The organism is Kineococcus sp. R86509 (assembly GCF_042466365.1).
Taxonomy (GTDB): domain Bacteria; phylum Actinomycetota; class Actinomycetes; order Actinomycetales; family Kineococcaceae; genus Kineococcus.
In genome coordinates this window covers 3,258,231-3,314,201 of record NZ_JAXHCE010000001.1, presented here as the reverse complement: position 1 = coordinate 3,314,201, position 55,971 = coordinate 3,258,231, and the positions used below count along the sequence as shown (strand labels likewise).

60 protein-coding genes and 1 riboswitch (2 of these 61 running past the window's edge) are annotated in these 55,971 nt (G+C 71.6%); of the genes, 25 read left to right on the top strand and 35 right to left on the bottom strand.

The features are described from left to right. From SJY07_RS16185 to SJY07_RS16170, 4 genes are all read right to left on the bottom strand, one after another. A protein-coding gene (locus SJY07_RS16185) for a LacI family DNA-binding transcriptional regulator (RefSeq protein WP_380160488.1) crosses the window boundary here: on the bottom strand, nucleotides 1-780 show its 5' portion. It extends 234 nt beyond the left edge of the window; the window shows 780 of its 1,014 coding nt (coding positions 1-780); its start codon is at nucleotides 778-780; the stop codon falls past the left edge of the window. A 111-nt stretch (nucleotides 781-891) separates the two neighbouring features. After that, entirely contained in the window at nucleotides 892-3,762 is a 2,871-nt protein-coding gene (locus tag SJY07_RS16180) for an FAD-binding and (Fe-S)-binding domain-containing protein (RefSeq protein ID WP_380160486.1), read from the bottom strand. Between the two features lie 85 nt (nucleotides 3,763-3,847). Continuing rightward, entirely contained in the window at nucleotides 3,848-4,738 is an 891-nt protein-coding gene (locus SJY07_RS16175; protein ID WP_380160485.1) for a hypothetical protein, read from the bottom strand. Further along, entirely contained in the window at nucleotides 4,735-5,733 is a 999-nt protein-coding gene (locus SJY07_RS16170) for an SPFH domain-containing protein (protein WP_328293204.1), read from the bottom strand. Before SJY07_RS16170 ends, SJY07_RS16175 begins: the two co-directional genes overlap by 4 nt. Nucleotides 5,734-5,827: 94 nt before the next feature. On the opposite strand from SJY07_RS16170, the gene SJY07_RS16165 reads away from it, so the two are divergent. From SJY07_RS16165 to SJY07_RS16150, 4 genes are read left to right on the top strand one after another with little or no spacing between them, the layout of a single operon-like run. After that, nucleotides 5,828-6,499 (top strand): NUDIX domain-containing protein, encoded by a 672-nt coding sequence (locus SJY07_RS16165; protein ID WP_380160482.1) that lies wholly within the window; start codon nucleotides 5,828-5,830, stop codon nucleotides 6,497-6,499. A 33-nt stretch (nucleotides 6,500-6,532) separates the two neighbouring features. Next, the gene (locus SJY07_RS16160) at nucleotides 6,533-7,327 is read left to right on the top strand and encodes an ABC-2 family transporter protein (protein WP_328293206.1); all 795 of its coding nucleotides are present in this window, start codon (nucleotides 6,533-6,535) and stop codon (nucleotides 7,325-7,327) included. After that, nucleotides 7,320-8,129, top strand: a complete 810-nt coding sequence (locus SJY07_RS16155; RefSeq protein ID WP_328293207.1) for an ABC-2 family transporter protein — start codon at nucleotides 7,320-7,322, stop codon at nucleotides 8,127-8,129. Before SJY07_RS16160 ends, SJY07_RS16155 begins: the two co-directional genes overlap by 8 nt. Continuing rightward, entirely contained in the window at nucleotides 8,126-9,133 is a 1,008-nt protein-coding gene (locus SJY07_RS16150) for an ATP-binding cassette domain-containing protein (protein WP_328293208.1), read from the top strand. Before SJY07_RS16155 ends, SJY07_RS16150 begins: the two co-directional genes overlap by 4 nt. Here the strand turns inward: SJY07_RS16150 and SJY07_RS16145 are convergent. The 5 genes from SJY07_RS16145 to SJY07_RS16125 form a co-directional block, all read right to left on the bottom strand. Then, entirely contained in the window at nucleotides 9,097-9,855 is a 759-nt protein-coding gene (locus SJY07_RS16145; RefSeq protein WP_328293209.1) for a GTP pyrophosphokinase family protein, read from the bottom strand. The genes SJY07_RS16150 and SJY07_RS16145 overlap by 37 nt on opposite strands. Nucleotides 9,856-9,923: 68 nt before the next feature. Beyond that, on the bottom strand, nucleotides 9,924-10,244 hold the full coding sequence (locus tag SJY07_RS16140; RefSeq protein ID WP_328293210.1) for a transcriptional regulator: 321 nt from the start codon (nucleotides 10,242-10,244) through the stop codon (nucleotides 9,924-9,926). Beyond that, complete coding sequence (locus tag SJY07_RS16135) at nucleotides 10,241-10,645, bottom strand: hypothetical protein (protein WP_328293211.1); 405 nt, start codon at nucleotides 10,643-10,645, stop codon at nucleotides 10,241-10,243. Before SJY07_RS16135 ends, SJY07_RS16140 begins: the two co-directional genes overlap by 4 nt. 64 nt (nucleotides 10,646-10,709) lie before the next feature. Next, a complete protein-coding gene (locus SJY07_RS16130) occupies nucleotides 10,710-10,991 on the bottom strand; it encodes a YciI family protein (RefSeq protein WP_380160478.1) in 282 nt (93 codons plus the stop codon). Further along, nucleotides 10,973-11,617 carry a YitT family protein gene (locus tag SJY07_RS16125; RefSeq protein ID WP_380160476.1) on the bottom strand — a complete coding sequence of 215 codons (645 nt, stop codon included), beginning with the start codon at nucleotides 11,615-11,617 and terminating at the stop codon, nucleotides 10,973-10,975. The genes SJY07_RS16130 and SJY07_RS16125 overlap by 19 nt, the downstream gene beginning before the upstream one ends. 62 nt (nucleotides 11,618-11,679) lie before the next feature. Between SJY07_RS16125 and SJY07_RS16120 the strand changes: the two genes are divergently transcribed. Continuing rightward, a complete protein-coding gene (locus tag SJY07_RS16120) occupies nucleotides 11,680-13,095 on the top strand; it encodes a PLP-dependent aminotransferase family protein (RefSeq protein ID WP_380160474.1) in 1,416 nt (471 codons plus the stop codon). A gap of 18 nt (nucleotides 13,096-13,113) precedes the next feature. Here SJY07_RS16120 and SJY07_RS16115 read toward each other — a convergent pair whose 3' ends face one another. The 4 genes from SJY07_RS16115 to SJY07_RS16100 are packed head-to-tail and all read right to left on the bottom strand — an operon-like array spanning nucleotide 13,114 to nucleotide 18,225. After that, the gene (locus tag SJY07_RS16115) at nucleotides 13,114-14,031 is read right to left on the bottom strand and encodes a carbohydrate ABC transporter permease (protein ID WP_328293215.1); all 918 of its coding nucleotides are present in this window, start codon (nucleotides 14,029-14,031) and stop codon (nucleotides 13,114-13,116) included. Nucleotides 14,032-14,033: 2 nt separating this feature from the next. Continuing rightward, nucleotides 14,034-14,942, bottom strand: a complete 909-nt coding sequence (locus SJY07_RS16110) for a sugar ABC transporter permease (protein WP_328293216.1) — start codon at nucleotides 14,940-14,942, stop codon at nucleotides 14,034-14,036. Continuing rightward, nucleotides 14,939-16,252 (bottom strand): ABC transporter substrate-binding protein, encoded by a 1,314-nt coding sequence (locus SJY07_RS16105; RefSeq protein ID WP_380160471.1) that lies wholly within the window; start codon nucleotides 16,250-16,252, stop codon nucleotides 14,939-14,941. The genes SJY07_RS16110 and SJY07_RS16105 overlap by 4 nt, the downstream gene beginning before the upstream one ends. Nucleotides 16,253-16,278: 26 nt before the next feature. Beyond that, on the bottom strand, nucleotides 16,279-18,225 hold the full coding sequence (locus SJY07_RS16100; RefSeq protein ID WP_328293218.1) for a beta-L-arabinofuranosidase domain-containing protein: 1,947 nt from the start codon (nucleotides 18,223-18,225) through the stop codon (nucleotides 16,279-16,281). A gap of 122 nt (nucleotides 18,226-18,347) precedes the next feature. Here SJY07_RS16100 and SJY07_RS16095 point away from each other — a divergent pair, with 122 nt between their 5' ends. From SJY07_RS16095 to SJY07_RS16080, 4 genes are all read left to right on the top strand, one after another. Continuing rightward, on the top strand, nucleotides 18,348-19,349 hold the full coding sequence (locus SJY07_RS16095) for a LacI family DNA-binding transcriptional regulator (RefSeq protein ID WP_328293219.1): 1,002 nt from the start codon (nucleotides 18,348-18,350) through the stop codon (nucleotides 19,347-19,349). Between the two features lie 99 nt (nucleotides 19,350-19,448). Then, on the top strand, nucleotides 19,449-20,231 hold the full coding sequence (locus SJY07_RS16090) for a transporter substrate-binding domain-containing protein (RefSeq protein WP_328293220.1): 783 nt from the start codon (nucleotides 19,449-19,451) through the stop codon (nucleotides 20,229-20,231). Between the two features lie 28 nt (nucleotides 20,232-20,259). After that, nucleotides 20,260-20,928 (top strand): amino acid ABC transporter permease, encoded by a 669-nt coding sequence (locus SJY07_RS16085; RefSeq protein ID WP_328293221.1) that lies wholly within the window; start codon nucleotides 20,260-20,262, stop codon nucleotides 20,926-20,928. Beyond that, complete coding sequence (locus tag SJY07_RS16080; protein ID WP_380160468.1) at nucleotides 20,925-21,698, top strand: amino acid ABC transporter ATP-binding protein; 774 nt, start codon at nucleotides 20,925-20,927, stop codon at nucleotides 21,696-21,698. The genes SJY07_RS16085 and SJY07_RS16080 overlap by 4 nt, the downstream gene beginning before the upstream one ends. A gap of 3 nt (nucleotides 21,699-21,701) precedes the next feature. On the opposite strand, the gene SJY07_RS16075 is transcribed toward SJY07_RS16080, so the two are convergent. Further along, complete coding sequence (locus tag SJY07_RS16075; RefSeq protein WP_380162361.1) at nucleotides 21,702-22,145, bottom strand: Uma2 family endonuclease; 444 nt, start codon at nucleotides 22,143-22,145, stop codon at nucleotides 21,702-21,704. Between the two features lie 134 nt (nucleotides 22,146-22,279). Between SJY07_RS16075 and SJY07_RS16070 the strand changes: the two genes are divergently transcribed. Beyond that, nucleotides 22,280-23,506: a DNA polymerase domain-containing protein gene (locus SJY07_RS16070; protein WP_328293224.1), complete on the top strand. Its 1,227-nt coding sequence runs from the start codon at nucleotides 22,280-22,282 to the stop codon at nucleotides 23,504-23,506. Here SJY07_RS16070 and SJY07_RS16065 read toward each other — a convergent pair whose 3' ends face one another. Further along, nucleotides 23,507-24,526, bottom strand: a complete 1,020-nt coding sequence (locus SJY07_RS16065; protein ID WP_380160465.1) for a LacI family DNA-binding transcriptional regulator — start codon at nucleotides 24,524-24,526, stop codon at nucleotides 23,507-23,509. A 217-nt stretch (nucleotides 24,527-24,743) separates the two neighbouring features. Here SJY07_RS16065 and SJY07_RS16060 point away from each other — a divergent pair, with 217 nt between their 5' ends. Genes SJY07_RS16060 through SJY07_RS16045 form a run of 4 tightly spaced genes read left to right on the top strand, consistent with a single transcriptional unit; the run spans nucleotide 24,744 to nucleotide 28,815 of the window. After that, nucleotides 24,744-26,024: an extracellular solute-binding protein gene (locus tag SJY07_RS16060; protein ID WP_328293226.1), complete on the top strand. Its 1,281-nt coding sequence runs from the start codon at nucleotides 24,744-24,746 to the stop codon at nucleotides 26,022-26,024. Then, nucleotides 26,024-27,019, top strand: a complete 996-nt coding sequence (locus SJY07_RS16055) for a sugar ABC transporter permease (RefSeq protein WP_328293227.1) — start codon at nucleotides 26,024-26,026, stop codon at nucleotides 27,017-27,019. Before SJY07_RS16060 ends, SJY07_RS16055 begins: the two co-directional genes overlap by 1 nt. Further along, complete coding sequence (locus SJY07_RS16050) at nucleotides 27,016-27,930, top strand: carbohydrate ABC transporter permease (RefSeq protein WP_328293228.1); 915 nt, start codon at nucleotides 27,016-27,018, stop codon at nucleotides 27,928-27,930. The genes SJY07_RS16055 and SJY07_RS16050 overlap by 4 nt, the downstream gene beginning before the upstream one ends. A gap of 42 nt (nucleotides 27,931-27,972) precedes the next feature. Further along, nucleotides 27,973-28,815 (top strand): PhzF family phenazine biosynthesis protein, encoded by an 843-nt coding sequence (locus SJY07_RS16045; RefSeq protein WP_380160462.1) that lies wholly within the window; start codon nucleotides 27,973-27,975, stop codon nucleotides 28,813-28,815. Nucleotides 28,816-28,942: 127 nt separating this feature from the next. Here SJY07_RS16045 and SJY07_RS16040 read toward each other — a convergent pair whose 3' ends face one another. Together SJY07_RS16040 and SJY07_RS16035 are read right to left on the bottom strand one after the other, a co-directional pair. Continuing rightward, nucleotides 28,943-30,493 (bottom strand): diguanylate cyclase, encoded by a 1,551-nt coding sequence (locus SJY07_RS16040; RefSeq protein ID WP_380160460.1) that lies wholly within the window; start codon nucleotides 30,491-30,493, stop codon nucleotides 28,943-28,945. 90 nt (nucleotides 30,494-30,583) lie between these two features. Further along, on the bottom strand, nucleotides 30,584-31,993 hold the full coding sequence (locus SJY07_RS16035) for an FAD-binding protein (protein WP_380162359.1): 1,410 nt from the start codon (nucleotides 31,991-31,993) through the stop codon (nucleotides 30,584-30,586). Between the two features lie 254 nt (nucleotides 31,994-32,247). On the opposite strand from SJY07_RS16035, the gene deoC reads away from it, so the two are divergent. Further along, nucleotides 32,248-32,907 (top strand): deoxyribose-phosphate aldolase, encoded by a 660-nt coding sequence (gene deoC, locus SJY07_RS16030; RefSeq protein WP_380160458.1) that lies wholly within the window; start codon nucleotides 32,248-32,250, stop codon nucleotides 32,905-32,907. Nucleotides 32,908-32,927: 20 nt separating this feature from the next. Then, the gene (locus SJY07_RS16025) at nucleotides 32,928-33,707 is read left to right on the top strand and encodes an HAD-IIA family hydrolase (protein WP_328293233.1); all 780 of its coding nucleotides are present in this window, start codon (nucleotides 32,928-32,930) and stop codon (nucleotides 33,705-33,707) included. 15 nt (nucleotides 33,708-33,722) lie between these two features. Here the strand turns inward: SJY07_RS16025 and SJY07_RS16020 are convergent, their stop codons facing one another. The 7 genes from SJY07_RS16020 to SJY07_RS15990 form a co-directional block, all read right to left on the bottom strand. Further along, nucleotides 33,723-34,040 carry a tetratricopeptide repeat protein gene (locus SJY07_RS16020; protein ID WP_380160456.1) on the bottom strand — a complete coding sequence of 106 codons (318 nt, stop codon included), beginning with the start codon at nucleotides 34,038-34,040 and terminating at the stop codon, nucleotides 33,723-33,725. A 78-nt stretch (nucleotides 34,041-34,118) separates the two neighbouring features. Further along, a complete protein-coding gene (locus tag SJY07_RS16015; protein ID WP_380160454.1) occupies nucleotides 34,119-35,225 on the bottom strand; it encodes a hypothetical protein in 1,107 nt (368 codons plus the stop codon). Continuing rightward, nucleotides 35,222-35,578, bottom strand: a complete 357-nt coding sequence (locus tag SJY07_RS16010; RefSeq protein ID WP_380160452.1) for a metallopeptidase family protein — start codon at nucleotides 35,576-35,578, stop codon at nucleotides 35,222-35,224. Before SJY07_RS16010 ends, SJY07_RS16015 begins: the two co-directional genes overlap by 4 nt. Nucleotides 35,579-35,585: 7 nt before the next feature. Continuing rightward, nucleotides 35,586-35,855 carry a hypothetical protein gene (locus tag SJY07_RS16005; RefSeq protein WP_328293237.1) on the bottom strand — a complete coding sequence of 90 codons (270 nt, stop codon included), beginning with the start codon at nucleotides 35,853-35,855 and terminating at the stop codon, nucleotides 35,586-35,588. Between the two features lie 113 nt (nucleotides 35,856-35,968). Continuing rightward, nucleotides 35,969-36,145 (bottom strand): CstA-like transporter-associated (seleno)protein, encoded by a 177-nt coding sequence (locus SJY07_RS16000; protein ID WP_328293238.1) that lies wholly within the window; start codon nucleotides 36,143-36,145, stop codon nucleotides 35,969-35,971. Then, nucleotides 36,142-38,301, bottom strand: coding sequence for a carbon starvation CstA family protein (locus SJY07_RS15995; RefSeq protein ID WP_380162357.1), 2,160 nt, complete (start codon nucleotides 38,299-38,301; stop codon nucleotides 36,142-36,144). The genes SJY07_RS16000 and SJY07_RS15995 overlap by 4 nt, the downstream gene beginning before the upstream one ends. 99 nt (nucleotides 38,302-38,400) lie before the next feature. After that, nucleotides 38,401-39,195, bottom strand: coding sequence for a carbon-nitrogen hydrolase family protein (locus SJY07_RS15990; RefSeq protein WP_380160449.1), 795 nt, complete (start codon nucleotides 39,193-39,195; stop codon nucleotides 38,401-38,403). Between the two features lie 86 nt (nucleotides 39,196-39,281). Here SJY07_RS15990 and SJY07_RS15985 point away from each other — a divergent pair, with 86 nt between their 5' ends. The 3 genes from SJY07_RS15985 to SJY07_RS15975 all read left to right on the top strand — a co-directional run bounded on the left by SJY07_RS15985 (nucleotide 39,282) and on the right by SJY07_RS15975 (nucleotide 43,442). Then, nucleotides 39,282-41,576, top strand: coding sequence for an SDR family oxidoreductase (locus SJY07_RS15985; RefSeq protein ID WP_380160447.1), 2,295 nt, complete (start codon nucleotides 39,282-39,284; stop codon nucleotides 41,574-41,576). Between the two features lie 104 nt (nucleotides 41,577-41,680). Then, entirely contained in the window at nucleotides 41,681-42,439 is a 759-nt protein-coding gene (locus SJY07_RS15980; protein WP_380160445.1) for a lysophospholipid acyltransferase family protein, read from the top strand. Nucleotides 42,440-42,619: 180 nt separating this feature from the next. After that, a riboswitch (cyclic di-AMP (ydaO/yuaA leader) is annotated at nucleotides 42,620-42,790 on the top strand. After that, entirely contained in the window at nucleotides 42,789-43,442 is a 654-nt protein-coding gene (locus SJY07_RS15975) for a transglycosylase family protein (RefSeq protein ID WP_380160443.1), read from the top strand. (Overlaps the previous riboswitch by 2 nt.) 63 nt (nucleotides 43,443-43,505) lie before the next feature. Here SJY07_RS15975 and SJY07_RS15970 read toward each other — a convergent pair whose 3' ends face one another. The 8 genes from SJY07_RS15970 to SJY07_RS15935 form a co-directional block, all read right to left on the bottom strand. Continuing rightward, entirely contained in the window at nucleotides 43,506-44,138 is a 633-nt protein-coding gene (locus SJY07_RS15970; protein ID WP_328293244.1) for a TrmH family RNA methyltransferase, read from the bottom strand. Nucleotides 44,139-44,157: 19 nt separating this feature from the next. Then, nucleotides 44,158-45,330: an ABC transporter permease gene (locus tag SJY07_RS15965; RefSeq protein ID WP_380160440.1), complete on the bottom strand. Its 1,173-nt coding sequence runs from the start codon at nucleotides 45,328-45,330 to the stop codon at nucleotides 44,158-44,160. Continuing rightward, nucleotides 45,327-46,214, bottom strand: coding sequence for an ATP-binding cassette domain-containing protein (locus SJY07_RS15960; protein WP_328293246.1), 888 nt, complete (start codon nucleotides 46,212-46,214; stop codon nucleotides 45,327-45,329). The genes SJY07_RS15965 and SJY07_RS15960 overlap by 4 nt, the downstream gene beginning before the upstream one ends. A 94-nt stretch (nucleotides 46,215-46,308) precedes the next feature. Next, entirely contained in the window at nucleotides 46,309-47,376 is a 1,068-nt protein-coding gene (locus SJY07_RS15955) for a sulfate/molybdate ABC transporter ATP-binding protein (protein ID WP_380160438.1), read from the bottom strand. After that, the gene (locus SJY07_RS15950) at nucleotides 47,376-48,182 is read right to left on the bottom strand and encodes an ABC transporter permease (RefSeq protein ID WP_380160436.1); all 807 of its coding nucleotides are present in this window, start codon (nucleotides 48,180-48,182) and stop codon (nucleotides 47,376-47,378) included. The genes SJY07_RS15955 and SJY07_RS15950 overlap by 1 nt, the downstream gene beginning before the upstream one ends. Beyond that, nucleotides 48,179-48,973 carry a molybdate ABC transporter substrate-binding protein gene (gene modA, locus SJY07_RS15945; RefSeq protein ID WP_380162355.1) on the bottom strand — a complete coding sequence of 265 codons (795 nt, stop codon included), beginning with the start codon at nucleotides 48,971-48,973 and terminating at the stop codon, nucleotides 48,179-48,181. The genes SJY07_RS15950 and modA overlap by 4 nt, the downstream gene beginning before the upstream one ends. Nucleotides 48,974-48,975: 2 nt before the next feature. Continuing rightward, nucleotides 48,976-49,386 (bottom strand): molybdopterin-binding protein, encoded by a 411-nt coding sequence (locus tag SJY07_RS15940; RefSeq protein WP_380160434.1) that lies wholly within the window; start codon nucleotides 49,384-49,386, stop codon nucleotides 48,976-48,978. Nucleotides 49,387-49,443: 57 nt separating this feature from the next. Continuing rightward, entirely contained in the window at nucleotides 49,444-49,854 is a 411-nt protein-coding gene (locus SJY07_RS15935; RefSeq protein WP_380160432.1) for an ankyrin repeat domain-containing protein, read from the bottom strand. A gap of 142 nt (nucleotides 49,855-49,996) precedes the next feature. On the opposite strand from SJY07_RS15935, the gene SJY07_RS15930 reads away from it, so the two are divergent. From SJY07_RS15930 to SJY07_RS15905, 6 genes are all read left to right on the top strand, one after another. Beyond that, complete coding sequence (locus SJY07_RS15930; protein WP_328293252.1) at nucleotides 49,997-50,755, top strand: TIM barrel protein; 759 nt, start codon at nucleotides 49,997-49,999, stop codon at nucleotides 50,753-50,755. Then, nucleotides 50,752-51,864, top strand: coding sequence for a Gfo/Idh/MocA family oxidoreductase (locus SJY07_RS15925; RefSeq protein ID WP_328293253.1), 1,113 nt, complete (start codon nucleotides 50,752-50,754; stop codon nucleotides 51,862-51,864). Before SJY07_RS15930 ends, SJY07_RS15925 begins: the two co-directional genes overlap by 4 nt. Before the next feature lie 153 nt (nucleotides 51,865-52,017). Further along, nucleotides 52,018-52,752, top strand: a complete 735-nt coding sequence (locus tag SJY07_RS15920; protein WP_328293254.1) for a DedA family protein — start codon at nucleotides 52,018-52,020, stop codon at nucleotides 52,750-52,752. 24 nt (nucleotides 52,753-52,776) lie between these two features. Continuing rightward, nucleotides 52,777-53,205 carry an acyl-CoA thioesterase gene (locus SJY07_RS15915; protein WP_328293255.1) on the top strand — a complete coding sequence of 143 codons (429 nt, stop codon included), beginning with the start codon at nucleotides 52,777-52,779 and terminating at the stop codon, nucleotides 53,203-53,205. 30 nt (nucleotides 53,206-53,235) lie between these two features. Next, on the top strand, nucleotides 53,236-53,856 hold the full coding sequence (locus tag SJY07_RS15910) for a DedA family protein (protein WP_328293256.1): 621 nt from the start codon (nucleotides 53,236-53,238) through the stop codon (nucleotides 53,854-53,856). Then, nucleotides 53,853-54,488, top strand: a complete 636-nt coding sequence (locus tag SJY07_RS15905; protein ID WP_380160428.1) for an IMPACT family protein — start codon at nucleotides 53,853-53,855, stop codon at nucleotides 54,486-54,488. Before SJY07_RS15910 ends, SJY07_RS15905 begins: the two co-directional genes overlap by 4 nt. Nucleotides 54,489-54,525: 37 nt before the next feature. Here SJY07_RS15905 and SJY07_RS15900 read toward each other — a convergent pair whose 3' ends face one another. The 3 genes in view from SJY07_RS15900 to pyrE are tightly spaced (at most 26 nt apart) and all read right to left on the bottom strand, a layout consistent with a single transcriptional unit that may run on beyond the window. Next, nucleotides 54,526-55,311, bottom strand: coding sequence for a putative RNA methyltransferase (locus SJY07_RS15900; RefSeq protein WP_380162353.1), 786 nt, complete (start codon nucleotides 55,309-55,311; stop codon nucleotides 54,526-54,528). Nucleotides 55,312-55,337: 26 nt separating this feature from the next. Further along, nucleotides 55,338-55,718: a hypothetical protein gene (locus tag SJY07_RS15895; RefSeq protein ID WP_328293259.1), complete on the bottom strand. Its 381-nt coding sequence runs from the start codon at nucleotides 55,716-55,718 to the stop codon at nucleotides 55,338-55,340. Continuing rightward, nucleotides 55,718-55,971, bottom strand: partial view of an orotate phosphoribosyltransferase gene (gene pyrE / locus SJY07_RS15890; RefSeq protein ID WP_380160425.1) — the 3' end only. 328 nt of this gene lie beyond the right edge of the window; only the last 254 of its 582 coding nucleotides appear in the window; its start codon lies off the right edge, out of view — the gene reads right to left on this strand; its stop codon occupies nucleotides 55,718-55,720. Before pyrE ends, SJY07_RS15895 begins: the two co-directional genes overlap by 1 nt.

The window sequence follows — 55,971 nt, the reverse complement described above, 5'->3', positions numbered from 1 at the left end:
ACGCATGACTCCGAGCGCGATCTCGTCGTTGGTGCAGAAGACCGCAGTGAGGGAGGGGTCTCCAGCCAGCCGCAAGCCCGCCAGTCGAGCCGACGCGGGTGTCCAGTCGCACATCACGGGCTCCGGGACGGGCACGCCTGCCTCCAGCAGCGCGTCGCGCCAACCCAGCTCCCGCGAGTGGACATCGCTGCCGAAGCCCGGGACCGCGACGTGGTGGACCGTGTGGTGGCCCAGGCCGAGCAGGTGGCGGGTCATGTCAGCGGCGGCGAGGCGGTCATCCACCATGACGTGCGGCACGTCGATGGTCAGTCCCAACCCGTTGGTCACGGTTGCCCACGGCACATCACCCAGCCTGGCCTGCAACGCCGGCGCGTCGTAGGTGTTCAGGTCCAACACGACCACCCCGACGACGGACTGGCCCAGGAGCACGTCCAGGGCCGAGCTCGCCTTCCCCACCACGTCCGGCTCGACGTAGGTCACCGCAACCAGGTACTCCCGGCTTCGCGCCCGCTCCTCGATCTGAGCCAGCATGCGTGCCCGTCCGTAGGACACCGTGTCCGGCGCGATGACCCCGACGATCGACTGCTGCCCCGACTTCAAGGTCCGGGCGGCGCTGTTGGGCCGGTAGGACAACTCCTCCATCGCGGCCAGCACGCGTGCCCTGGTGGCCGGACGAACGGGCACGGTGTCGTTCAGCACGCGGGAGACGGTCGGAAGCGAAACACCGGCGACGCGGGCCACGTCGACGATCGTGGACGCCTTGCGACGCGGACCCGGCATGAGCTGAATGCTAGTGGGTGAACGTCCGTGCCGAAGCCTCCAAGGCCACGCAGGGCCTGCTGCGCGGATCGCTGACAACCGAGCCAGCCAGCTCTGGATCGTGCCGACCGGCTAGGCGCGGGAATCGTCCTCCGGCAGCGCGTCGGCCAGCAGTTCCGCGAGGTGCTTGGGCTTGATCCCCGTGAGGTTGTCCGACTGGGTCCGGCAGGAGTACCCGTCGGCCACGACGACCGCGTCCCCGCGCTCGCGCAGCGCGGGCAGGAACGCGTGCTCGGCGACCTTCACCGACACGTCGTAGTGGCCCTTCTCGGCCCCGAAGTTCCCGGCCAGTCCGCAGCAGCCGTTCAGGACCTTCGCCTCGACCCCGGCCTTGGCCAGCAGGCGTTCGTCGGGCGAGAAACCCATGACCGCGTGCTGGTGGCAGTGCGGCTGGACGACGGCCTTCTGGTCCACCCGCGGCGGGATCCAGTCCGGACGCCGTTCCGCGATGAGTTCCGCCAGGGTCTTCACCCGACGTTCCAGCGCGTGGGCGCGGGGGTCGTCGGGCAGCAGTTCCGCGGCGTCCTCGCGCAGCAGCGCGGTGCACGACGGTTCCAGCCCGACCACGGGGATCTCGGAGTTCCCCAGCGCGTCGAGCGACGAGCGCAGCTGCCGCTTAGCTCCGTCGAGCTGCCCGGTGGAGACCCAGGTGAGACCGCAGCAGACCTGCTGCTCGGTGAGTCGCACCTGGAAACCGAGGTGTTCGAGGAGCTTCACGGCGGCCTGGCCGACCTCGGGGGAGAAGTTCTCGGTGAAGGAGTCCACCCACAGCAGGACGGGTTCGCCCGCACGTTCGGGGCGCCGTCGGAACCACGCCCGGAACGTCTCCTCCGCGAACGCCGGCAGCGGCCGGTGCTGGTCCACCCCACCCAGCGCCCGCGCCGTCCACGCCAGCGCCGGCACCGACGTCAGGGCGTTCACGACCTTCGGCGCGTAGGAGGCGAGCTTCGACCAGCGCGGCAACCAGCCCAGGAGGTAGTGGTTCATCGGCCGCAACCGGCCCGCGTAGAACTTGTCGAGGAACTCCGCCTTGTAGGTCGGCATGTCGACCCCGGCGGGGCAGTCCGCGCTGCACCCCTTGCAGGACAGGCAGAGGTCGAGGACGTCCTTGACCTCCTGCGAGCGCCAGCCGTCGGTGACGAGGGTGCCGTTGGCCATCTCCTGCAACAGCCGGGCCCGCCCACGGGTGGAGTCCTTCTCGTCACCGGTCGCCAGGTAGCTGGGACACATGACGCCGCCGGAGTCGGCGCGGCACTTGCCGACCCCGACGCAGCGGTGGACGGCGCGGGTGAGGTCGCCCTGGTCCTGGGAGTAGGCGAACTTCAGTCCCGAACGACCAGGCATGCCCAGCGCGTGCGCCGGCCGGGCCGAGGGGACGCGGAGGTCCGCGGCGACGTCGGCGGGTCGGACGATGATCCCCGGGTTCAGCAGGTCGTCGGGATCGAAGGCGCGCTTGACCTCCTCGAAGGCGGAGATCGCCTCGGCGTCGTACATCAGCGGCAGCAACCCACCGCGGGCCCGGCCGTCACCGTGCTCTCCCGAGAGGGAACCGCCGTGCTTCGCGACGAGCCGGGCGGCGTCCTCGAGGAACGCCTTCGCCACGGCGCCGCCGCCGTTCTCGTAGAGCGGGAAGTCGATGCGGACGTGGATGCAGCCGTCCCCGAAGTGCCCGTAGGCCAGCCCGTCGACACCGTGGGTCGCCATCAGCGCGTCGAACTCGCGCAGGTAGGCCCCCAGCCGTGCGGGCGGGACGGCGGCGTCCTCCCAGCCCGGCCACGCCGGCAACCCCTCGGGGGAACGCCCGGCCAGTCCGGCGCCGTCCTCGCGGATGCGCCACAACTTCCGCGCGGCGGCGGCGGTCGGGATGACGACGGAGTCCAGCGCCTGGGAGTCGCGCACCATCGCCTCCGCCGCGGCGAGGGACTCCTCCGGGGTCTCCCCGCCCATCTCCACGAACAGCCAGCCGTCGCCGCCGGGGAGGCCGTCGACGGAACCCCCGCGGCGCACGACGATGTCGGCGAGGCGACGGTCGATGCCCTCGACGGCGAGCGGGGCGTGCTCCAGCAGGGCGGGGGTCGCGTCGGCGGCCTCGTGCATCGAGGGGTAGCCGAGGACCACGAACGTCGTCGACGGGGACTGGCGCACGAGGCGGACCCGGGCGCGCAGGATCGTCACCAGCGTCCCCTCCGACCCGGTGAGCAGCCGGGCGAGGGCGGTCCCGGTGGGCCCGCCGGTCTCGGGCAGCAGGTGTTCCAGGGCGTAGCCGGACACCTGACGGCCGAACGTGGCGAACGAGGTCCGGATGATCCCGAGGTGGCGGGAGGCCACGGCCTGCAGCTCGGCGAGGAGGTCCGCGGGCGGGGCGTCGGTCCAGTAGCGGCGGCCGTGACCGTCGAGGACCTCGAGGGCGACGACGTTGTGCGAGGTCCGGCCGTAGGCCAGCGCGTGCGATCCGCAGGCGTCGTTGCCGATCATCCCGCCGACGGTGCAGCGGGCGTGGGTCGAGGGGTCCGGCCCGAACCGCAGGCCGAGTGGCGCGGCCTGGCGCTGCAGGTCGTCGAGGATGACGCCGGGCTCGATGAGCGCGGTCATGGTCTCGGGGTCGATCTCGAGGACGCGGTGGAGGTGACGGGAGAAGTCGAGGACGACCCCCTCCCCGATCGCGTTCCCCGCGACCGAGGTGCCGGCGCCGCGGGAGGTGAACGGGACCCCGAGACGGCGGCAGACCGCCCAGACGGCTTCGACGTCCTCGACCGTGCGCGGGAAGACGACGACCTGCGGGACGACGCGGTAGTTCGACGCGTCGGTCGTGTACTCCGCGCGGCGCCGGCTCGAGGCGTCCACGACGCCGGACCCGGCGGTGGTGCCGAGGGCGGCGTTCAGGCTGGTCAGCAGGTCCGCACCGGCAGCGGCCTCGGCGCGGGTCTCGTCGATCAGGGTCACGTGCCCAGTGTGCCGCCGCGCGGGCCGTGCTCCGCACCCAGCCACCCCCACCCGATCCGTGATCTTGCCGGGTCCCCCAGCGAGATCACGGGTGGGGGGTGAGGAGGGCGAGGTGGCGGGGGCTGACGTCGATCGTCAGCCGCTGCCCGCGGGTCAGGAGCAGCCGGTCCGCCTCGAGGCCGTCGCCGAAGACGACGAGCTCGTCGGAGAGCACGTCGAGGGTCAGGGCCTCGGCCCCGACCGACCCGGCGACGAGGTCGGCACCGGTGGTCCGCGAGGGCCACGCCTCGCGCACGAACCAGGCCAGGGTCGGATCGGTGGGCCCGGGCAGGGCGGCTCCCCCACGGGCGCGGGCGAGGGAGGCGAGCCAGCCGGTGGCGCCCGTCCCGGTCCCGCAGACGACCCCGCTGGAGGCCTGTTCCTCGCGCCGGTCCCCGCAGCCCAGCACGTAGCGGGCGGTCTGGTGGCTGTGGTGACCGACGAAGACCTCGTTGAGGGCGTGCAGCTCCTGCCCGTCGTCGGTGACCGCACGGACCATCGTCCGCTGCTCGCAGACGGGGCGGGATACGCTGCGGTGCAGCAGGTCCCGGGCATGCGCGGCGGGGTGGCGGACCAGGACACCGGCGTTGCGACCGGGGTCGGGGTCGATGCCCACGACGACCTGGCCGTCGAGGTACTTGGCGACGTTGGCCACCAGCCCGTCCTGCCCCACGACCACGACGACGTCCTCGGGGGCGAAGAGGAACCGGGAGAGGTCGGCGCGCTCGACCGTTCCCGTCCGCCAGTCCAGGGGGACGGCCGCGGCCACCGCGACCAGGGCGGCGCGCTGGCGTTCGTCGCCCGCCTCGAGGTCGTCGAGCGTGCGCCCGCGGGTCCGGAGGAAGAACTCCGCGGCTCCGCGGGTCCCGTGCCGGGCGATCGCGTCGGCGAAGGGGGTGCGGCGGTGGACCAGGACCGCGCGCGGGGCGAGGCTCACCGGGTACCGGCCAGCTGGGCGAGGGCCCCGGTGATGACGTCCGGGGTGAGGACGAGGGTCCCGATCTCGGGCAGCTGACCGGCGAACTCCCGCAGCGCGAGAGCGAGCAGGACCTCCGGTGGCGTACCGGCGACGGCGGCCATCCGGGCGGCCTCGGCGCCGGCGTCGGCCTCGCCCTGCAACCGGGTCGCGGTGGCGTGCGCCTGCGCCAGACGCTCCTCGCGCTCCGCCTCGGCGGTGGCCTGGACGGTGTCCGCGGCGGCGGCCTCCTCGACGGTCCGGCGCTGGTTGGCTCCGCGCTGGGCGACGAGCTGTTCCTCGCGCCGGGCGAGCTCGATCTCGTTCTGCAGCTCGTTCTCGCTGATGGCCCGTTCCCGTTCGACGGCGAGCGCCCGGCGCTGGGAGGTGGCGTGGTCGGCCTCGGTCTGCAACGCCTCCCGGGTCGGGGTGCCCAGCGCCTTCTCGACGTCGGGATCGGGGCGGACGGCGACGACGCGGGCGTCGACGAGGGCGAGGCCCGTCCTGGCGAGGCGGCTGTCGGCGGTGAGGCCCGCGGTGATGCGTTCCCGGGTCAGCGTCACCCCCCTGACCAGCACCTCGCGCAGCGGCAGCCGGGCGAGGACGTCGAGGACGTGCTGCTGGGCGGTCTCGGTGAGCAGCCCGGCCAGTTGCTGCAGCGGGGCGTTCCGCCACCGGCCGGTCACGGGGTCGAGGGAGAAGTCGACGCGGGTGGCGGCGAGCTCGGGGTCCTCGACGCGGAAGGTGACGGTGGCCTGGACGGTGACGTCGACGAAGTCGGCGGTGCGGGCGTGCAGGACGAGCGGGAGTTCGCGGTCGTCGACGGGCACCTCGGACAGGGCCGCGGAGAGCGGGCGGAACCAGAACGCCTGGCCGGTGCCGGAGTGCACGAGCTTCCCGCCGCGGTGGTGCACGACGTGGGTGGTCGGGGTGCTGCGCAGGTGCCGGGCGAAGGGGTAGCGGGTGATGTCGGCCATGTCGTCCTCCTCGGGACAGTTGTTGTCGTCGGAATGACGATAAGCCTGCACCTCACTAATCGTCAATCCGACGACAAGCCGGTACGCTGACCGGGTGACCTACCCCACCGTCGCCGTCACCGTGGACCTCGTCGTGCTCACCGTCCGGTCCGAGGGACTGTCCGTCCTGATCGTCGAACGCGGCGAGGAGCCGTTCCTCGGAGACTGGGCGCTGCCCGGGGGTTTCGTCCGACCCGACGAGGACCTGCTCGGCGCCGCCGAACGGGAACTCGCCGAGGAGACGGGACTCCCCCGCGGGTCGGTGCACCTGGAACAGCTCGCCAGCTACGGCGCCCCCGACCGCGATCCCCGCCAGCGCGTCGTGACGGTCTGCTACCTGGCCCTGGCCCCCGACCTGCCCACCCCGCACGCGGGCACCGACGCCGCCGACGCGCGCTGGGTACCCGTGCGCGAGGCCCGGGACCTCGCCTTCGACCACGACCGCCTGCTCGCCGACGCCGTGGAGCGCGCCCGGGCGAAACTGGAGTACTCACCGCTCGCGACGGCCTTCTGCGCCGAGGAGTTCACCGTCGCCGAACTGCGCCGGGTCTACGAGCAGGTCTGGGGGCACCCCCTGGACGCCCGGAACTTCCACCGCAAGGTCACCGGGGCCGAGGGTTTCCTCGAACCCGCCGGGGCGACCACGACGCGCGACGGCGGCCGACCGGCGCAGCTGTTCCGACGCGGGAGCGCCGCCACGCTGCAACCACCCCTGGTGCGCACCTGACAGCGACGGGAAACCCGACTAGGGTCGAACGTCGTGTCCGCCTACCCCGCCCTCGTCGCGGCGGGGTTCCGGCGGTTCTCCACCTACCGGGCCGCCACCGCGGCCGGTGCTCTGACCAACTCGGTGTTCGGCGCCATCAAGGCCGCCGTCCTCGTCGGCACGGTCTCCGGGGCCGGGAGTGCGGTCGCCGGCTACGACGTCGAGCAGGCCGCCACCTTCGCCTGGGTGACGCAGGCCCTGCTCGCCCCGGTCAACGTCTTCGCCGGCGACGAGGTCGCGCAGCGCGTGCGCACGGGGGACATCGCGGTCGACCTGGCCCGCCCGATCGACCCGCAGCTGGCCGCGTGGGCCACCGACCTCGGCCGCGCGGCGTTCATGTTCCTGCCCCGCGGCGTCCCACCCCTCGTGCTGGGGATCCTGCTCACCGGACTCGCGCTGCCGAGCGATCCGCGCAGCTACCTCCTCGGGTTCGTCAGCCTCGTCCTCGGCGTCTCGATCTCGTTCTCCGCGCGCTGGCTGGTCAGCCTGACCGCGTTCTGGCTCACCGAGATCCGCGGGATCCTCATGCTCTACACCGTCGTCGCGACGGTCCTCACCGGACTGGCGATCCCGGTCCGCTGGTTCCCGGACTGGCTCGGGACCCTCGCCCACGCGACCCCGTTCCCCTCGATGCTGCAGTCGCCCATCGACGTCCTCACCGGCACCGCGACGGGTGGCGCCGCGCTGGAACTCGTCGTGGTGCAGCTGGCCTGGCTGGCGGTCCTCGTGCTCGCCGGTCGGGTCCTGCTGGCGCTGGGGTCCCGACGACTGGTGGTGCAGGGTGGCTGAGGGCTCGACGGTCGCCGCCTACCGGGCCGTCCTGGGCAGCCGGGTGCGGGCCCAGCTGAGCTACCGGACGTCCTTCGTCGCCGACCTGCTCTCCAACCTGGGCATCGGGATCAGCGAGTTCGCCACGATCTACGTCGTCTTCTCGCGGACCTCCACCCTGGGCGGGCTGGACGTGTGGCAGGCGTCGCTGGTGTTCGCGCTGGCGAACGTGGCCTTCGCCCTCGCGGACCTCCTCGCCGGTCACCTCGACAACCTGCCCACCCACGTCCGCAGCGGAACCCTCGACGCGTTCCTGCTGCGTCCCCTCCCGGTCCTCGCCCAGCTGGCGACCTCCGACGTCTCGTTGCGCCGGATCGGTCGGGTGCTGGTCGGTGTCGTGGTGCTGTGCGTCGCGTGGCCGCACACCGGCATCGCGCTCGACCTGCGCGCCGTGGCCCTGCTCGCCACCGCGGTCGTCGGCGGGACCGCGATCTTCTCGGCGTTGTTCGTCATCGCGGGTGCCTGCCAGTTCTGGTTGCTCGACGGGAAGGAAGCGGTGAACTCCCTCACCTACGGCGGTTCCAACGCGGCGCAGTACCCCGCCTCGCTCTACGGGACACCGCTGCGGTGGTTGTTCTGCTACGTCGTCCCGGCGGCGTTCGTCGCCTACCTCCCCGTCCTGGCTCTGCTGGGGAACGACGGGCCCGCCGGCCTGCCCTCCTGGCTCGGGTGGTTCTCGCCGGTCGCGGCCGCCGCGCTCTGGAGCGTCGCCCTGCTGCTGTGGCGCCAGGGGATCCGGCACTACACGGGGAGCGGATCGTGAATCCGGCGCTGGAGGTCACCGACCTCGTCCGCGAGTACGTCGTCCGCGAGAAGGCCGAGGGGAGGTTCCGTCGGCAGCGTCGCGTCGTCCGCGCCGTCGACGGGTTGTCCCTGCGGGTGGACCCCGGGGAGTCGGTGGGGTTCATCGGCGCCAACGGCGCCGGGAAGTCGACGACCATCAAACTCCTCACCGGCATCCTCGTCCCCTCCGCCGGCAGCGTGCGGACGTGCGGGCTGGACCCGGTGGCCCGGCGTCGCGACCTGGCCCGCCGCATCGGGGTGGTGTTCGGGCAACGCAGCCAGCTCTGGTGGGACCTGCCGCTGAGCGAGTCCTTCCGCCTCCTCGCCGCGATCCACCACCTCCCCGCGGGGGTCTGGCGGCCACGGCTGCGCGACCTCGACGACCGGCTGGGGCTGGGCGAGTTCCTCACCACCCCCGTGCGGCAGCTGTCCCTGGGCCAGCGGATGCGCGGAGAGGTCGCGGCCGCGCTGCTGCACTCCCCCGAACTGCTGCTGCTGGACGAACCGACGATCGGCCTCGACGTCCTGTCCAGCGAACGGCTGCGCCAGTTCCTGCGGGCCGAACGCGCCGAACGCGGGACGACGTTGCTGCTGACGACGCACGACATGGGTGACGTGCAGCGTCTCTGCGACCGGGTGCTCGTCGTCGACCACGGTCGCGCCGCCTACGACGGCGACCTGCCCGGGCTGGTGCGCCGCGTCGGCGCCCGGCGCGTCCTCGTCGTGGACCTCACCGCACCCACCGGGCCGATCCACGTCGAAGGAGCCCAGCTCCTCGGCGTCGAGGCGGAGGGTCTGCGCCATCGGTTCGCCTTCTCGGCGGAGGAGACGACCGCCGCCGCGGTGCTGGCGGGAGTCTCCGCCCACGCCGAGGTGCGGGACCTGTCGGTGGAGGAACCCGACATCGCCGACGTGCTGCGCCAGCTGTACGCCAGTTCGGGGACCCCTCAGGCCGGGGTACCGCCGGAGAGCGCCAGGAGCTGACGGAGCACCCGGTCGTCGATCCCGAGTTCGGGTGCGGCCTCCCCGACGTCCGGGGCGAGGGAACGCACCTCGGTGTGCAGTTCCTCCATCCGGCGGTCCATCTGCTCGGCGACCGCCGCGGCCTCGGTGAGGCTCGCGGCCAGGTGACCGGGGACCTCGCCGTCGTACTTGTAGTAGATCTTGTGCTCCAGGCTGGCCCAGAAGTCCATGGCGATCGTCCGGATCTGGACCTCCACCGTCACCGGGACGGGGCCGTCGGAGAGGAACACCGGGATCTCGACGATGGCGTGCAGGCTCTTGTAGCCGTTGGGTTTCGGGTGCGCGATGTAGTCCTTGACGGCCAGGACGCGGATGTCCGCCTGTCCCGTGAGGATCTCGAGCATCCGGTACGTGTCGGCGATGAAGCTGCAGGTGATGCGGACCCCCGCGATGTCGGTGATGTGTTCGCGGATGGTCTCGAACGACGGGTCCAGCCCACGACGGACGACCTTCTCGAGGATGCTCGTCGGGGACTTCACCCGGGACGTCACGTGCTCGATGGGGTTGTAGCGGTGCAGGTGGGTGAACTCCTCGCGCAGGATCGAGACCTTCGTCAGCACCTCGTCGACGGCGAAGCGGTAGGCCATCATGAACCGGACGAAGTCCTCACGGACGCGACGGAACGCCTCGAGATCGGCTGCACCGTAGGAGTTCTCTCCCGTCTCCACGGACACCACGCCCATCGCGCACCTCACCTCTCCACCGTCGGAGCCTGCCCTGTGAACGCGCTGCGGCACGTCGTGGTTCCGGATCAGGTGGGCAGGTCGGCCGCCAGGGCCACCGCGCCCGCTGCGATCCCCTGCAGGGCGGCGAGGTGCGCGGCGAGCTTCGCGCGCCCTTCTCCCGTCAACGAGACCCAGGTGCGCGGTCGTTTGCCGACGAAGCCCTTGCGGACCGTGACGTGGCCGGTCTCCTCCAGACCGGACAGGGTCCGGGACAGCGCGGAGTCGGTGAGTTCCAGCCGGTCGCGGACGGTCTTGAAGTCCGCCTCGACGCAGCCGGAGAGGAAGGCGACGACGGCGAGCTTCGTCGGGTGCTGGACCGCGGGGTCGAGGGCCGGTTCGACGCTCACGCCCGCCCCGTCCGGGAGAACTGCCACCAGGCGGTCGCGCCGAACCCCAGTCCCAGCAGGAGCAGACCGGAGCCCTGGTCGACCGCGAAGACGACCATCGACACCAGCAGGACCACCCCGCTGACCAGGTGCTGGCGGGGTCCCTGGCGGACCCGGGGGCGCAGGCCACCACGGGAGGCCGTGAACCCCACCGCGACCAGGAACGCCACGATCAGGACGAACCCGGGGACGGCCCAGCGCCAGTCCGTCGTCCAGGCGGTGACGGCCAGCAGGGCGAAGCCGGCGCTGTAGGCGAGGGCCATCGCCGGCGGCAGCCAGCGCGGCAGCGGGGCCGGTCGGGCGGCGGCCAGGGCGGTGGAGACGGTCTGCAGGTCGGCCTGGGCACGGTCGGCGGAGGTCATGCCTCAGTTCTACCGGAGTACTTTCCAGACGCGCAAGTACTCCCGCGTCGCGAGGTACTTCGCGTCAGAGCCGATCCTTGGCCCGTCCGAGCACGGGGGTCCAGCCGGCCACGGTCCGGCCCGCCACGATCCGGCCGTCCACGAAGAACGGATCGGCGTCCAGGGTCGCCTCGACGTCCGCGGCGGTCTCGGCCTCGAACACGAGGAACGCGCCCTCGGCGTCGGTCGGACCGGACAGGACGAGGGCGTCGCCCAGCGAGGCGAGCCACTCGCGGTGGGTGGGGCGGACGGCGTCGCGGGCGGCGACGTCCGGGGAGTAGGCGTAGGTCACGACGAAGAAGGACATGGCCCGGACGCTACCGGGACGATCCTCGCCGGGGTCGCGGCGACGGTGGTCAACCGCGGCACGAAGAACCCGACGAGCGGTCCGACCCCCAGTGCGAACGCCACCGTGCCGACCCCGACGTTGCCGCCCAGGACCCAGCCGACCGCCAGGACCGACACCTCGACGACCGCGCGGGCGAGCCAGAGGGGCAGACCGGTCCGCCGGTGCAGGCCGGTCATCAGCCCGTCCCGCGGCCCCGGCCCGAAACCCGCCCCGAGGTAGAGCCCGCTCGCGACCGCCAGCAGCGCCAGACCGACCGCGAACAACGGGATCCGGACGAGCAGCGCGTGCGGCGCGGGGAGCAGGTCGACCGTCGCCTCGATCGCCGTCCCCACGAGCAGGACGTTCAGCACGGTCCCCACTCCTAGTCTCTGCCGCAACGGGATCCACAGCACCAGGACGGCGAGCCCGATGAGGTTCGCGAGCCAGCCCAGGCCAATCCCGGTGTGTCGCGAGACCCCCTGCGCGAAGACCGTCCACGGCCCGACCCCGATCCCGGCGAGGACCATCAGCCCCTCGGCCACGCCGTAGAGGCCGAGGCCGACGAGGAGACGGGCGATGCGGGCACCGAGCACTGGACTTCTCACAGCACGGATTGGACCGCACTCCGCTCTCGCCCCGACAGTGCCAATCCGGCTACCGTGGACTGGTGCCCAGCCTGTCCGCGTCCACCCTCGGCCACCTCCTCGGCGACTGGCGCGACACCGGCCCGGCCCTGCGGGCGCTCGCCGAGCGGATCCGGTTGCTGCTGCTGGACGGGCGCATCACCTCGGGCACCCGGTTGCCCGCCGAGCGTGAGCTCGCCGCCGTCCTCGCGCTCAGCCGGACGACCGTCGCCGCGGCCTACGCGCACCTGCGCGAGACCGGGTACGTCACCAGCGTGCGAGGTTCCGGCAGCGTGATCGCCCTCCCGGCCGTGACACCCCCGGGGGACGCCCGACCCGCCCACGTCGAGATCGACCTGACCCGGGCGGCCCTGCCCGCCGCCACCACCGTCCTCGACCTCTCCCGGCAAGCGGTCGAGGACCTGCCCCGCTACCTCTCCGGAGTCGGCTACGACCTCGTCGGCCTCCCGGAACTACGCACGCAGCTCGCCCTCCGCTACACCGCGCGAGGTCTGGCGACGCGGCCGGACGAGGTCCTCGTGACCCTCGGCGCCCAGCACGCCGTCGGCCTGCTGGCCCGTGCCCTGACCTCCCCGGGGGACCGGGTGCTGGTCGAGTCCCCGGGGTACCCGCACGCCCTGGACGCCGTCCGCGCCGTGGGTGGTCGTCCGGTCGCCGTCCCCGTGGCACCGACGACCGCCACGTCGCCGGGAGGCTGGGACCAGGAGTCGCTCGAGGAGGCCTTCGCCCGCACCCGCCCCGCGCTCGGGTACCTGATGCCGGGGTTCCACAACCCCACCGGCTCGGTGATGCCCGCCGCGCAGCGCCGGCGGGTCTGCGAACTCGCCCGCCGCTACGGGACCCGGCTCGTCGTCGACGAGACCACCAACGACCTCGCGATCGACGGGGAGGTCCCACCCCCGTTCCCCTCCGACGTGATGCACGTCGGCTCGGCGGCCAAGACCCTCTGGGGTGGCCTGCGGATCGGCTGGATCCGGGCCGACGCCGCCACCGTCCGCCACCTCGCCGAACGTCGCTCCCCGTGGGAACTCGGGACCCCGGTCCTCGACCAGCTCGTCGTCGCCCGGGCCCTGCCGGACCTCGACGCGGTCCTGGCCGCACGGGGCGTCGAACTCCGGGCCCGCCGCGACGCCCTCCTCTCGGAGGTCGGCGACCGGTTGCCCGAGTGGGAACTCCCCGTCGTGCCGGGTGGCCTGGCGTTGTGGGTGCACCTCGGCCGCGCGCTCAGCTCGCCGTTGGCGGTCGCCGCGCGCCGCTACGGCGTGCACGTCACCGCGGGCCCGCGCTTCGGGGTGGACGGCGCGTTCGAGCGCTACCTGCGGCTGCCGTTCGGGGCCGACCCGGAGACCCTGCGCGAGGCGGTGGCCAGGCTCGCGCACGCCTGGAACGACGTCCGGGCGACGGCCCCCTCGCCGTCGCCCTTCGCCGTCCTCGTCTGACGCCTCTCAGCCCTTGACTCAGCCCTTGACCGCCCCCGAGGCGAGGCCGGCGACGTAGAACCGTTGCAGGGCGACGTAGAGGATCACGCACGGAACCATCGCGACCACCGCACCCGCGACGAGGTACCCGAAGTTCACCGCGCCGTAGGCCCCGGCCTGCAGGTTCACCAGCGACAGCGGCAGCGTGTAGAGCTTGTCGTCGGTGAGGAACGTCAGGGCCCCGAGGAACTCCGTCCAACTGGCCAGGAACGCGAAGAGCGCACTCGTCGCCATCCCGGGGACGAGCATGGGGCGCAGCACCGACACCAGCGCGCGCATGGTCCCGGCGCCGTCGACGCGGGCGGAGTCCTCGATCTCGGCCGGGATGTTCTCGAACGCGTTCCGCATCACGAACACCCCGAACGGCAGGTTGACCGTCGAGTAGAACAGCACCAGCCCCAGGCGGGAGTCCGTGAGACCCATGGCGTTCATCTGCAGGTAGAGCGGGGTGATGATGGCCTGGAAGGGCACCATCATCGTCACCACGATCAACCCGAACAGGACGTTGCGACCACGGAAGTGGAACCGGCCGAACCCGTAGCCGGCCAGCGTGGCCAGGACCGCGGTCAGCACCGCGGTGCAGACCGAGACGACCAGGCTGTTGGCGACGGCGCGGACGATGTCGGCGTCGCCGGTGAACAGCGCCTTGAAGTTCTCGGTCGTGAACTGCGTCAGGGCGGACAGCGTCGGGGTGGCCGAGACGATCGCGTCGTTGCTCTGGAACGACCGCAGGATCGACCACAGCAACGGCACGAGGAACACCAGGGCCGCGAGGGTTCCGCCGAGCCAGTACAGGGTGAGCTTCGTACGGGTCTCGGCCCGCCCGTTCACCGGGGCCCGACCGGTCGAGCGGACCTTCAGCTCCCCACCGGGTTTCGTCGTGGTCAGGGTCGCCATCGTCAGGCCTTCTCTCGCAACAGGCGGAACTGGGCCGCGGTGACCAGGCCGATGACCACGACGAGGACGATCGACAACGCCGACGCCGCGCCGAGCTGCAGCTGGACGAAACCGCGCTGGTAGACGTACATGACGACGCTCTGGGTGTCCGTCCCCGGACCACCACGGGTGAGGATGTAGAACTGGGTGAACGCCAGCAGGGAGCCGATGACGGAGATGACCAGGCTCATCGCGATGGTGCGGCGGAGCATCGGGATGGTGATGTCCCGTTCCCGTTGCCACCAGCTCGCCCCGTCCATCTCGGCCGACTCGTAGACGTCGCGCGGGATCCCCTGCATGCCGCCCATGAGCAGGACCATGGTGAGACCGGAGACGGCCCACACGATCATCACGCAGATCAGGCCCGTCGCGAGCGGGCCGTCGGCCAGCCACGCCGTCGTCCCGTCGGTGACCCCGAGGGCCTTGAGGACGATGTTCACCGCCCCCGAGCTCGGCTGCGCCTCGAGCACCATGAGGAAGCTCAGGGTCGTCAGGCCGATGACGTAGGGGATGAAGAAGACGGTGCGGAACACCGTCGAGAACCGGCGGTTGCTGCGCACCACGACGGCCAGGACGTAGCCCAGCACGAGGATCGGGATCGTGACGATCGCGGTGTACAGGACGGTGTACCCGACGGACTTCCAGAACACCGGGTCCGAGGCCACGGCCGCGTAGTTGCCGAGACCGATGAAGTGGTAGGACCCGATCAGCGGCCAGTTCGTCAACGACATGTAGACCGCGAAGACGAGCGGCACCAGCACGAAGACGACGACGAAGGCCAGCGCCGGGAGGGTCAGCAGCACCCCGGTCAGGGGCGGGTGGGTGAGGGACTTCGGACGACGGTCGATCGGGGGTCTGGTCAGCGTGCTCACAATTGGGCCTGTTCCAGGACGCGGTCGAAGTCCTTCTGCCCCTGCGCCAGCGCTCCGTCGAGGTCGTCGTCGAAGACGGCCCGGCGGAAGGCGGCGATCCAGGGCGAGTCCTGCTGGTTGAAGAGCAGGTTGTAGGCGAGCGTCGTCGGCGCGTAGGCGCCGGCGATCCCGTCGAGCGGGGCGACGGCCAACGGGAACTTCTCCCGGTACTCCGGCGTCGCGGCGTCGGAACGCACCGGGATGTAGCCCCCGGCCGGCAGGTTCTGCTGCTGCGGCACGTCCAGGGCGAACTTGGCGAACTCCCACGCCCCCGACGCGTTGGGCGCGCCGCGGGGGATGCAGAGGTTGTCCCCGCCGGCGAACGTCGCCCGGCCCCCGTCCGGGCCGGGCAGCAGCACGACCCCGGTCTTGGCCTGCATCTCCGGTGTGGCGTTCAGGACCGCCAAGGAGAAGTTCGACGGGAACATGCCGACCTTCCCGTCCCGGAAGTCGGCCCCCCAGCGGGAACCGTCGCCGGAGAAGTTCGCCTGCGGCATGAGCTTCTCCTTCCACATCGTCCGGTAGAAGTCGAAGGTCCGCCGGATCGCGTCGTTGCCCTCGATCGCCCCCCTCTGCGCCCCCACGTCACCGACGATGTTCGGTTCGTCCGCGGCCCAGATGTGCGGCTGGACGACGAAACCGAGGATCCCCGCGGAGTTCCCCTCGACGGACCAGCCGTAGGTGCCGTCACCGAGACCGCCGATCGCACGGGCGGCCTCGAGCATCCCGTCGATGTCCTGGGTGTGCTCCAGCGGGTCGAGGCCGACCTTCTCGAACAGTTCGGTGTTGTAGAACACCGCGGAGTTGTCCGCGATGTAGGGGATCCCGTAGTTCTTGTCGTTCCGAACGGCCAACCGGAGCTGACCGGGGTTGAGCTGGTCCGCGAAGCCGAGCTGCTGCACCAGCGGGGTCAGGTCGGTGAACGAGTCGCGGTAGATGAACAACATCGAGTTGATGTCGTCGATGTCGACGATGTCCGGCACGTTCCCGCCCCGGATGGCCGTGGCGAGCTTGGTGACGTACTGCCCGTCCAGAACCGGGGTGACCTCGACGGTCACTCGGTCCTGGGAGGCGTTGAAGGCATCGACGGTCTGCCGGACACCGACGACCGTCGCCGCCCGGCACCACAACCGCACGGTCCCGGTGGCGTTCTCACCGAAACCCGCGGCGGTGACGTCGGTTTCGGGCAGAGCGGACGCACAGGCCGGTAGCAAGGTGGCCAGCGCTGCGAGTCCGCCCAGTCCGAGCACGTTCCTGCGGTGGAGCTCCATCGCACCTCCTCCAGGGTTCACGGGGATCAGGCCCGTGGGAACCAGACCCGCATGGCACCGAGTTCACGGTTGGCCCACGCGTAGTACGGGATGGCCGGCACGAGGAGGGTCTCCTCGGCGGCTTCGGGGGCCGGGTCGTCCCCGGCCGGACGGTAGAGCGGGCCGCTGGCCGCGGCGAGGGCCACGTGCACGGGCAGCTGGAGGACGGTGACGCCCTCCAGCAGGTCGGCGCGGTGTTCCGACACCGCTCCGCGCAGCTCGGAGACGCGGACCCGCAGGTCGTCGGCGGGCAGGTCGGCCGGGAGGTCGGCCTGCTCGACCGCGTAGACGAGGGGGCCGCGTTCGACGACGACGGAACCACGGACGGAGTCGACCCGGGTGTCGGCCTCGACGACGCGGACCGTCATCGGCAGCACGAGTTCCACGACGTCACCGACGGCGAACTCGCGCTGGACGCGCAGGTACTCCCCCACCGTCACGGCGACGTCGGCACCGTTGACGGTCGCGGTGGCACCCTCGGCCCAGGCCGGCACGCGCAGGGCGAGTTCGAACTCGCCCGGGGTCGCGGTGACCTCGACGCGTACGGTGCCGTCCCAGGGGTAGTCGGTGGTGACGGCGAGCGTGGCTCCGGCCGCCTCGATCGTGCCGGTCGTGAACTGGTGGACCTGCACGCCCTGGGCCGAGCTGGTGGCCACGTAGGCGTCGAGGCTGGACAGCGTCCGCATGATGTTGGGCGGGCAGCAGGCGCAGTCGAACCACGCGCGTCGACCGTGGGTCGCGCTGCGTTCCTCCTCGGCGTGCGCACCGTGGCGCAACTGCAGCGCGTTGACGTAGAAGTACTCCGTCCCGGTGAGCGAGACCCCGGGCAGGAACGCGTTGTAGAGGGTGCGTTCGACGAGGTCGGCGTAGCGGGAGTCCCCCGTCGCCAGCAGCATCCGCCAGGTCCACTGGACGCTGCCGATCGCGGCGCAGGTCTCGGCGTAGGCCCGGTCCGGACCGAGTTCGTAGTGGTCGCCGAACTGTTCGAAGTCCCAACGGGACCCGATGCCGCCGGTCACGTAGGTCTTCGAGGCGACCATCCCCTCCCACTGCGTGGTGAGGGCGGCGAGCAACCCGGCGTCGGAGGTCTCGGCCGCGACGTCGGCGGCACCGGCGGTGAAGTACACGGCGCGGACCGAGTGGCCCTCGGGCGAGGTCTGCTCGCGCACGGGGACGCGGTCGGAGAAGTACGTGGGTTCCTTGCCGTGCAGCCGCTCGATGATCCCCGTGCCGCGGGCGTCGACGAACCAGGTGGCGAGGTCGAGGTACTCCCGCTTCCCCGTCTCGCGGAAGAGTTCGACCAGGCCCATCTCGACGACGGGGTGGCCGTCGACCTCCTCCGTCTTGCCGGCGCCGAAGGTGGCGACGAGGTGGTCGGCCAGCTTCACGGCGACGTCGAGCAGGCGGGTCTCGCCAGTGCCGCGGTGGACGGCGACGGCGGCCTGGAAGAGGTGCCCGGCGCAGTAGTGCTCGTGGCTCCAGGGCAGGTCGACGTAGCGCTCGCCCTTCCCACGGACCTGCTGGACGGAGTCGAGGTAGCCGTCCTCGGCCTGCGCGGCGGCGGCGACGTCGCTGACCTCGCGGATCCAGGCGAGGATCTGCTCGTCCGCGCCGCGCCCGTACTCCCAGCCGGCGGCCTCGAGCCACTTGTAGACGTCGGAGTCCATGAAGATCGGACCCTTGACCTCGCCCTGCTCCGTTCCCGCGGCGATCCGCAGGTTGCGCAGGTTGCCGGCCGTCTCGAGCTTCTCGTAGCCCGTCCGGATGGCCTGGCGGCGGTTGGCCTCCTGGCGTTCGAACCAGAAGCCGCTGGTGATGCGCGAGGCGCCGAGCGGGACGGGGTGCAGGACGACGGCGGCGTCGGCCGTCGGCGCCGCGGGGGCGCCGGCGGTGCTGTTCACGGTCAGGTCGGGCCCAGCGGTCGTGCTGGTCATCAGCTCTCCATCGAGTCTCGGAAACGCCGGAACACGTTTTCTGCGGTCACCGTAGAACGCCGCTCTGGCGTCGTCAAGGGACCTGTAGTCTGCTGCGACTCACAGGGATCGGAGAGCGCGCGATGACGGAAAGTACTGTTCCGGCTCGGATCGTCGACGTCGCCGCGCTCGCCGGTGTCTCCGCGGGGACGGCGTCCAAGGCCCTCAACGGCACAGGGCAACTGCGGGCCGAGACGCGCGAACGGGTCCGCCGGGCCGCCGAGCAGCTCGGCTTCACCCCCGACTCCCTCGGGCGCGGCCTGTCCTCCGGGCGCAGCTACACGGTGGGACTGATCACCACGGACAGCTTCGGCCGCTTCTCCATCCCCATCCTGCTCGGTGCGGAGAACGCCCTCGGGGCGGGCGAGATGAGCGTGCTGCTCTGCGACAGCCGGGACGACCCGGTGCGCGAGCAGCACTACCTGCGGACGCTGCTGGCCCGTCGCGTCGACGGGATCATCGTCACCGGCCGCCGCACCGAGTCCCGGGCCCCCATCGCGATCCCCGGTCACGTCCCGGTCGTCTACGCCTTCACCCCCTCCCAGGACCCCCGGGACACCTCGCTGACCATCGACCAGAGCGGCGGGGCCGCCGCCGCCGTCCGCCACGTCCTCGACCTCGGCCGGCGCCGCATCGCCCACGTCACCGGTCCCGAGGACCACCACGCGGCCCGGGTCCGGCGCGCGGCCGCGGAGGAGACCGCCGGGGACGCCCTCGTCGGCCCGACCCTGCACGGCGACTGGAGCGAACGCTGGGGTCGCCTCGCCGCGGACCTGCTGCTGCGCAAGCACCCCGAGCTCGACGCCATCACCTGCGGCAGCGACCAGATCGCCCGCGGGATCTGCGACGGCCTGCGCGACGCGGGCCGGACGGTGCCCGGGGACGTCGCCGTCGTGGGCTTCGACGACTGGGACGTCATCGCCCTGGCCGCCCGTCCCCCGCTGACGACGGTCAACCTGGGGCTGGAGGCGCTGGGCCGCCGTGCGGGCGAACTGCTGCTCGACGCCGTCGCCGGCACCACCTCCCCGGGCTCGACGACGATGCCCACCCGCCTCGTCGTCCGCCAGTCCACCGTCCCCGCCTGAGGGCCGTCCGGGGCGCGCCGGGAATGCGCAGCCCCTACGTTGTCGCTGCACCGTCGGGTGCTCACGGTGGGTGCCCGTTCTCAGGAGGACAGCTCAGCCATGCGACGCAGGACCCTCGGCACCATCAGCGCACTCGCCCTCGCGGGCCTCCTGGCCGCGTGCGGAGGCGGCGACACCGCGGGCTCCACCGACGACTCGCTGAGCTTCGGCACGGAAGGCACCTACGCCCCGTTCAGCTACCACGACCCGAAGACCAACAAGCTCACCGGCTACGACGTCGACGTCGCCGAGGCCGTCGGGAAGCAACTGGGCCGCAAGGTCGAGTTCTCGGAGAACACCTTCGACTCCCTCTTCGCCGGCATGGAGGCCAAGCGCTACGACGGCGTGGCCAACCAGGTGTCCATCACCGACGCGCGCAAGGCGAAGTACGTCTTCTCCACCCCCTACACGGTGTCCACGGGCGTCGTGGTGACCCGCGCGGACGACACCTCGGTGACCTCGCTGGCCGACATCAAGGGCAAGACGTCCGCGCAGTCGACGACGAGCAACTGGGCCCAGACCGCGACCGACGCCGGCGCGAAGGTCGAGGCCGTCGAGGGCCTGACCCAGGCCATGACCCTGCTCAAGCAGGGCCGCGTCGACGTCACCGTCAACGACCAGCTCGCCGTCCTCGACTACCTCAAGACCTCCGGGGACACCGGGGTGAAGATCGCCGCGAAGACCGACGACCAGACCGAGCAGGCCTTCGTCTTCCGCAAGGACGAGGCCGACACCGCCCAGCAGGTCAGCGACGCACTGGCCAAGCTGAAGGCGGACGGCACCCTGGCCACCATCTCGCAGAAGTGGTTCGGCCAGGACGTCTCCGGCCCGGCCGCCGGCTGAGACCGGACGGGACGAGGGAGGGCACCACGTGGACCAGAGCACCCTGGACCTGTTGAAGGACTCCCTCGTCCCCTTCGCGAGCGGTCTGGTCAGGGGGACCATCCCCCTCACCCTCGCCAGCTTCCCGATCGGACTCGTCCTCGCCCTGCTGCTGGCCCTGATGCGGCTCTCCAGCGTGCGTGTCCTGCAGGGAATCTCACGGCTCTACGTCTCGATCATCCGCGGAACCCCACTCCTGGTGCAGCTGCTCATCATCTACTACGCCCTGCCGGAGTTCGGGATCACGTGGGACCCCTTCCCCAGCGCCGTCGTCGCCTTCAGCCTCAACGTCGGCGGCTACGCCTCGGAGGTCATCCGCTCGGCGATCCTGTCGGTGCCCAAGGGCCAGACCGAGGCGGCGCTGACCATCGGGATGAGCTATCCGACGACGATGCGGCGGATCGTCCTGCCGCAGGCAGCGCGGGTCGCGGTGCCTCCGTTGTCGAACACCCTCATCTCGCTCGTCAAGGACACCTCCCTGGCCTCGACCATCCAGGTGGCCGACATCATGCGCAAGGCGGCCGAGATCGCGGGGCCCACGTACCAGTTCTTCACGCTGTACGCCCTGGCGGCCGCCTACTACTGGGTGGTCTGCCTGGTGTTGTCCTTCGGTCAGTCCCGCGTCGAGACGCGGCTGAACAGGTTCGTGGCGAGGTGAGCGACGTGAGTCCCCTGTTGGAGGTCCGCGGACTGCACAAGTCCTTCGGCGACCACCACGTGCTGCGCGGGATCGACGCCCACGTCGCCCCGGGTTCCGTGACCGTTCTCATCGGCCCCTCGGGTTCGGGCAAGACCACCGTGCTGCGTTCCCTCAACGCGCTCGAGGTGCCCGACGCGGGGACCGTGCGCATCGGCGACGTCAGCGTGGAGTTCTCCCCCGCGCTGCGCGGGCGGGCGTTGCAGCGGGCCACCACGCGGTTGCGCGCCCAGAGCGGCATGGTCTTCCAGAGCCACAACCTGTTCCCGCACCTGTCCGTGCTGCAGAACGTCATCGAGGGCCCGGTCCTGGTCCAGCGTCGCCCGCCGGAGGAGGCCCGGGCCGAGGGTCTCGCCCTGCTGGAACGCGTCGGCCTGTCCGAGAAGGCCGACCAGCACCCGTACCAGTTGTCGGGTGGTCAGCAGCAGCGCGTCGGGATCGCCCGGGCGCTGGCGATCCGGCCACAGGTCGTGCTCTTCGACGAACCCACGTCCGCGCTCGACCCGGAACTCGTCGGGGAGGTGCTGGCCGTCATGAAGGACCTCGCCGGTGAGGGCTGGACGATGGTCGTCGTCACCCACGAGATGCGGTTCGCGTCCCAGGTGGCCGACCAGGTGCTGTTCCTCGACGGTGGCGTCATCGTCGAACAGGGTCCCCCGTCGGCGGTCCTGGAGAACCCTCGCGAGGACCGCACCCGCCGGTTCCTGCAACGCCTGATCAACCCGATCTGAGGATCAGGCCCAGCCCAGCAGGCCCCTGATGTCGGCGGCGCTCAGGTCGAAGACGTCGCTCCTCGGGCGGGGACCACCGCTACCGACGACCTCGACCGTCTCGGCGGCCGGGGTGATCTTCCAGACCTCGCGAACGGCTCGACCCAGGTACCAGGGAATCTTCTCCTCGGTGTCATCGCCTGGAGAGACCATCTCGACGACGACGTCGACGGTGGGGACGTACAAGCCCGGCTGATCAGCGGCGAGCCCAGTCGCGATCCACGCCATGTCCGGAATGCGGTAGTCGCCTTCGGTCCCCAGGTTGAACTCGCCTAGCGTGACCAGTCCCCGGGCCTCAGCGCGGTCATGAAGACGCGCACCGAGGCGGTGGGACAGCGCGCCGCGGGAGGCGCGAGCGTACGGTACCACGTGGTGGACCCCGTTCCAGACCTCGTCGCGTGCGTCCAGGCCGAGACGGCGGCGTTCGGCGATCCACAGGTCCAGCGCGTCGCCGTGGACGACGTACGTGGTGGTGCTCGCGGTCTGCCTCCTCCGCCCCCTGCTGCCTGTCCTCAGGATGCCACGGACACTAGGGTCGGAACGTGGCGTCCCCGCAGATCGTCCTCGAACTCGCCGGCCGCGAGGTCACGGTCACGAACCCGGACAAGGTGGTCTTCCCGCAGACCGGGACGACGAAGCTCGACCTGATCCGCTACTACCTCTCCGTCGCCGACGGCGCGCTGCGGGGCGTGCGCGGACGGCCGATGGTCCTCAAGCGGTTCGTGAAGGGCATCGAGGCCGAGGCGGTGTTCCAGAAGCGGGCGCCGGAGAAACGCCCCGACTGGATCGAAGTCGCGGAACTGCACTACGCGCGGGGGACCTCCGCGGCCGAGACGGTCGTGCGCGACGAGGCCTCCCTGGCCTGGGTCGTCAACCTCGGTTGTCTGGACCTCAACCCGCACCCCGTGCTCGCCGAGGACCTCGACCACCCGGTGGAACTGCGCATCGACCTCGACCCGATGCCCGGCGTGGACTGGCACCAGATCGTCGACGTCGCGTTCGTGGCACGCGAGGTGCTGGCCGACCACGGGTTGAGCGCGTGGCCCAAGACGTCGGGGTCCCGGGGTTTCCACGTCTACGCCCCGATCGATCCCGTGTGGTCCTACCCGCAGGTGCGGCTCGCGGCCGAGACCGTGGCCCGCGAGGTCGAGAACCGGGCCGGCGGGTTGGCGACGAGCCGGTGGTGGAAGGAGGAACGCGGTGAGGGCGTCTTCGTCGACTTCAACCAGAACGCCAAGGACCGCACGGTCGCCTCGGCGTACTCCGTCCGCGCCCTCCCCGACGGCCGGGTGTCGACCCCGCTGACCTGGGACGAGGTGCGCGACGTGCGCCCCGAGGACCACACCGTCCTCACGGTGCCGCGGCGCGTCGCGGACCTCGGCGGTGATCCGTGGGCCGGCACGGACGGGGTCGGGGGTTCCCTGGAGGGGCTGCTCGACCTCGCCGACCGGCTGGGTCCGGCGGAGAAGGCCCCCAAGGGCACGGGGTCCCGGACGAAGACGATGCCGCTCATCGAGATCGCCCGCGCGCGGACGAGACCCGAGGTCCTCGCCGGGCTGGAGGCGTGGAAGGCCAGGCACCCCGACGTCGTGCCGATGCTCACCGAGTCCGACGTCCTGCTCGACGGGATGCGCGGCAGCAGTTCGCTCTGGTACCGGATCCGGGTGAACCTGCAGCACGTCCCCGAGGCGGACCGTCCGGAACAGGCCGAGCTCGAGGTCGACTACGACCCGTGGGAGAAGTACCGCGGCGGGCAGTCCCGTCGCTGATCAGGCGGACCCGCGCGGGGTGAAGACGTGCTCCACCCAGCGGACCTCGGGTTCCGCGGGGTGCACGGGGTCGAGGGCGGCGACGGCGAGGTCGACGGCGAGCCGCGCGACCTCGGCCATGTCGACGGCGAGCGTCGTGAGCTGCGGGGTCATGAACGTGCCCAGGGACAGCCCGTCGATCCCCACGACCCGGACCTCGTCCGGCACCGAGATGCCCTGCTCGGTGAACGTCGCCAGCGCACCGACGGCGAGGATGTCGTTCCACGCGAACACCGCGTCGGGCAACCCACCGGCGATGAGCTCACGCGCCGCCCACCGGCCGGCCTCCACGTCCTGGGCCCCGGCGAAGACGAACCGCACGTCCATCCCCTCGGCCCGCAACGCGGAGGCGATGATCGCGGCGCGGGTGCTGACCTCGCGCTCGCGGTCACCGTCGACGATGGCGACGTCGCGGACGCCGACCGAGGCGAGGTGGGCCGCGGCCTCTCGCAGCGCCGGTCGCGGGTCGAGCGAGACACCGCTGGTGGTGGGCAGCAGACCCGCGGCCGGCGGGTCGATGCTCACGACGGTCATCCCGGCGAGGGCGTCGGCCCACACGTCACTGTCCCCCAGGTAGCCGAGGACGGCGTCGACCTGGCTGGCCAGGTCCCGCAGGACGCGGTCCCGGTCCGTGGCGTGGACGGTGTCGACGAGCACGACGTTCCAGCCCAGCTCCCCCGCGTAGCGGACGGTCGCCGCGGCGAACTCGGGGTAGTAGGGGTTGGCCAGGTCGGAGACGACGAGACCGAGCGTGTCGTGGGTGGCCCGGGCCAGACCGCGCCCGAACCGCGAGGGCCGGTAGTGCAGTTCCTTGGCCGCAGCCAGGACGCGGGCCTTGGTGGCCTGGCTGATCCCGTCCATGGCGTTCATGGCCCGGGTGACGGTCTGACGCGACACCCCCGCCGCCTGCGCGACGTCCTCGATCGTGGCCGAGGCCCGCCGGGCACGGCGCACGACGCGTTCGTCCTGTCCAGCGCTCACAGAAACTCCCCAGTCCGGTCCCGGATGTCCGGCACGCATCATCGCGTGCCTTGACAGTCACCACCCGCGGTGGCACCGTCCTATCACTCCGTGAGCGCTCACGACAGCGTCCACGGAGTTCACGGCCGAAGGTCTCGACGAAGAGAGTGGGCTGGTTGGATTGTCGTTGTCGTCATCCGCTCCGGGCGCGGTTCCCGGACGGCACAGCGGCCCGGGGTTGTCCCGACGCCGCGTGCTGCAGGGCGGCCTGGCCGCCGCCGCGGGGATCCCGCTGACCGCATCCCTCGCGGGGTGCGGATCGGGGACCTCCATCTCCAGCAACCCGAACGAACTGGTGCTCTGGTACTGGAACCGGTCGATCGCCCCCACCCTCCTCGCGACGGCGGCGAAGGGAATCCCGGGGACGGACCGGAAGCTGCGGGCCGACGTCCTGGGCGGGGCGTTCGACACCAAGCTGCGGACCAGCTTCGCCGCCCAGGCCTACATCCCGGACCTCACGGCCGTGAACTCCAACGCCGCGCTGTACTTCCCCAGCGAGGACCAGTTCTTCAACCTCGACGACTACGGGGCCCAGGACTACAAGGACGACTACTACGACTGGAAGTGGAACCTCGGCCGCACCCCCTCGGGCCGCTTCCTCTTCTTCCCGATGGACACCGGTCCGACCGGGTTCTTCTACCGGGCCGACCTCTTCGCCGCCGCCGGGCTGCCCTCGGAACCGGCCGACGTGAGTGCGGCGGTCCGGACCTGGGAGGAGTGGATCGCCCTGGGGGCGAAACTGCGCGAGACCAGCGACGTCGCCCTCGCCACCAACGCGGTCATGGTCTTCAACCAGTACGTCAACGCCTCACCGCAACGGTACTTCGACTCCGACGACAAACCCCTCTTCCACTCCTCCGACTCCGCGATCAAGAAGGCGTGGGACACCGCCGTCGCCGCCATCGCCGCGAAGGTGACGCGCAACCTGCAGCTGGACACCGAGCAGAACGCCGCCTGGAACAGCGGCAAGCTCGGTGCGAACATCGAGGGCGCCTGGTGGATGAAGGTCCTCACCGACACCGCCCCCCAGACCTCGGGGAAGTGGCGCATCGCGCAGCAGCCCGGCGACCCCGGCAACAGCGGCGGATCCTTCCTGGCCGTCCCCAAGTCCTGCAAGGACCCCGCGGCCGCCCTCGACTTCGCCCGCTGGCTGACGACCCCGGAGAACCAGGCGCAGTCCTACAACGAGATCCAGCTGTTCCCCTCCGCGCCCGCGGCGTTCGACCTGGGCACCATGGCGGACGCCGGTGGTTTCTACGGCGACCAGGACCCGCTGGAGTTCTTCAGCACCGCCGCGCAGAAGGTGCCGACCACGTTCATCAGCACCTACGAGAACCTCACGACGTCCTTCACCGACCAGCTGCGCGTGGTCGAGTCCGCCGGGAAGAACCCCGACGACGCCTGGGGCGACGCCGTGGCCGCCATCGACAAGCTGCTCAAGAAGCGAGGTGTCCTCTGATGGCCGTCACCCTGCCGACCGGCACGTCGACCGGTTCCCGGAACCGTCCCGACGGCGTCACCGTCGCCCGTCGCGGGCTGCGCTCCTGGTGGCCGCAGTACCTCGCGATCACCCCGTTCTACGTGATCTTCCTGGTCTTCGGCCTGCTGCCGATCCTGTTCTCGATCTACCTGTCGTTCACCGACTGGGACGGGATCAGCCAGATCAAGTTCGTCGGCCTCCAGCAGTACAACTACCTGATCCACGACACCCGGTTCTGGAACGCGGTGGGCAACACCCTGATCATCTGGGTCATCTCCACCGTCCCGATGCTGTTCATCGCGCTGGTGATGGCGTTCCTGCTGCACCAGAACATCCGCCTCAAGGGCTTCTACCGGGTGGCGTTCTTCGTCCCCAACGTCACGAGCATGGTCGCCATGGCGATCGTCTTCGGGTCGGTGTTCTCCGACAGCTTCGGCATCGTCAACTCGGCCCTCACGGCCCTGGGCCTGCCGACGGTGGCCTGGTTGTCCACCGGGTGGGGCATCAAGGTGACGCTGGCGATGCTCGTCATCTGGCGCTGGACCGGGTACAACGCGATCCTCTACCTGGCTGCGCTGCAGGCCGTCCCCAGCGACCTCTACGACGCCGCGAAGGTCGACGGCGCCGGGTTCTGGCGCACGTTCTTCTCGGTGACGATCCCGATGCTGCGACCGGTGATCCTCTTCACCGTCATCACCTCGACCATCGGCGGGCTGGGACTGTTCACCGAACCACAGATCCTCTTCGGCGCGGCCAACGGCAACGGCACCGTCGGCGGGGTCAACGAGGCCGGCATGACCATCGTCCTCTACCAGTACAACCAGGCGTTCTCCCAGCTCGACTTCGGCTACGGGTCGGCCATCGCGTGGGCGCTGTTCATCCTCGCGGCCGTGTTCGCGATCATCAACTGGCGACTGCTGCGGGACCGGGACACCATCCCCGCCCCCAAGCGCACGAGGAAGGCGGGACGATGAGCGCACCCGAACTGGTCCGGTCCGGCTCCACGCGCGGGCGTGGCCGCCACGGCGACACCCTCGTCGTCCAGAAACCGCGTCGCAGCCGTCAGTGGGTCCTGGGTCGCGTCGTCACCCACGGCTGCATCATCATCGGGGTCGTCTTCGCCCTGTTCCCGTTCTACTGGCTGCTCGTCATGTCGACCAGCACCACGGCGCAGATCTTCGGGTACCCGCCCCGGCTCATCCCCAGCACGCACCTGCTGGAGAACCTGCGCAACGTCGTCACGAGCGTGGACCTGCCGAGCTCGCTGCTGAACTCGTTCGTCGTCTCCGGGTCGCTCGCGGTCCTCGTCGTGCTCTTCGACTCCCTCGCCGCGTTCGCCTTCGCGAAGTTCCGCTTCCCCGGTCGCAACGTGCTGTTCACGGTCCTGCTGGCGACCTTCCTCGTCCCGGGCAACCTCTCCCTCGTCCCGAGCTTCATCCTGATGTCGAAGCTCGGCTGGGTCGGTGACCTCCAGGCCCTCATCGTCCCCGGCATCGCCAACGCCTTCGGGATCTTCCTGCTGCGCCAGTTCGCCACCGCCTCGATCCCGGACGAGCTCGTCGAGGCGGCGACCCTCGACGGTGCCGGGTTCTTCCGCACCTGGTGGTCGGTCGCCATCCCGATGTTGCGCGGTGGTCTCGCGTTCCTCGGGATCTTCACCTTCGTGACGGCCTGGAACGACTACGTCTGGCCACTGGTCGTCCTGGTGAACCCGCAACGACAGACCCTGCAGACGGCACTGGCGCAGTTGAACTCCGTCTACACGACCGACTACGGGATGATCATGGCCGGCGCCGTGGTCAGCGTGGTCCCCCTCATCGGGATCTTCCTCATCGGCTCGCGGCACTTCATCGCCAACATCGCGGCCGGAGCGCTCAAGGGCTGAGCCGCTCCCACCGCAGGACGTCCACGTCGTAGAGTCCGCGACGTGGACGTCCTGCGTTACGCCGCCTTCACCACGGACCCGGCCGGGGGGAACCCCGCGGGGATCGTCCTCGACGCCGTCGACGCGAGCGCCGGGGAGATGCTCGCCGTCGCCGCGGACGTGGGCTACGCCGAGACCGCCTTCGTCGTCGACACCGCTCACGGCGCGGAACGGCGGTTCGGGTTGCGCTACTTCTCCCCGCACGCGGAGGTCCCCTTCTGCGGGCACGCGACCGTGGCGACGGCCGTCGCCCTCGCCGAACGCCACGGGGCGGGACCCTTCACCTTCCAGACCCCGGTCGGGCTCGTCGCGCTGGAGACCCACCTCACCGACGGCGTGGCCACCGCGTCGTTCACCAGCGTCGAACCCGCGGTCGAGGAGCTGCCGGACGCGACGCTCCGCGAGGTCCTCGACCTGCTGGGGCTGCGGCGGGCGGACCTCGACGCGGACCACCCGCCGCGCCTCGCGGCCGCCGGGAACCCGCACCCGGTCCTGGTGCTGCGGGACGGTCCGACGTTCGACGGGTTCCGGTTCGACCCCGCGCGGGCCCGGCAGGTGCTGGACGCGCACGGCTGGCCGGCCACCGTCAGCGTCCTGCACCGCCGCGAACCCGGGGTGTTCGAGGCCCGGAACCTCTTCCCCGTCGGCGGCATCACCGAGGACCCGGCGACCGGTTCCGCCGCGGCCGCGTTCGGGGGCTACCTGCGCGAACTGCGCCTGGTGGACCCACCGGCCCGGGTGACCATCCTCCAGGGCCGGCACGTGGGCCGTCCCGGCGTGCTCACCGTCGACGTCCCCGCCACCGGCGGCATCGTCGTCACGGGGTCCGCGGTGCCCATCGCGTGACGCGGGTGCGCCACGGTCCCGACCGGAGGGTGGGGACGGAGTGGAACGTTCAGCGGCTCCCCGGCACCCGAAGACCCGCAGAACGTTCCACTCGCGGGTCCATCGCCCTCGAGCACGAGATCGGCGCCTAGCGGGTCACGACGCAGTTGCGCCCCGCCGCCTTCGCGGCGTAGAGACGCGCGTCGGCCGCGGACAGCAGCGACGCCTTGTCCCCCGCGGGATCCAGGGTGGCGACCCCGGCGCTGACGGTGATGCCCCGCCGGGGGGTGACCGCGGACCAGTCGTGCCCCGCGACCGTCCGCCGGACCCACTCGGCCGCACGGGCCGCGTACCCCTCGTCGTCGCTCGCCAGGACGAGCACGAACTCCTCGCCCCCCAGGCGCGCCGCGAAGGAGTCCGGGAACCGCACCACGGCGTCGGCCAGGATGCCGGCGAAGATGCAGAGGACCTGGTCCCCCACCTCGTGGGAGAACGTGTCGTTGACCGTCTTGAAGTGGTCGAGGTCGAGCAGGACCGCGCTCACGAGCCGTCCGCCCACCTGGAACCCCGTGATGAGTTCCGGGAGCCGTTCGTCGACGAAGAGCCGGTTGCCCAGCCCCGTCAGCGGATCGCGACGGGCCTCCTCGCGGTAGCGAGCGGCCTCCTCCCGGGCGACGTCGGTCTCGAACATCGCCTGCCGGGCCCGGGCCTGCGCCTCGCGCTGCTCCGACAGCAACTCCTTGTCGGCCGCGTGGAAGGCCTTGTGGGTCTCGAAGGCCGCCCGCAGGTCGCCGAGGGCGGCGAACACCTCGGCCTGTTCCTCGAGGATCTGGGTGCGGACGTCGGCGAACCCCACCCCGGTGCAGCCGGCCCGGGCCTCCTGGAGGGTCGCCGCGGCCGCGGCGGCGTCCCCGAGGACCCGCTGGGCGACCGCGAGGGTCAGCAGGTAGACGGGGAGGTCGTCGGCGCTCTTGATCTCCATCGCGGAGCTCGCCCGGACCGCGGCCCGGGCGACCTCCTGGGCCGCGGCCGCGTCTCCGCAGAGCAGGTGGATGCGCGCGACGGTGTCGAGGGTGTTCGCGTTCAGCGGGCGGTCGTAGCGCCGGCTGAGCTCCTGGAGCAGGGCGAGTTCCCGTCGGGCGGCCGCGACGTCACCGCGTTCGAGTTCGCAGTAGGCGCGGTTGTTGACGACCAGCAGGTGGAGCTGAGCGTCACCCAGGGCGAGTTCCTCGGCGCGGCGGTACCAGGACCGGGAGTCCTCGTGCGCCCCGAGTTCGTCCAGGAGGTCCGCGACCTTGATGAGGACCCGTGTCCGGACGCGTTGCGGGACGTCGTCGTCGAAGGCCGCCGCCGCGTCCAGGGCGTGCTCGAGCGCCGTCGGCCGGTCGCCGATGTCGGTGAAGGAGCGGGCGAGGACCCAGCTGGCCCGCACCCGGAGCTCGCTCGTGAGGTCGGGGTGCTCACGCCGCACCGCGGCGATGGCGGCCGCCGCGGCCGCACCGTCACCGTCGCGCTGCAGGGCCTCGGCCTCCCAGACGCGAGCGCAGGCCACGGCCCCGCGCGCACCCAGGTCCCAGGCCCGCCCGGCGAGGGATCGGGCCACCCGGGCGCCCTCCGCGGGGTCCATGCCGACCAGGTCGTCGAGCTCGTCGAGCTCGTGGCGCAACTGCTGCACGGGGTCGAGCGAGACGTCGCGCACCGCCACGCCCACACCACCCGTCCTTCGACTCACCGGGTCCCGTCGCGACCCTTCCGTGAGGGATCGGTACCGGGCGGCCGCGACTTGAGCTCAGTCGCGGACGAGCTGCAGACGTCGCGCCTGGTCCGAGGAGAACTTCCGCTCCGGGTCGACCTGGTCACGGACCGTCCGCCAGGCCGGCAGCTCCGGGTACATGCGTGCGAAGCGGTCGGCCGTGGTGCGGGAGTCCTTGGCCAGGTAGAGGCGGCCACCGGCGTCGAGGACCATCTCGTCGAGCAGGTCGCACAGCTGGTCCAGGCCCTTGCGGACGGGCAGGTCCACGGCGAGGGTCCAGCCGCGGGTCGGGAACGACAGCGGGGCGTCGTTGGCGTCCCCGAAGCGCTTGAGGACGTTCAGCGCCGAGATGTGACCGGACTCGACGATGGCCTCCATGCTGGCCTTCAGGACGTCGGTCCGGTCCAGGGGCACGACGAACTGGTACTGCAGGAAGCCGTTCGGACCGTAGGCCCGGTTCCAGTCCGCGAACAGGTCGAGCAGGTGGTAGAACTGCGTGATGTTTTGCACCACACCGGACTTGGTCTTCGACTTCCGGTAGTAGAACTCGTTCAGGGCTTTCGCCGACAGCCGGTTGAGCATCCCCGAGGGGAAGAGGTCGGGGAAGCTCGCGAGCTGCGGGGCGTCGAACTTCAGCGGGTCCTTGCGCAGTTCCGGAGGCAGGTCGGACAGCTTCGCCGAGGAGCCGCGCAGCAGGAACCCGCGACCCATGTGCGGGCCCGTCGTGACGGAGTCGAACCACGTCTTGGAGTACGTGTAGTTCTCGTCGTTCTTCTGCAGCCGCTCGAGCATGTCGTCGAAGTCGGGGGTCTGCTCGACGTCGGCGATGAAGTACGACGTCTCCACGCGGTCCAGGCGGATCTTCGCGCGGAGCACGATGCCGGTCAGACCCATGCCGCCCGTGGTGGCCAGGAACAGGTCGCGGTCCGGGCCGTCGGGGGTGAGGGTGCGCACCTGTCCGTCCGCCGTCAGCAGGTCCAGCGACAGCACGTGGCGGGTGAAGGTGCCCTGGGTGTGGTGGTTGCCGCCGTGGATGTCGGCGCCGATCGCGCCGCCGACGGTCACCTGCCGGGTCCCCGGCAGGACCGGCACCCACAGGCCGTGCGGCACGACGGCGCGCAGCAGCTTGTCCAGGGAGCAGCCGGCGTCGACGTCGGCGGTCGCGGCGTCCACGTCGATGTCGTGGATGCGGTCCAACGCGGTCATGTCGACGACGAGACCCCCCGCGTTCTGCGCCGGGTCGCCGTAGGAGCGGCCGAGGCCCCGGGCGATGACGCCGCGGGGACCGGCGGTGCGCACGGCTTCCGCGATGACGTCGAGGTCCTGGGTGTGCAGGACGGTGGCCGTCGTCGGCGCGGTGCGCCCCCATCCCGTGAGGCGCTGCGTCGTGCGCAGAGCTCCGTCGACGTCGGGGACGGGACCACTCTTGCGACCGGGGAAGCTCACCACGGACGCGAGCCTAACCGCCGGGCCGCGGATCCCACGGACGGCGGCTGCAGTCGGGCCCCGAACCGCCGATCCCCGACCGACCCCGCGCTCCACCTGCTGCCGTCGTTCGTGAGCACCGTCCTGAGGGCGTTCGTGGTGGCGAGACGTGGTTGCCCCGTACCGCACGAAGGGGGCGGGACGGGACCGGCTGGTCGCCGATCCCCCTGGACGTCGGAGCGGCGCGGCGCCGGGTCGGTGGCAGACTCGGCGCCGTGAGCCAACGCACCCGCACCGAGGTCGCCCGACTGGTCGACCACACCCTGCTGAAGCCCGAGGCGACCGCCGCCGACGTCGCGGCGCTGTGCGAGGAGGCTCGGTCGCTGGGCGTCCTCGCCGTCTGCGTCTCGCCGAACATGCTCCCCGTCCGGGGCGAGGGTCTCGTCGTCGCCACGGTGTGCGGCTTCCCGTCCGGCAAGCACACCAGCGCGGTGAAGGCGGCGGAGGCCACCCTCGCCGCGCGGGCCGGGGCGGACGAGGTCGACATGGTCATCGACGTCGGCGCGGCCCTGGCCGGTGACTACGACGCCGTCCGCGACGACATCGCGACCGTCCGGGCGGCGGTCCCCTCCCCGACGGTCCTCAAGGTCATCGTCGAGTCCGCCGCACTGCCCGACGAGGCGCTGGTCGCGGTGTGCCGGGCGGCCGAGGCTGCCGGCGCCGACTTCGTGAAGACGTCGACCGGTTTCCACCCCAGCGGCGGTGCGAGCGTGCACGCCGTCGAGATCATGCACGCGACCGTCGGAGGTCGGCTCGGCATCAAGGCCAGCGGCGGGATCCGTTCGACGGAGGCCGCGCTCGCGCTGCTCGACGCCGGCGCGACCCGCCTGGGCCTGTCGGGAACGGCCGCGGTGCTGGCCGGGTTGGCGGAGTGAGAGCCGTGGAGGGGAACGAGATGGGCGACACCCGGGCCATCGAGTGCTGGCTGACCGACATGGACGGCGTGCTGGTCCACGAGGACCACGCGCTGCCCGGTGCGGCGGAGTTCCTGCAGCGGCTGGCGGACTCGAGCCGCCGGTTCCTGGTGCTCACGAACAACTCGATCTTCACTCCACGCGACCTCGCCGCCCGCCTCTCCCGCAGCGGGATCGAGGTCCCCGAGGAGAACATCTGGACCTCGGCGCTCGCGACGGCGGACTTCCTGGCCCGGCAGATGCCCGGCGGTTCGGCCTACGTCATCGGCGAGTCCGGGCTGACGACGGCGCTCTACGAGGCCGGGTACACGATGACCGACACCGACCCCGACTACGTCGTCCTCGGCGAGACGCGGACGTACTCGTTCGAGGCCATCACGAAGGCGATCCGCCTCGTCGAGGCCGGGGCGCGGTTCATCGCCACGAACCCCGACGCCACCGGCCCCTCGAAGGAGGGGTCGTTGCCGGCGACGGGGTCCGTGGCGGCGCTCATCACCCGCGCGACCGGGGCGGAGCCCTACTTCGTGGGGAAACCCAACCCCATGATGTTCCGGTCGGCGATGAACCGGATCGAGGCGCACTCCGAGACGACCGCGATGATCGGCGACCGGATGGACACCGACGTCGTCGCCGGCATCGAGGCCGGCCTGCGCACGTTCCTCGTCCTCACCGGGTCGACGAAACGCGAACAGGTCCGGCGGTTCCCGTTCCAGCCCCACCGGATCGTGGACGGCATCGGGGACCTGATCGACCTGATCTGAGGTCGGGGCTGCGGGTCAGACCTCGGCGCCGAGGACGTGCGCCATCACGCGGTGGCCCCGGGCCTCGTCGTGCCGGCTCTGCCGTTCGAGGGTGCGCGACAGCAGCAGGTGCGCGAACGCGTCGGACGGCGTGCGGCGCACCAGGTCCCGCGCCTGCTCCTCCGCCTTGGACAGCATGGCGGCACCGAAGTAGGTGCGGGCCAGGAGTTCGCGCAGGGAGCGGTCGTCGGGGTTCTTCTCGACCAGGGGTTCGAGCAGCCCCACGCCCTCGGTGAAGCGGCGGTCGTCGAACGCCTCGCGGGCGAGTTCGAAGCTCAGGAGGTCGATGTTCACGAGGGTCTCAACTAAGCCGTGAGAGCGGGCATTCCCTCAACGCGCCTGAACCCCTTATCGAGGGTGACCAGCACCCTCCTAGCTATCGAGCAGACCGATCAGGAAGTCGCGCGAACTACTGACGTCCACAATTGAGGAGAACCCGGCGTCAAGGACGACCTTGAAGCGACCGTCAAGTTGAGTGACCCCCCGTGACGCACGGCCGGCCCAATGGTGTGTGACGTGAGTTGCGTCGAGGACGGTCCGGTCAAAGATGGGCACGAGTCGCGTGGCGATGCGCCCCGCAGATGAGTCAACGCCGATGAAATAGAACGCTGCGGTGTGCTCCACACTCGCAAGCCAGGCCAACATCTTGTCTACGTTGCAGCCTTTGGGCGCGGATGACTTGCCAATTGTTGTTGTCTTGACATCAACTCCCAGAACCCCGCCGGGGTGTCGGAGGCCAATGTCTTCCAGACGGTGCTGGGGCGTCAGGTGCGTAATCAGCTCTTCTATAGCGTTCCCGCGGAGATTGACATTCTCGACCCGGGCGATGCGAAGAACGTCTTCACTGGCAGTCTGGACGATGCGGTCCAGGCGATCCTGTAGTTCGGAGAATAGACCTGCACTCAACATATTCGCGGTGCGCTGGGGAGCGTTCAGAATGCTCTCCCGGTCCGCAATCGAGACACGGAACGGGCTCCCCGCAGGAAGAATGGCGCTCGTTGCCTCGACGAGGCGCCCCAGATTCTCCTCCCATGTGAAAGCCGCGTGGTGTGCAAACAAGTCGGGAAAGTTCCGCCGTTCGTTGCTGAGACCATCGAGGCTGCTCAAGATGTCCGTCCCGTTGAAGCTCCCCCTCAGTCGGTCTAAAGTCAGGTCCCGCGAGCTATGACTGATTTTGCGCAGTAGGCTGGTGTTACTCAGGCGAAATTCGACCCCTCCCGGTCTCACGATCACCACAATGAAGGGTTCACGGTCGTGCCTTTGTAGAGCAGAGAGCGACAGTACAGTATTTGAAAACGTGGGGCCGTTTGCTTCGGTGAACCGAAGAGCGTACCCGTCTGCAACGTAGACGCTACGCATCCGATGGTTAGAGAATGCGTCGACGAAAGCCTTCTCCACGTCAGCCTTGCGCGCCTGAGGATCACTCTGCTTGTATGCCGACAGGAAATCGAGCGCCGCCCCCCACGGCTCGGAGATCATGCCCAGCCGAGCTCGTGCAGCCGGGCGTCGTCGAGACCGAAGTGGTGGGCGACCTCGTGGACGACGGTGATCCGCACCTCGGCGACGACCTCCGCCCGGTCGGCGCAGACCGCGAGGGTCGGACGGCGGAAGATCGTGATCCGGTCGGGCAGGGCGCCGGCGGCCCACCAGGAGTCCCGTTCCGTCAGCGGGGTCCCCTCGTAGAGTCCGAGCAGGTCGGGCGGGAACTCCGGGCCGGGCTCGTCCTCGACGAGGACGACGACGTTGTCCATCGCGCGCGCCAGTTCCCCGGGGATCGAGTCGAGCGCGTCGCCGACGGCGACCTCGAACTCCTCGAGGCTCAGTTCCACCACGGTGCGGTCAGCGAGCGGCGACGACGCGACGCCGGTCGAACTCGCGCACGGGGGGACGACCCCAGCGCAGCCGCTCCACGAGGACGGCGTCGACCCCGACGGCCGCGCTGCTGACCAGCGCCGACTCCGCGTGGACCCGGACGAGGACGAGGTCGCGGGCGAACCCGGCGTCGTCGGCGCGGACCGTCTCGACGTGCACGACGCCGGACCCGGCGTCGCCGTCCGTCCGCACCGCCGAACGGCGGTGGGCGATGACGGTCACCCGGAAGCGCTTCATGGCTCGATCCTGTCTGCGGGTGCGCCGGCTGTCGAGCACGAGGTCTCAGCTCCGTCTCAGGTCGTCCGTCGTCGATCCCCCCGACCTCTCCACGAGGTGGGTGACCCGTCGGTTCAGCAGCAGCGCGCCCCGGGCCGCGCGGCCTTCGCGTCCGCCCGTCGGCGTTCGAACACCCCGCGGCTCACCGGCGGGTGACCGTGGGCCGCGCAGGACCGGAGGTAGGCCTCCCAGCGGTCGGTCCCGTCGACCTGGCGACGCCACCACCCCAGCGCCCCGAGCAGCGCCCTCACCGTTCCAGCTCCGCCCGCGCGAGCATCAGTTCGCGCTGCTCCTGCGCGGTCACGACGAGCCCGGCCGGTTCGACGAGCTTCGAGGGCACCGCGGGTTCCTCCGTCGTCGGCAGTCCGCCGGCGCGCAGGGCCCGCACCACGACGACGGCCGCGTTGAGCGCGATGACGACGACCAGGACGGCGAACAACGACTGCAGGACCCCGTTGACGGTGGAGTTCGTCACGACCTGCTGCATCTGCGCCGCGTCCTTCGCCGGGGCCAGGACGTCCCCGGCGGCGAGGGCGTCGGAGTACTTCGCGCGCTGGGCGAAGAACCCGATCGTCGGGTCGTCGGAGAACACCTTCTGCCAGCTCGCCGTCATCGTCGTGACGAGGTCCCAGACCAGCGGGACCGCCGTCACCCAGGCGTAGCGGGCCCGGCCGTGCTTGACCAGCAGCGTCGTCACCAGCGTCAGCGCGATCGCCGCCAGCAACTGGTTCGCGATCCCGAACAACGGGAACAACTGGTTGATGCCGCCCAGCGGGTCGGTCACGCCGGTGTAGAGGAAGTAGCCCCAGGCCGCGACGACGACGGCGCTGGCGATGAGGTTCCCCGGCCGCCAGGACAGGTCACCCATCTTCTTCCAGACGTTGCCGAGGGTCTCCTGCAGCATGAACCGCCCGACCCGGGTCCCGGCGTCGACGGCGGTCAGGATGAACAACGCCTCGAACATGATGGCGAAGTGGTACCAGAACGCCTGCAACCCACCGCCGAAGGCCTGGTGGAACACCTGGGAGATCCCGAGCGCCAGCGCCGGGGCGCCACCCGTGCGGGAGACGACACTGTCCTCGCCCACGGCCCGCGCGGCGGCGTCGAGCGCGTCCGGGGTCGCCGTGAACCCCAGTCCGCTGACGAACTGCGCCGCCGTCCCCACGGTGCCGCCGGTGACCCCGGCCGGGGAGTTCACGGCGTAGTAGAGACCCTGGTCGATGACGGAGGCGGCGATGAGGGCGCTGATGGCGACGAAGCTCTCCACGAGCATCCCGCCGTAGCCGATGAAACGCACCTGTCGTTCCTTGGCGACCATCTTCGGCGTGGTCCCCGACGCGATGAGGGCGTGGAAACCCGACAACGCCCCGCAGGCGATGGTGATGAACACGAACGGGAACAGCGAGCCGGCGAACACGGGGCCGTCGCCCTCGCGGGCGAACGACGTCACGGCGTCGTTGGCCAGCACCGGCCGCGCCACCAGCAGGCTCACCGCGAGCAGCAGGATGACGCCGATCTTCATGAACGTCGAGAGGTAGTCGCGGGGGGTCAGCAACAGCCAGACCGGCAGCACCGAGGCGATGAACCCGTACGCCACGAGGGCGATGACGAGGGTCTCCGGGGTGAGGGTGAGGGTGTCGGCCAGACCCCAGGTCTCGACGTAGCCGCCGCCGACGATGGCCGCGAGCAGCAGCACGACGCCGATCGCGGTGGCCTCCAGCACCTTCCCGGGCCGCAGGAACCGCAGGTAGACCCCCATGAACAACGCGATGGGGATGGTCAGCGCGATGGAGAACACCCCCCACGGCGAGGCGGCGAGGGCGTTCACCACGATCAGCGCGAGGACCGCCAGGATGATGATCATGATGGCGAACACGGCGATCAGCGCCGCGATCCCGCCGACCAGCCCGATCTCCTCCCGCACCATCTGCCCGAGGCTCTTCCCCCCGCGGCGCATGGAGAAGAAGAGCACCGTGAGGTCCTGCACCGCCCCGGCGAACAGCACCCCGACGACGATCCAGATCGTCCCCGGCAGGTACCCCATCTGCGCCGCGAGGACGGGCCCGACGAGCGGTCCCGCACCGGCGATCGCGGCGAAGTGGTGCCCGAAGAGGACCCGCCGGTCGGTCACCTCGAAGTCGACGCCGTTCTCGTACTTCTCGGCCGGGGTGGCGCGGCGGTCGTCGGCCCCCAGCACGCGGTAGGTGATGAACCGCGAGTAGAACCGGTAGCCGATGGCGTAGGAGGAGAGCGCCGCGAACAGGATCCACAACGCGTTGACGGACTCGCCGCGGGCCAGGGCCAGGACCGTCCACGCCACGGCACCGACGAGGGCCACGGCGCTCCACACCGCGATCGAGCGTGGTGTCGGACGGCGTCGGACGAGTTCCACCGAATCGGTCTGCAACCGGCTCACGGCCGCCTCCTCGCGGGTCGCTGCGGGTGCGACGGTGCACCCCGCGAACCACGGTAGCGCGGTCACCCACAGCCGCAGCACAGCCGCGGGTCAGTCCTGGACGAGGGCTCCGTAGAGCGGTCCGCGCCGGTCGGTGAGGTAGGGGTTCTCCCGCCGCTGACGGACGACCCGGTCGGCGTCGACCCGGGCGACCAGCAGCGCCTCGCCGTGTTCGACGGAGGCGAGCACGACACCGTCGGGACCGACGACGCTGCTGCGCCCGACGTAGTCGAAGGCGCCCTCGTGACCGTCGTGGTCGACGTAGGCGACGTAGACCTGGTTCTCCCAGGCCCGGACGCGGACGAGCTGCTCCGCGACCCACTCGAAGGGGTGCATCTGAGCGGTCGGCACCACGACGAGGTGCGCGCCCGCGATCGCCGCGGCCCGCACGGCCTCGGGGAACTCGACGTCGTAGCAGATGAGCATCGCGATCGTCAGGCCGCGGAACCGCACCGTGGAGACGAGCTGGTCGCCGGCGCTGAAGGCCGCGCGGTCGACGTCGCCGAAGAGGTGGACCTTGCGGTGGCGGCCGAGCACCTCACCGTCGGGGCCGACGAAGACGGCGACGTTGTAGCAGTGCCCACCCTCGACCTCGGGCATCCCGACGACCAGGGCGAGGCCGTGGCGGCGGGCGGTGTCGCGGACCCGGTCCAGCAGGCCGGGGGCCAGGGCCCGCACCCGCTCCGGGGTGTCGGGGCCGAGGTCGTAGCCGGTGAGGAACATCTCGGGCGTGACGAGCAGCTCGGCCCCGCGGGCCACGGCGTCACCCGCGGCGACCTCGAGGGCGGCGAGGTTGGCCTCGGGATCGCCGGTCGTCCCGGCGGTCTGCAGGCAGGCGATCTCCACGGGCGCGACCCTACGGCCCGGTGGTGTGCGCGGCGGGGGGAGCGCGAGGGAACGGGGCAGTGGTGGGGACGTGACAGGATTCGCCGGTGCGATTGGCTGAGCAGCTCGACGGCAAGCGTTTCCTCCTGACCGGGGTGACGGGCTTCATCGGTGAGGCGCTGCTGCAGCGTCTGCTCGTCGACCTGCCCGGGACGACGGCGGTCGCCCTGGTGCGTCCGAAGCCGGGTCAGTCCGGCGAGGACCGGCTGCGCGGGGTGCTGCGCAAGGAGATCTTCCGCGCCGCGGGTGAGGTCGACGACCTGCTGAAGACGCGGGTGCAGGCCCTCGAGGGCGACCTCGCCGACGTGCCGGAGCTGCCGTCCGACATCGACGTCGTCGTGCACTGCGCGGGTGACGTCTCGTTCGACCCGCTGATCCAGGACGCGTTCACGACGAACGTGGTGGGCACCCGCGCGCTGGTCGAGCGGACGCTGGAGGCCAACGAACGGGGTCACGGCGCCGTCCACTACGTGCACGTCTCGACGGCCTTCGTCGGCGGCCGACGTCGGGGCGCCGTCCCGGAACGCGCCGTGGAGCACCGGGTCGACTGGCGCACCGAGACCGAGGCGGGGCTGCGCCTGGCGGCCCGCATCGAGGAGGACTCCCGCCTGGAGGTGCAGCTGCGGACGTTCCTGCGTGCCGCCGAACGCGACCACGGTCGCGCGGGTCCGCTGAGCGTGGCCGCCGGGGCCGAGGAACGCCGGGTGCGCTGGGTCGCGGACCAGCAGCGCGCCGCGGGCAAGGAACGGGCCCGCACGCTGGGTTGGACGGACTGCTACACCTTCACCAAGTCGATGGGTGAGCGACTCGTCGAGGAGATCGCCGCCCCCGTCATCCCGACGACGATCCTGCGCCCGAGCGTCGTGGAGTCCGCCGTCCAGCACCCGCACCCGGGCTGGATCGAGGGCTTCAAGATGGCCGAGCCGCTGATCCTGGCCTACGGCCGCGGTGAGCTGACGGAGTTCCCGGCGGCACCGGACGCGGTCCTCGACGTGGTGCCCATCGACCACGTCGTGAACGCCATCCTGGTCGCGTCGGCGACCCCGCCGCCGTTGTCGCAGCCGGCGTACTACCACGTGTCCTCGGGCAACCGGAACCCGTTGACGTTCCGCCAGATCTACGAGTTCATCCGCGAGTACTTCACGGAGCACCCCTTCGACTCCTCCCCCGCGGTCATGCCCACGTGGGACTTCCCGGGGGGTCGGGCCGTGGAGCGCAAGGTCCGGGCCGGGGAGCTGCTCACCGGCGCGGGGAACCGGCTGCTGGCGTTCGCGCCGCGCTCGGAACGGGTCCGCGAGGCCTCCCGCAAGCTCGACACCCTCAGCCGGCAGCTCGACAGCGGTCGTCGCTACATGGACCTGTACAAGGCCTACACCGAGGCCGAGCTCCGGTTCGTCGACGACAAGACGCTGGCGCTGCACGAGTCGCTGGACCCCGCGGACGCGGAGCTCTTCGGCTTCGACACCTCGACGGTGGACTGGCGCCACTACTGGCTCGACAGCCACTGCCCCAGCGTCACGACGCAGATGCGCAAGTACGAGGAGATCCGCCGTCGGCGCACGCTGACCGAGTCCACCGGCCCGCGGGCGCTGAAGCCCGTCGCGGAGGGTTCGGCGCCCGTCCTCGCGGTCTTCGACCTCGCCGGGACGCTGATCCCGGGGACCGTCGTCGACTCGTACCTGACGCTGCGCCTCTCGGCGCTGGACGCCCCGGCGCGGGTCGCGGAGTTCGGCCGGATCATGCGCCACCTGCCGGGGTGGATCGCCGCCGAACGGCGCGACCGCGGCAGCTTCCTGCGTTCCCTCTTCCGCGGGTACGCGGGCGTCGACCTGGACCTGCTGGAGGCCTACGTCGACGAGGTGCACGCGCCGCGCTTCCTGGAGCAGGTCTCCTCGGACGCGTTGCGGCGCATCCAGGGTCACCGCGACGCCGGGCACCGGACCATCCTCATGACCGGCGACGTGCGCCAGGTGACGCGGCCGTTGTCGGCCCTCTTCGACGAGGTCGTCTGCACCGACCTGGACGAGGAGCTCGACCTCGGCGGGCGCCGCCGGGCCAGCGGCTTCCTGAAGTCCCCACCCCTGGTCGGGGAGGCGCGGGCCGCCTGGCTGCGCCGCTACGCCGAGGTCGAGGGGGCGGACCTGTCCGCCAGCTACGCCTACGCCGACTCCCACGTCGACGTGCCGCTGCTGAAGTCGGTGGGCAACCCGACGGCCGTCTCGCCCGACGTCCCGCTGTTCCGGGTGGCCCGCGCCTCGCGCTGGCCGGTGGCGGACTGGGCGGCGAGTTCGCCCGCGCGGCGGCTGCGGGTGCCGCAGCAGGTGCTCGCGGGCACCGACTGAGCCGTGCCGGACGGCTCCCCGGGGGGTCGACGTGGCAGGATGCGAACCGTGCACTCCACACCGTCGAGCAGTCGATGCGGACCGCCGGTGTCGAGGACCGAAGGATGGCGAGGCTGATGGGGATCCCCCGACCGACGCGGATCGTGCGTGCGCTGCCGTTGCTGCGCAAGCACTCCGGGTCTGCTCCCGAGGACAAGGCCGGTCGGGCGGTCCACCGCAACGACTGGGTGCGCTCGGCTCCGGCCACGGCGGTGCGCTCCGGGCTGCAGCGGGTCCTGATGACCCCCGTCCTCCGCTCGCAGGTGACGGTCCACGTGCACAACGCCGAGGTGCTGGACCGCCTCGGTGGCGCGGCCGTGCTGGTCGCCAACCACTCCTCGCACCTGGACGCCCCGGTGCTGCTGGAGGCCCTCGGACCGCGCCGTCGCCGCCGGATCGCGATCGCCGCGGCCGCGGACTACTTCTTCGACGTGTGGTGGCGCGCAGCCCCGTCGGGCCTGGTCATCGGCACCTTCCCGCTGGAACGCCGCGGGACGGCGGGGGCGAGCGCGTCCTCGCAGCTGCTCGCCGACGGCTGGAGCCTGGTGATGTTCCCCGAGGGTGGGCGCAGCTACACCGGTGAGATGCGCCCGTTCAAGAAGGGCGCGGCGTACCTGGCCCTGGAGGCCGGGGTGCCGGTCGTCCCGATCGCCCTGCGCGGGACCTACGACGCGATGCCGCCGAAGCGGAACTGGCCGGTGAAGGGGCGTCCGCCGATCCACGTGACCTTCGGTGAGCCGCTGCACGGACGCGAGGGTGAACGGGCCGGGGACTTCACCCCCCGGATCGAGGAAGCCGTCGCGAAACTGCTCGCGAACAGCTGATCCGAGCGCTCCAGGGCGTGATCTGCGCCACACGCGGACGTCACTCACCAGCCTGATCAGGGGTTTCGTGCACGTTCACGTGACGGTGCGGACACGGCACGGTGTACGCCGGGCCTCGCGCTTGTTACGGTCGGCCCGTCCCTGAGCCCGTTCGGGGACACGTCGCGGAGACGCCGAGTCCTGCCCACCGCGCCGGATGCAGAACCCGTGGGCAGGAGCGGGGGACCCAAGGTTCCTCGGACCACCGCAGTCCGCTGCGGAGTCCTCGGGGTGAAGCCGCGTCCGCGCGGCCGGGTCACACCTTCGACCCGAACCCGACAGCTGACCTCGCAGGCGTTGGAGGCCAACCATGTCTGCGATCCGTCGCGCCCCGTCCCGTCTCGTCCGCCGTGGCCTGCTGGCCACCTTCGCCGCCGGCGCTGCCGGTGCCGCTCTGCTGGGCCCCGTCTCCAGCGCCTCGGCCGCTCCCGTGCAGGAGTGGGACGCGCTCGCCCACTGCGAGTCCAGCGGCAACTGGCACATCAACACCGGCAACGGCTACTACGGCGGGCTGCAGTTCAACCCGCGCACCTGGACCAGCTTCGGCGGTGGGCAGTACGCGGGCCGCGCCGACCAGGCCTCCCGTGAGCAGCAGATCGTCGTCGCCGAGCGCGTGCTCGCGGCCCAGGGCTGGAACGCCTGGCCGTCCTGCTCGCGCCGTCTCGGCCTGCACGGCTCGGCCGACCCCGTCGGCCAGGAGGCCGCGCTGCTCCACCCGGCGCCCGCCCCCGCTCCCGCTCCGGCCCCCGCGCCTGCTCCGGCCCCCGCGCCGGTCGCCGTTGTCGAGGCCGCTCCGGCGCCCGCCGCCCGCACCTACACCGTCGCCCCCGGCGACACCCTCTACCGGATCGCCGTGAACAACGGTGTCGCCGGCGGGTACGTCGCGGTGTGGAACGCCAACCGCGGCCTCATCGGTGACAACCCGGCGCACATCGCCGTCGGCCAGGTCCTCGTCCTCCCCTGACCCCTCCCGTCCGCGATCGTGCAGGGATCCCCGGCACGATCGCGGACGGTGGTCCGACCAGCGTCAGGGACGCTGGTCGAAGACGTGCCGGCGCACCCAGGCGTGCATCGCGACGGCCGCCGCCGCCCCCACGTTGATCGAGCGGGTCGAGCCGAACTGCGCGATGGCCAGCACGTCGACGCAGTGCGCGACCGCCTCGTCGCTCAGTCCCGGACCTTCCTGCCCGAAGAGCATCACGCACTCGCGCGGGAGGTCGTAGGTCTCCAGCGGTACCGATCCCTCGACGTTGTCGATGCCGACGATCGGGAGCCCCCGTTCGGCGGCCCAAGCGACGAGGGCCTCCACGTCGGCGTGGTGGTGCACCGACAGGTACCGGTCGGTGACCATCGCGCCGCGCCGGTTCCACCGCCGGTGGCCCACGACGTGCGCACCGGCCGCGTTCACGGCGTTCGCGGTCCGCACGACGGAACCGATGTTCGCGTCGTGCTGCCAGTTCTCGACCGCCACGTGCAGCGGGTTCCGGCGGGTGTCGAGGTCGGCGACGATCGCGGCGTTGGACCAGTACCGGTACTCGTCACCCACGTTGCGCCGGTCACCCTCGAGCAGCAGCTCGGGGTCGAAGCGCGGGTCGTCGGGCCAGGTCCCCTCCCAGGGCCCCACGCCGACGACCCGCTGCTCCTGGACCTCGTCACTCACCGGACCATCATCGCAAGGCTCAGACGGCCTTCTTCCACGCGGACCGGAAACCCAGCGAGCGGCCGGTCTGCAGCAGGCTGTTCTCGTAGAGACGGCGCGCGACGGTGACGAAGAGCACGGCGGTGGCCGCGATGATCAGCAGCGAGAGCAACGGTTCCCACAGGGCGACGTCCCCCTGGACCACGCGCTTGGGCATGACCATCGGCGAGGACAACGGGATGTAGCTCAACGCGGTCTGCAGCGGGCCGGGTTCGTTGGCGAGGAAGCTGGCGAAGAACGGCAGCATGACGAACATCTGCACCGGGGTCGCCGTCGACTGCAGGTCCTCGAGCCGGCTCGCCATCGCGCCCGCCGCGGCCCACAGGCAGGAGAGCATCGCGAAGCCGAGGACGAAGAAGACGAGGAACCACGCGGCGGCGCTGGGGATGCCCGGGATGCTGTCCAGCAGTTCCGGCTGGGCGATGCGCAGGGCCGCCACCCCGGCGACGACGAGCAGCAGGATCTGACCGAAGGCCAGGATCCCGTTGCCGAGGATCTTGCCGATGAGCAACTGCCGCACCGGGACGGTCGTCACGAGCAGTTCGATGACGCGGGTCTGCTTCTCCTGCACCACGCTCTGCGCGATCGAGTAGCCGAAGAGGACGACGATCTGGAAGAACAGCACTGCGAACGCGAGGCCGAGAAGGTAGACGAGCAACGGGTCCACCGCGTCGGGGTCGAGCAGTCGCGTCGACGGCGGCGGCAACGACAGGACGCGCTGGACCTCGGTCTGGTCCACCCCCAGCGCCTGGAAACCCAGCACGGTCTGAGCGGAACCGATCCGGGTGCGGAGGACGCCGGCCAGGGTGTCCGAGACGTTGCGGTCACCCAGGATGACGGCGCTGGTGTCCCCGACCACCACGGCGGCGTCGACGTCCCCGGCCCGGACGGCGGCCTCGGCGGCCGCGTCGTCGGCGACCTCCTTCAGCTCGATCCGGGTGTCCGGGTCCTCGCCGGGTCGGGCGACCACCAACGGCTGCGCCTGCGCGGTGACCGCGACGTCGTAGTCGTCGCCACCTCCGGAGATCACCCCGGGCAGGACGGAGGCCGCGGCGACGAGGACGAAGAGCAGGACGGTCGAGAAGATGAAACCCTTGTCCCGCAACTTCTCCGTCATCTCGCGCTGGGCGATGATCCACCACTGGGCGTTCACCGGGACACCTCCTGGAACAGGTCGGACAACGAGGGCAGCAGCGGGGCGAAGGAGCGGACCGGGCCGCGGCGGAGGGCCTCGGCGAGAACCCGCTGGTCGAGGTCGGGATCACCGTGGAGTTCGAGGACGGTCCCGTCGGCACGCCGTTCCAGCACCCGGACGCCGGGGACGTCGTCCAGCCAGCCGAGGTCGGCGTCGGCGACGAGCCGGAAGCGGGATCCGGCCCGTTCCCGGCGCAGCTTCTCCGGTTCTCCCGCGGCGACGACCCGACCGGCGTGCAGGATGACGAGTTCGTCGCAGAGCCGGTCGACGAGGTCGAGCTGGTGGCTGGAGAAGAGGACACCCACCCCCGCCGCGACCTTCTCCCGCAGCAGGTCCGCCATCGCGTCGACGGCGATCGGGTCGAGACCGGAGAACGGTTCGTCGAGGACCAGCAGTTCCGGGTCGTGCACCAGGGAGGCCGCCACCTGGACCCGCTGCTGGTTCCCCAGCGAGAGCGACTCCAGCTTGTCGCCGGACCGGTCACCCAGCCCGAGCCGTTCCAGCAGGTCCTGGCCCCGCTTCGCGGCGACCCCGCGGTCCACCCCGTGCAGCCGGGCCAGGAACACCAACTGTTCCAGCAACCTGCCCTTGGGGTAGAGACCGCGTTCCTCCGGCATGTAGCCGAACCGGCGGCGGACGGCGAGGTCGGGGACCTTCCCGCGGAACGTCACCGTCCCGGAGTCCGCGGCCAGCACGCCGAGGGCGATCCGCATCGTGGTGGTCTTCCCGGCACCGTTCGCCCCGACGAAGCCCACCATGCGTCCGTCCGGAACGCTGATGCTGACGCCGTCGAGAGCGAGACGGTCCCCGAAGGTCCTGGTGATCTTGTCGAGGACGAGCATCCCCCGAACCTAGGGGAACCCTGAGAGACCCCGCGTCCGACGATCGTCGCAGTGCGAGCTCCCCCGGGTCGGCGGGACGGGCGAGCCGTCGTCGTCAGGCGCTGGCGAGGATCCGGACCGCCGTCGCCTTGACGACCAGGTGCACGGGGCCGCCGGGGGCCAGGTCGAGTTCCGCCGCCGCCGCGACGGTGATGTCGGCCAGGACGTCGTGACCGGCCGGCGCGTCCGGTCGGGCCCGCACGCGGACGACCTCCCCGCGGGGAACGACGTCGAGCACCGTCGCGGACCACCGGTTGCGCGGACTCCCGCCGGGGTCGCTCGCGTGCACCGACACCACGGAGGGGCTGAAGAGGGCGACGCCGTGCTCCCCCACCGCGCCCGTGACCAGCCCGTGCACCACGGTGCCGTCCGCGGTGGCCAGGCCGTCCGCGGTGATGGTCCCCGGGATCAGCACCAGACCCGCCAGCCGGGCCCCGAACGCGCTCTTCGGCGAGGACAGGACCTGCTGCGCCGGACCGCGTTCGGCGACCCGACCGGCCTCGAGCACGACGACCTGGTCGGCGAGGGCCAGCGCGTCGAGGGGGTCGTGGGTCACCAGGACCGCGCAGCGCCCGGTTCCGCGCAGGACCCGGCGCAGGACCTGCCGGACCTCGGGGGCGGCGGTGACGTCGAGCGCGGCCATCGGTTCGTCCAGCAGCAACAGCCTCGGCTCGGCGGCGAGCGCCCGCGCGATCGCGACTCGCTGGGCCTGACCGCCGGACAGTTCGTGGGGGCGACGGCCCGCGAAGGGGGTCATCCCGACGTCCCCGAGCAGCTGCTGGGCCCGTTCGCGGGCGCGGGTGCGGGAGACACCGGCACTGCGCGGGCCGAAGGCCACGTTCGCCTCGACGCTGAGGTGCGGGAAGAGCATCGCGTCCTGGGCGAGCAGGCCGACCCCGCGGCGGTGCGGGGGGACGAAGGTCCCACGGTCGTCGACCAGCACCTCGCCGTCGAGGACGACCCGCCCCGCGGTCGGTCGCAGCAACCCCGCGAGCAGTCCCAGCAACGTCGACTTCCCGGCGCCGTTCGGCCCCAGGACGGCGAGGACCTCCCCGGGGGCGACCGACAGTTCCAGGTCGACGTCCCGGGGGGCGAACCGGACGGCGACCTCCAGACCGGCCATCAGAACACCCCCCGCCCCGGCCGTCCGCGAACCGCCACGACGACGACCACCGCGACGACGACGAGCAGCAGCGACAAAGCGGCCGCGGCGTCAGGGTCGGTCTCGCGGACGAGGTAAATCTCCAGCGGCAACGTCCGGGTCACGCCCTGGAGGCTGCCGGCGAACGTCAGGGTCGCGCCGAACTCCCCCAGGGCGCGGGCGAAGGCCAGCACCGCGCCGGACACCAGCCCCGGCACCACCAGCGGCAACGTCACCCGGAACAGCACCCGCCCGGGTCTCGCGCCCAGCGTCGCGGCGACGGCCTCGTAGCGCCGGCCCGCCGTGCGCAGGGCTCCCTCGAGGCTCAGGACCAGGAACGGCAGCGACACGAACGTCTGGGCGATGACCACGGCCACGGTGGTGAAGGCGACGGTGACGCCGAAACCCTCCAGCGTGGACCCGAACAGGCCCCTGCGGCCGAAGGTGTAGACCAGCGCGAGCCCGCCGACGACGGGCGGCAGCACGAGGGGCAGCAGGACGATGGAGCGCAGCACCCGCATCCCGGGGAAGTCGCTGCGGGCCAGCACCAACGCCATCGGGACCCCGAGGACGAGGCAGGCGAGGGTGCTGGCCGAGGCCGTCTTCAGGCTGAGCAGCAGCGCGGCGCGGGAGGAGTCGGAGGTGATGAGCGGCACGAAGCCCGCCCACGGCACCCGCGACAGGATCCCGGCGAGCGGGGCGAGGAACAGCAGCAACCCCACCGCCGCCGGGACGAACACCCACCGCGGCAGCGCACTCCCCTCCACCGCACCGCCGCGCCGGGTCACTTCGTCGGCGCGCCGAACCCGGCGTCCTGCAGGACCTTCTCGCCCGCGGTGCCGGTGACGAACGTGACGAACTCCGACGCGAGGTCGGCGTCCTTCGCGTCCTTCAGGGTGGCGATCGGGTAGGTGTTCACCGCACTGGCGGACTCGGGGAACTCCACCCCGGTGACCTCGTCGCCCGCGGCGGTGACGTCGGTGACGTAGACGAGGCCGGCGTCCGCCTCGCCCGAGGTGACCTTGCCGAGCACGTCGGTCACCGAGGACTCCTCACTGACCGGGCTGAGCGTGACCCCGGAGGACGTCTCGACGGTCTGCGTCGCGGAACCGCAGGGAACCTGCGCGGCGCAGACGACGACCTTCACCCCCGGTTTCGCCAGGTCCGCGAACGTCTTGATCCCGGCGGGGTTGCCTGCGGGAGTGGCGATCTCGAGGACGTTGGTGGCGAAGTCGACCGGGTCGGCCGCGGTCAGCGACTGGTCGGTGACCTTCACCATGTTCTTCTCGTCGGCCGAGGCGAACACGTCCGCCGGGGCACCCTCGGTGATCTGGGTGACGAGGTCGGAGGAACCGGCGAAGCTGAACGTGACGGTGACGCCCGGGTTCGCGGCCTCGAACTCCTTGCCGATCGCGGTGAAGGAGTTCTTCAGCGACGCGGCCGCGAACACGGTGAGGGTCCGGGCCTCCGCTGTCGTCGTGGCGGAACTCGACGTCGCCGCCGGGGTCGCGGTGTCGTCGCTGGAACCGCAGGCGGCGAGCAGAGCACCTGCGGCGACCAGGGCGAGCAGTGGGCGGATCCTCACGAGCGGTTCCCCTCGGGGGTCTCGACGATGACCGTCGTCGCCTTGACCACGGCCGTGGCCCGGCTACCGGGTTCGAGGCCGAGTTCCTCGGCGGCCTCGCGACTCATGAGCGAGACGACCCGGTGCGGACCGCACTGCATCTCGACCTGCGCCATGACCCCGTCGGCGACGACCCGCGTCACGAGTCCGACGAAGTGGTTGCGCGCCGAGCGCGTCACGCCCGTGGTGTCGGTGGCGGCCGAGGCGGCGTGCTGCACCGCGAACGCGGCGAGCACGGCTCCGTCCACGACGGTCCGGCCGTTCTCGTCCTTGCTGCTCGCCAGCGTGCCGGCGTCGCTCCAGCGCCGGGCGGTGTCGTCGGAGACGCCGAGCAGGTCGGCGACGTCACGGATGCGGTAGAGCGGCACGACCCGACTGTAGCCGCAACTACGGCTCGCAGTCCGCACGAAGACCGCAGGTGCGGATCAGTTTCGCGGGGCCCGCAGCAACGCCGTCATCTCCGGCAGGGCGAACACCTGCGCCACCGCGACACCGGACTGGCGGCCCAGCTCCGGGTCGGCCCCGGCGTCCAGCAGCTCCGTCACGATGTCGGTGGCCTGGCGGAAGACCGCCGCCCCGATCGCCGTCTGGCCCTTGTCGTTCACCCGGGAGTGGTCGGCGCCGCGCTCGAGCAGGGCCCGGACCGTCTCGGTGTGCACGTGGTAGGCCGCGAGGATCAGCAGCGTGTCCCCGCCGGAGTTCGTGAGGTTGACCGGGACCCCGGCGTCGACCCGCGCGGTCAGCTCCGCCGTCTCGCCCTCGCGGGCCAGGTCGAAGGTCTCGTGCAGGAAGGCCAGTTCGTCCTCGGTCAGGGCGGTGCGGGGTCCCTCGCTCACCGCCGGATCGTAACGGGGTCTGGCGCCCGCACGGGTCGCGGCCGTACGGTTGCTGAACCGGTTCGGTTCCTCGGACCGGGGACGTGGGCGTCCAGGGACGGTCGCCCCGCGAGCAGCACGCGAGAGGACGAGAACCCCACTCATGGCCGACAAGACACTCGACACGTCGAAGATCTCCGTACAGCTCTACACGGTGCGCGACGCGCTCGCCGCCGACCTCGACGCCACCCTGGCCCGCCTCGCCGGCTTCGGCTTCCGCCAGGTGGAGCCGTTCGGCCTCACCGAGAAGGCGGACGAGCTCGCCCCGGCACTGGCGAAGGCCGGGCTGACCGCACCGAGCACCCACGCCAAGGTCGTGGGCGGTGACATCGAGGCCGTGCTGGTCGCCGCCGCGAAGACGGGGACGACGCTCGTCGTCGAACCCCACGTCGACCCCGCGCGCTGGACCACCGCCGAGGACGTCGCCGCGGTCGCCGCCGAGCTCAACGCCGCCGCGCTCCGCGCCGCCGACGCCGGGGTGACCATCGGCTACCACAACCACCAGTTCGAGCTCGAGACGAAGATCGGCGGCCGCCCCGCCCTCGAGGTCTTCGCCGACCACCTCGCCGACGGGGTCGCCCTCGAGGTCGACACCTACTGGGTCGTCGTCGGCGGCGTCGAGGTCCCCGACCTGCTCGGCCGCCTCGGCGAGCGCGTGCGCGCGGTCCACCTCAAGGACGGTGACGGCAGCCGGGACACGAAGAAGCAGGTCGCCTTCGGGTCCGGCGACCTCGACGTCGCCGCGATCCTCGCGGCCTCGGCGGGGGTCGACCTCGGGGTCGTCGAGCTCGACGACACCACCGGCGATGTCTTCGACGCCGTGCAGGGCAGCTACGACTACCTGACGAAGGCCCTGTCGTGAGCGAGACCCGCACAGGACCGGTCGGGATCGGCATCGTCGGCGCCGGCGTCATCAGCGGCACCTACCTGGAGAACCTCACGGCGTTCCCCGACGTGCGGGTCCACGCCATCGGCGACCTCTTCCCCGAGGCCGCCGCGGCCCGGGCCGCGGAGCACGGTGTCCCGGTCCACGGCGGCATCGACGCCGTGCTGGGCAACCCGGACGTCGAGATCGTCGTGAACCTGACGATCCCCGCGGCCCACGTCGAGGTGTCGCTCGCGGCGATCTCGGCCGGCAAGCACGTCTGGTCGGAGAAGCCCGTCGCCCTCGACCGCGAGGGCGGTCAGCGCCTGATCGACGCGGCGGAGGCGGCCGGTGTCCGGTTGGGCTGCGCGCCGGACACGTTCCTGGGCGCGGGGCTGCAGACCTCGCTCAAGGCGCTGGCCCGGGGCGACATCGGGACCCCGCTGACGGCGCTGACCCTGATGCAGTCCCCCGGTCCGGAGTCCTGGCACCCGAACCCGGCGTTCCTCTTCCAGACCGGGGCCGGTCCGCTGTTCGACATCGGGCCCTACTACCTCACGACGCTGGTCCAGGCGTTCGGCCCGGTCGCCTCGGTCGCGGCCATCGCCTCGACGGCGCGGTCCCAGCGCGTCATCGGCTCGGGGCCCAAGGCGGGCGAGACCTTCGACGTGACCGTGCCGACCCACGTCAGCGCCATCGCGCAGTTCCGCAGCGGCCAGAGCTCGCAGAGCATCTTCAGCTTCGACTCCCCCCTCCCCCGGGCGGGGTTCGTGGAGATCACCGGCACCGACGCGACCCTGGCCCTGCCGGACCCGAACACCTTCGACGGCGACGTCCAGATCCGCCGCCGCGGCAGTGAGGAGTGGGAGGTCCTGGCCTCCACGACGGCACTGTCCACCCGCGGTACCGGGGTCCTCGAGATGGCCCGCGCCATCCGGGCGGGACGTCCGCACCGCGTCCAGGGCGCCCTGGCCCACCACGTGGTCGACGTCATGGAGTCGATCGCCGAGTCCGCGCAGAGCGGCGCGTTCGTGCCCGTGAGCAGCACCGTCGAGGCCGCGGCCCCGCTCCCCGACGACTGGGACCCCACGGCCGCCACGGTCTGACCGCCTCCGATCCGTGATCCCGCGGGACCACCCGCGGGATCACGGACCGGGCATCGGCCATGGGGCTGATGCCGGCCCGGACGGGTCATCCTCTGGGCTGATCTCCAGCCCGGGACGTCCACGGGGCTCCGAAAGAGACTTACCCTGGGGCACGTGCCCCTGCTCGCCGAGTTCACGACCGCGCTGTCCACCTCGTTGCCGGCGGCGGCACCCGCTCTGCTGCCCGACTGGGCCAGCCCCGAGACGTTCCTGGACACCCTCGGCCCCGCCGCTCTGTGGGTCGCCATGGCCATCGTGTTCGTCGAGTGCGGGCTGTTCATGTTCTTCCTGCCGGGCGACTCCCTGCTGTTCACCGTCGGGTTGTTCACCCACTCCGACGTCCTGCGGGAACCGATCTGGCTCTCCTGCCTGCTGCTGTCCGTCGCGGCGTTCCTCGGCAACGTCGTCGGCTACGAGATCGGACGCAAGGCGGGGCCGGCGTTGTTCGACCGGCCGAACTCGAAACTGCTGACCCCCAAGCGGATCCAGCAGACCAGCGAGTTCTTCGAGCGATTCGGGGCCCGTGCCATCATCCTGGCCCGGTTCGTGCCCGTCGTCCGCACCTTCATCACCCTCGCCGCGGGCGCAGGTGCCATGTCCCGCAGGACGTTCCTGACGTTCTCGGCGATCGGCGCCGTGCTCTGGGCGACCGGCATCACGCTGCTCGGCTACGCGCTGGGCAACATCACGCTGATCCGGAACAACCTCGAACTGGGCCTGCTGCTGCTCGTCGTGCTCTCGCTCATCCCGGTCGGGATCGAGTTCCTGCGCGCCCGGGCCAAGGAGCGCCACCGCACGGCCTCGCTGCCGGCGCAGTCGAACGGCAAGACCCCCGAGAACCAGCGCTGAGCCGCCACCCGGCAGGATGTCCGGGTGGCTCGTCGGCGGTTGTCCCTGTCCCTGCGGTGGGGGGACATGGACGCCTACCGCCACATCAACAACGTCGAGATCATGCGGCTCCTCGAGGAGGCCCGCGTGCGCGCCTTCGGGCTGGAGTCCCCCGACGGTTCGGCGCCGATGCTGGCGACCGGGATGGTCGTGGCGAAGCACACCGTCGAGTACCTGCGACCGCTGGACTACCGCCTCGCCCCGGTCGCCGTCGACCTCTGGGTGGGCCGAACGGGTGGAGCCAGCTTCGAGGTCGACTACGAGCTCCTCGAACCCGACACCGACGCCGTCGGTGAGCTCCGGACCTACGTCCGCGCCTCCACGGTGTGCGTCGCCTACGACTTCGACGAGGGTCGTCCCCGGCGCCTCGACGACGACGAACGCCGCAGGCTGGCCCTGCTGGCCGACGACTGAGGTCGACCTGCCTTCTGGCAGGATCACGAGGTGTCCGACTGGATCGCACAGCTCGCCGACCCTCAGCTCGAGGACCTCGGCGCGGTCGGGCTGTACGTCCTCGTCTTCGGGATCGTGTTCGCCGAGACGGGCACCCTCATCGGGTTCTGGCTGCCCGGCAGCAGCGTCCTCTTCACGGCCGGTCTCATCTCCGCCCGCGACGACTCCCCCGTCTCGCTGACCGTCCTGGTCGTCGGGGTGACGCTGGCGGCCGTCCTGGGCGACACCGTCGGGTACTGGTCCGGACGCCGGCTGGGTCGGCCCTGGCTGCTGCGCCGGGCCCGGAAGGCCGCCCGGCACCTGCCCCGGGCCGAGGCGTTCTACGCGAAGTACGGCTGGTTCGCGGTGGTGGCCTGCCGGTTCATCCCGTGGTTGCGCGCGTTCACGCCGATCATCGCCGGCACGGCCGCGATGCCCTACGCCAAGTTCGCCTCCGCGAACGTCGTGGGCGCCCTGTGCTGGGGCGCGCTGCTGGTGCTCGCCGGTCACGCCGCCGACTCCCACCCCTGGGTGCGGACGACGGCGTACGCGATCGCCGGGACCGCCATCGTCTTCTCCTTCGTCGTGCCTCTCGCGGCCTGGATCCGGCGGCGTCGACGGGCGCGCGCGTGAGGGACCCCCTGCCCGTCCCGGCCCGCGCGGTGCGGACGGAGACGAGCGTGGAGCGGTCCCGGTTCGTCGCGACCCTGGAGCCGGTGCGCGACGTCGACGGTGTCGACGCGGTGCTCGCCCGGGTCCGCAAGGAGTTCCCCGACGCCCGTCACCACTGCACGGCCTCGGTCCTGGGCGAGGACGGCACGCAGCAGCGCTCGCACGACGACGGCGAACCGGCCGGTACGGCGGGTGCCCCGATGCTGGCCGCGCTGAACGGTGCGGGGGTGACCGGCGTGCTCGCCGTGGTCACGCGGTACTTCGGCGGTGTCCTGCTGGGCACGGGGGGGCTGGTCCGCGCCTACGGCTCCGCCGTGTCCGGTGCGCTCGCCGAGGCCGGCGTGCTGCGCCGTCGCTGGGTCGACCTCGTCGAAGTGCGCGCGAGCCTCGCCGACGGCGGCCGCCTGGAGGCCGACCTGCGGCACGGCTTCGACGTCGAGGACGTGGTGTGGGGCGGCGAGAGCTGGTCCGCGACGCTCGCCCTGGCCCCGGAGGGGACGGGAGCGCTCGCCGCCCACCTGGCCGCGGGCGGGTTCGCCACCGAACTCGGGACACCGCGACGGGCCGTGCGCACCGTAGGGAACGCCACCTGATCACCGGGCCGTGAGCCCCGGTCCCCGGGCGGGTGGCTCAGGGTCTCGTGACGGCCGTCAGCCGCACGGCGACGGTCACGTCGACGACGTGGGGCAACCCGGCGAGCCGCTCCTCGAGGGCCGCGGCGTCGACGTGGTGGGCACTGGGCCCCATGAGCACCAGAGCCCGCAGCGCAGCGCGGTCGAACCGGCGGGGCACCCGCAGTTCCGCCTCGGTGAGGTCGACGAACCCCTCGAGGTCGGTGTGCAGCCGTTCGGCCTTGCGCTCCTCGACCCCGACCATGCCGAGCACGTCGCGGACCTCACCGAGGTGCTCCGGCAACGGGGTGACGATCACCCACCGGCCCCCGGGCCGCAGGACCCGGACCACCTCCGGGACCGAGCGGGGGGCGAAGACCGTCGTCACGAGGTCGGCGGAGGCGTCGGCGAAGGGCAGTCCGCGCCAGACGTCCGCCCCGACCGCGGCGGCCCGGGGGTGCGCACGGGCGGCTCGGCGCAGGGCCGCGGCCGAGACCTCGACGACGACCCCGGACCCGCCGGTGCGCTCCAGGACGTGCGCGAGGTAGTACCCGGTCCCGCCGCCGACGTCGACGACGAACCCCGCGACGCCCCGGTCGGCGAGCGCCGCGGCGATCGGTGCGTAGTGCCCGGCGCCGAGGAACTCCTCACGAGCAGCGACCATCGCGGCGGTGTCACCGGTCGCCTTCGACCCGACGGCGAGGTTGACGTAGCCCTGACGGGCGAGGTCGAACCGGTGTCCCGCAGCGCATCCGAGGGTCCGCCCGGTCAGCTCGAAGCGGCCCGCGCAGAGCGGGCAGCGCAGGAGCGGGAGGGCGGCCTCGAAGGCGTTCAGCGCTGCTGCTCGGCGCTCGCGCCCAGCGGGTGCAGGCCGGAGACGGCACCGACCCAGGAGGTGGGGACACCCGCGAGGCGGTGGTCGTAGGCGCGCACGGCCGCGGAGTGGAAGGCGATGTCCCCGGCGAGGCGGTGCTCGGCGTCGGCGAGCGCCCGGACGGTCTGCGGGTCCGGTTCGGCCGCGGCGGCCTCCTGCGCGGCGAGGTGGGTGGCCAGGTCGGCGAGGCGGCTGCGGCGCTGATCGGCGAGCGCGCCGGCCTCGACGGCCAGGTCGCGCATCCGGACCAGGGCCGCGCGGGTCGCGACGACCCACAGGGCGATCACGAGGACGAGCAGGACGACGACGACGAGGACGACGGCCCCGGTGGCGCCCATCAGGCGAGCCCGATGTCGCTGAGGCCGTAGGCGAAGCGGTAGGGCACGCCGGCCGCGGCCTCGACCTTCTCCTGGGCGCCGGTGTTCCTGTCGACGATGACGACGACCCCGACGACCTCGGCCCCCGCTGCGCGCAGCGCCTCGACGGCGGTGAGGACGGACCCCCCGGTGGTGGAGGTGTCCTCGACGGCCACGACCCTGCGCCCGGCGACGTCGGGGCCCTCGATGCGGCGCTGCAGACCGTGGGCCTTCT

Coding starts and splice junctions, on each gene's coding strand:
- SJY07_RS16170 (WP_328293204.1), bottom strand. CDS start 5,733: ATGGCCGACATCACCCGCTACCCCTTCGCCCGGCACCTGCGCAGCACC.
- SJY07_RS16145 (WP_328293209.1), bottom strand. CDS start 9,855: ATGGGCGTGGTGTCCGTGGAGACGGGAGAGAACTCCTACGGTGCAGCC.
- SJY07_RS16135 (WP_328293211.1), bottom strand. CDS start 10,645: ATGACCTCCGCCGACCGTGCCCAGGCCGACCTGCAGACCGTCTCCACC.
- SJY07_RS16130 (WP_380160478.1), bottom strand. CDS start 10,991: ATGTCCTTCTTCGTCGTGACCTACGCCTACTCCCCGGACGTCGCCGCC.
- SJY07_RS16115 (WP_328293215.1), bottom strand. CDS start 14,031: ATGGCGACCCTGACCACGACGAAACCCGGTGGGGAGCTGAAGGTCCGC.
- SJY07_RS16105 (WP_380160471.1), bottom strand. CDS start 16,252: ATGGAGCTCCACCGCAGGAACGTGCTCGGACTGGGCGGACTCGCAGCG.
- SJY07_RS16100 (WP_328293218.1), bottom strand. CDS start 18,225: ATGACCAGCACGACCGCTGGGCCCGACCTGACCGTGAACAGCACCGCC.
- SJY07_RS16095 (WP_328293219.1), top strand. CDS start 18,348: ATGACGGAAAGTACTGTTCCGGCTCGGATCGTCGACGTCGCCGCGCTC.
- SJY07_RS16090 (WP_328293220.1), top strand. CDS start 19,449: ATGCGACGCAGGACCCTCGGCACCATCAGCGCACTCGCCCTCGCGGGC.
- SJY07_RS16055 (WP_328293227.1), top strand. CDS start 26,024: ATGGCCGTCACCCTGCCGACCGGCACGTCGACCGGTTCCCGGAACCGT.
- SJY07_RS16050 (WP_328293228.1), top strand. CDS start 27,016: ATGAGCGCACCCGAACTGGTCCGGTCCGGCTCCACGCGCGGGCGTGGC.
- SJY07_RS16025 (WP_328293233.1), top strand. CDS start 32,928: ATGGGCGACACCCGGGCCATCGAGTGCTGGCTGACCGACATGGACGGC.
- SJY07_RS16015 (WP_380160454.1), bottom strand. CDS start 35,225: ATGATCTCCGAGCCGTGGGGGGCGGCGCTCGATTTCCTGTCGGCATAC.
- SJY07_RS16005 (WP_328293237.1), bottom strand. CDS start 35,855: ATGAAGCGCTTCCGGGTGACCGTCATCGCCCACCGCCGTTCGGCGGTG.
- SJY07_RS15980 (WP_380160445.1), top strand. CDS start 41,681: ATGGCGAGGCTGATGGGGATCCCCCGACCGACGCGGATCGTGCGTGCG.
- SJY07_RS15975 (WP_380160443.1), top strand. CDS start 42,789: ATGTCTGCGATCCGTCGCGCCCCGTCCCGTCTCGTCCGCCGTGGCCTG.
- SJY07_RS15960 (WP_328293246.1), bottom strand. CDS start 46,214: ATGCTCGTCCTCGACAAGATCACCAGGACCTTCGGGGACCGTCTCGCT.
- SJY07_RS15955 (WP_380160438.1), bottom strand. CDS start 47,376: ATGGCCGGTCTGGAGGTCGCCGTCCGGTTCGCCCCCCGGGACGTCGAC.
- SJY07_RS15930 (WP_328293252.1), top strand. CDS start 49,997: ATGGCCGACAAGACACTCGACACGTCGAAGATCTCCGTACAGCTCTAC.
- SJY07_RS15895 (WP_328293259.1), bottom strand. CDS start 55,718: ATGGGCGCCACCGGGGCCGTCGTCCTCGTCGTCGTCGTCCTGCTCGTC.